The sequence below is a fragment of the Agromyces larvae genome, from assembly GCF_022811705.1.
GTDB lineage: Bacteria > Actinomycetota > Actinomycetes > Actinomycetales > Microbacteriaceae > Agromyces > Agromyces larvae.
Genome location: NZ_CP094528.1, coordinates 2,429,640 through 2,483,780, shown reverse-complemented (window position 1 = coordinate 2,483,780; position 54,141 = coordinate 2,429,640). Strand labels below are relative to the sequence as shown.

Annotated in this window: 58 protein-coding genes, 1 pseudogene and 1 riboswitch (2 of these 60 running past the window's edge); of the genes and pseudogenes, 32 read left to right on the top strand and 27 right to left on the bottom strand. The window is 71.4% G+C overall.

Going from position 1 to position 54,141, the window contains the following annotated elements:
• On the bottom strand, positions 1–398 hold the 5' end (the start) of the coding sequence (locus MTO99_RS12105; RefSeq protein ID WP_243553889.1) for a LacI family DNA-binding transcriptional regulator. It extends 634 nt beyond the left edge of the window; the window shows 398 of its 1,032 coding nt (coding positions 1–398); it begins with the start codon at positions 396–398; the stop codon falls past the left edge of the window.
• Between the two features lie 215 nt (positions 399–613).
• On the opposite strand from MTO99_RS12105, the gene MTO99_RS12100 reads away from it, so the two are divergent.
• The 5 genes from MTO99_RS12100 (at position 614) to MTO99_RS12080 (ending at position 6,695) form a co-directional block, all read left to right on the top strand.
• On the top strand, positions 614–1,909 hold the full coding sequence (locus MTO99_RS12100; RefSeq protein ID WP_243553888.1) for an ABC transporter substrate-binding protein: 1,296 nt from the start codon (positions 614–616) through the stop codon (positions 1,907–1,909).
• The gene (locus tag MTO99_RS12095; protein WP_243553887.1) at positions 1,906–2,817 is read left to right on the top strand and encodes a carbohydrate ABC transporter permease; all 912 of its coding nucleotides are present in this window, start codon (positions 1,906–1,908) and stop codon (positions 2,815–2,817) included. The genes MTO99_RS12100 and MTO99_RS12095 overlap by 4 nt, the downstream gene beginning before the upstream one ends.
• The gene (locus MTO99_RS12090) at positions 2,817–3,770 is read left to right on the top strand and encodes a carbohydrate ABC transporter permease (RefSeq protein WP_243553886.1); all 954 of its coding nucleotides are present in this window, start codon (positions 2,817–2,819) and stop codon (positions 3,768–3,770) included. Before MTO99_RS12095 ends, MTO99_RS12090 begins: the two co-directional genes overlap by 1 nt.
• A gap of 2 nt (positions 3,771–3,772) precedes the next feature.
• Entirely contained in the window at positions 3,773–5,713 is a 1,941-nt protein-coding gene (locus tag MTO99_RS12085) for a glycoside hydrolase family 127 protein (RefSeq protein ID WP_243553885.1), read from the top strand.
• A 124-nt stretch (positions 5,714–5,837) separates the two neighbouring features.
• Positions 5,838–6,695 carry an alpha/beta fold hydrolase gene (locus MTO99_RS12080; RefSeq protein ID WP_243553884.1) on the top strand — a complete coding sequence of 286 codons (858 nt, stop codon included), beginning with the start codon at positions 5,838–5,840 and terminating at the stop codon, positions 6,693–6,695.
• A 102-nt stretch (positions 6,696–6,797) separates the two neighbouring features.
• Here MTO99_RS12080 and MTO99_RS12075 read toward each other — a convergent pair whose 3' ends face one another.
• Complete coding sequence (locus tag MTO99_RS12075) at positions 6,798–8,231, bottom strand: hypothetical protein (RefSeq protein WP_243553883.1); 1,434 nt, start codon at positions 8,229–8,231, stop codon at positions 6,798–6,800.
• A 316-nt stretch (positions 8,232–8,547) separates the two neighbouring features.
• On the opposite strand from MTO99_RS12075, the gene MTO99_RS12070 reads away from it, so the two are divergent.
• On the top strand, positions 8,548–9,495 hold the full coding sequence (locus MTO99_RS12070) for a GlxA family transcriptional regulator (RefSeq protein WP_243553882.1): 948 nt from the start codon (positions 8,548–8,550) through the stop codon (positions 9,493–9,495).
• 33 nt (positions 9,496–9,528) lie between these two features.
• On the opposite strand, the gene MTO99_RS12065 is transcribed toward MTO99_RS12070, so the two are convergent.
• Complete coding sequence (locus MTO99_RS12065; RefSeq protein ID WP_243553881.1) at positions 9,529–9,909, bottom strand: MerR family transcriptional regulator; 381 nt, start codon at positions 9,907–9,909, stop codon at positions 9,529–9,531.
• Between the two features lie 81 nt (positions 9,910–9,990).
• Between MTO99_RS12065 and MTO99_RS12060 the strand changes: the two genes are divergently transcribed.
• On the top strand, positions 9,991–11,325 hold the full coding sequence (locus MTO99_RS12060; RefSeq protein ID WP_256461011.1) for an MFS transporter: 1,335 nt from the start codon (positions 9,991–9,993) through the stop codon (positions 11,323–11,325).
• A 9-nt stretch (positions 11,326–11,334) separates the two neighbouring features.
• Complete coding sequence (locus tag MTO99_RS12055; protein WP_243553879.1) at positions 11,335–11,754, top strand: helix-turn-helix domain-containing protein; 420 nt, start codon at positions 11,335–11,337, stop codon at positions 11,752–11,754.
• A gap of 114 nt (positions 11,755–11,868) precedes the next feature.
• Here MTO99_RS12055 and MTO99_RS12050 read toward each other — a convergent pair whose 3' ends face one another.
• Both MTO99_RS12050 and MTO99_RS12045 read right to left on the bottom strand, forming a co-directional pair.
• On the bottom strand, positions 11,869–12,486 hold the full coding sequence (locus tag MTO99_RS12050) for a ClpP family protease (protein WP_243553878.1): 618 nt from the start codon (positions 12,484–12,486) through the stop codon (positions 11,869–11,871).
• Positions 12,483–13,154, bottom strand: a complete 672-nt coding sequence (locus tag MTO99_RS12045; protein ID WP_243553877.1) for a ClpP family protease — start codon at positions 13,152–13,154, stop codon at positions 12,483–12,485. Before MTO99_RS12045 ends, MTO99_RS12050 begins: the two co-directional genes overlap by 4 nt.
• Before the next feature lie 153 nt (positions 13,155–13,307).
• On the opposite strand from MTO99_RS12045, the gene MTO99_RS12040 reads away from it, so the two are divergent.
• From MTO99_RS12040 to MTO99_RS12025, 4 genes are all read left to right on the top strand, one after another.
• Entirely contained in the window at positions 13,308–13,772 is a 465-nt protein-coding gene (locus MTO99_RS12040) for a MarR family winged helix-turn-helix transcriptional regulator (RefSeq protein WP_243553876.1), read from the top strand.
• A gap of 31 nt (positions 13,773–13,803) precedes the next feature.
• Positions 13,804–14,649 (top strand): 3-hydroxyacyl-CoA dehydrogenase, encoded by an 846-nt coding sequence (locus MTO99_RS12035; protein ID WP_243553875.1) that lies wholly within the window; start codon positions 13,804–13,806, stop codon positions 14,647–14,649.
• Positions 14,650–14,772: 123 nt separating this feature from the next.
• Positions 14,773–15,768: a type I glyceraldehyde-3-phosphate dehydrogenase gene (gene gap / locus MTO99_RS12030; protein WP_243553874.1), complete on the top strand. Its 996-nt coding sequence runs from the start codon at positions 14,773–14,775 to the stop codon at positions 15,766–15,768.
• A gap of 74 nt (positions 15,769–15,842) precedes the next feature.
• Positions 15,843–16,670, top strand: coding sequence for an MOSC domain-containing protein (locus MTO99_RS12025; protein ID WP_243553872.1), 828 nt, complete (start codon positions 15,843–15,845; stop codon positions 16,668–16,670).
• On the opposite strand, the gene MTO99_RS12020 is transcribed toward MTO99_RS12025, so the two are convergent.
• The 4 genes and pseudogenes from MTO99_RS12020 to MTO99_RS12005 form a co-directional block, all read right to left on the bottom strand.
• On the bottom strand, positions 16,592–18,028 hold the full coding sequence (locus MTO99_RS12020; protein WP_243553871.1) for an MFS transporter: 1,437 nt from the start codon (positions 18,026–18,028) through the stop codon (positions 16,592–16,594). The genes MTO99_RS12025 and MTO99_RS12020 overlap by 79 nt on opposite strands.
• Positions 18,025–20,262, bottom strand: a complete 2,238-nt coding sequence (locus MTO99_RS12015) for a bifunctional hydroxymethylpyrimidine kinase/phosphomethylpyrimidine kinase (RefSeq protein ID WP_243553869.1) — start codon at positions 20,260–20,262, stop codon at positions 18,025–18,027. Before MTO99_RS12015 ends, MTO99_RS12020 begins: the two co-directional genes overlap by 4 nt.
• A 173-nt stretch (positions 20,263–20,435) precedes the next feature.
• Positions 20,436–21,278 (bottom strand): annotated as a pseudogene (gene thiM / locus MTO99_RS12010) (hydroxyethylthiazole kinase); the annotation flags it as partial.
• Positions 21,269–21,364, bottom strand: a riboswitch (TPP riboswitch). (Overlaps the previous pseudogene by 10 nt.)
• Before the next feature lie 18 nt (positions 21,365–21,382).
• The gene (locus MTO99_RS12005; RefSeq protein ID WP_243553868.1) at positions 21,383–21,781 is read right to left on the bottom strand and encodes a DUF6188 family protein; all 399 of its coding nucleotides are present in this window, start codon (positions 21,779–21,781) and stop codon (positions 21,383–21,385) included.
• Between the two features lie 94 nt (positions 21,782–21,875).
• On the opposite strand from MTO99_RS12005, the gene MTO99_RS12000 reads away from it, so the two are divergent.
• A complete protein-coding gene (locus tag MTO99_RS12000) occupies positions 21,876–22,208 on the top strand; it encodes a hypothetical protein (protein WP_243553867.1) in 333 nt (110 codons plus the stop codon).
• A 157-nt stretch (positions 22,209–22,365) separates the two neighbouring features.
• On the opposite strand, the gene MTO99_RS11995 is transcribed toward MTO99_RS12000, so the two are convergent.
• From MTO99_RS11995 to MTO99_RS11985, 3 genes are all read right to left on the bottom strand, one after another.
• Entirely contained in the window at positions 22,366–22,815 is a 450-nt protein-coding gene (locus MTO99_RS11995; protein ID WP_243553865.1) for a DUF596 domain-containing protein, read from the bottom strand.
• Positions 22,812–23,750 (bottom strand): hypothetical protein, encoded by a 939-nt coding sequence (locus MTO99_RS11990; protein ID WP_243553864.1) that lies wholly within the window; start codon positions 23,748–23,750, stop codon positions 22,812–22,814. Before MTO99_RS11990 ends, MTO99_RS11995 begins: the two co-directional genes overlap by 4 nt.
• 121 nt (positions 23,751–23,871) lie before the next feature.
• Positions 23,872–24,396 (bottom strand): GNAT family N-acetyltransferase, encoded by a 525-nt coding sequence (locus MTO99_RS11985; protein WP_243553863.1) that lies wholly within the window; start codon positions 24,394–24,396, stop codon positions 23,872–23,874.
• 42 nt (positions 24,397–24,438) lie between these two features.
• Between MTO99_RS11985 and panD the strand changes: the two genes are divergently transcribed.
• Positions 24,439–24,864 carry an aspartate 1-decarboxylase gene (gene panD / locus MTO99_RS11980; protein WP_243553861.1) on the top strand — a complete coding sequence of 142 codons (426 nt, stop codon included), beginning with the start codon at positions 24,439–24,441 and terminating at the stop codon, positions 24,862–24,864.
• Between the two features lie 47 nt (positions 24,865–24,911).
• On the top strand, positions 24,912–25,385 hold the full coding sequence (locus MTO99_RS11975; RefSeq protein ID WP_243553860.1) for an 8-oxo-dGTP diphosphatase: 474 nt from the start codon (positions 24,912–24,914) through the stop codon (positions 25,383–25,385).
• A gap of 345 nt (positions 25,386–25,730) precedes the next feature.
• Here the strand turns inward: MTO99_RS11975 and MTO99_RS11970 are convergent, their stop codons facing one another.
• Positions 25,731–26,183, bottom strand: a complete 453-nt coding sequence (locus MTO99_RS11970) for a PaaI family thioesterase (protein WP_243553859.1) — start codon at positions 26,181–26,183, stop codon at positions 25,731–25,733.
• Between the two features lie 89 nt (positions 26,184–26,272).
• Complete coding sequence (locus MTO99_RS11965) at positions 26,273–28,327, bottom strand: hypothetical protein (RefSeq protein ID WP_243553857.1); 2,055 nt, start codon at positions 28,325–28,327, stop codon at positions 26,273–26,275.
• Positions 28,328–28,474: 147 nt separating this feature from the next.
• On the opposite strand from MTO99_RS11965, the gene MTO99_RS11960 reads away from it, so the two are divergent.
• The 3 genes from MTO99_RS11960 (at position 28,475) to MTO99_RS11950 (ending at position 30,559) form a co-directional block, all read left to right on the top strand.
• Entirely contained in the window at positions 28,475–28,867 is a 393-nt protein-coding gene (locus MTO99_RS11960) for a hypothetical protein (RefSeq protein WP_243553856.1), read from the top strand.
• Between the two features lie 126 nt (positions 28,868–28,993).
• Positions 28,994–30,175, top strand: a complete 1,182-nt coding sequence (locus MTO99_RS11955; protein ID WP_243553854.1) for a fumarylacetoacetate hydrolase family protein — start codon at positions 28,994–28,996, stop codon at positions 30,173–30,175.
• 12 nt (positions 30,176–30,187) lie between these two features.
• Positions 30,188–30,559, top strand: coding sequence for a hypothetical protein (locus tag MTO99_RS11950; RefSeq protein ID WP_243553852.1), 372 nt, complete (start codon positions 30,188–30,190; stop codon positions 30,557–30,559).
• Positions 30,560–30,624: 65 nt separating this feature from the next.
• Here the strand turns inward: MTO99_RS11950 and MTO99_RS11945 are convergent, their stop codons facing one another.
• The 3 genes from MTO99_RS11945 to MTO99_RS11935 all read right to left on the bottom strand — a co-directional run bounded on the left by MTO99_RS11945 (position 30,625) and on the right by MTO99_RS11935 (position 31,437).
• Complete coding sequence (locus MTO99_RS11945; protein ID WP_243553851.1) at positions 30,625–30,837, bottom strand: hypothetical protein; 213 nt, start codon at positions 30,835–30,837, stop codon at positions 30,625–30,627.
• 77 nt (positions 30,838–30,914) lie between these two features.
• Positions 30,915–31,106, bottom strand: a complete 192-nt coding sequence (locus MTO99_RS11940) for a hypothetical protein (protein WP_243553849.1) — start codon at positions 31,104–31,106, stop codon at positions 30,915–30,917.
• Between the two features lie 61 nt (positions 31,107–31,167).
• Positions 31,168–31,437 carry a hypothetical protein gene (locus tag MTO99_RS11935; protein WP_243553848.1) on the bottom strand — a complete coding sequence of 90 codons (270 nt, stop codon included), beginning with the start codon at positions 31,435–31,437 and terminating at the stop codon, positions 31,168–31,170.
• A gap of 175 nt (positions 31,438–31,612) precedes the next feature.
• Here MTO99_RS11935 and MTO99_RS11930 point away from each other — a divergent pair, with 175 nt between their 5' ends.
• Positions 31,613–32,035: a hypothetical protein gene (locus MTO99_RS11930; protein WP_243553846.1), complete on the top strand. Its 423-nt coding sequence runs from the start codon at positions 31,613–31,615 to the stop codon at positions 32,033–32,035.
• 10 nt (positions 32,036–32,045) lie between these two features.
• Here MTO99_RS11930 and MTO99_RS11925 read toward each other — a convergent pair whose 3' ends face one another.
• Genes MTO99_RS11925 through MTO99_RS11915 form a run of 3 tightly spaced genes read right to left on the bottom strand, consistent with a single transcriptional unit; the run spans position 32,046 to position 33,401 of the window.
• Entirely contained in the window at positions 32,046–32,417 is a 372-nt protein-coding gene (locus tag MTO99_RS11925; RefSeq protein WP_243553845.1) for a type II toxin-antitoxin system VapC family toxin, read from the bottom strand.
• Positions 32,414–32,659 (bottom strand): type II toxin-antitoxin system Phd/YefM family antitoxin, encoded by a 246-nt coding sequence (locus MTO99_RS11920; protein WP_243553843.1) that lies wholly within the window; start codon positions 32,657–32,659, stop codon positions 32,414–32,416. Before MTO99_RS11920 ends, MTO99_RS11925 begins: the two co-directional genes overlap by 4 nt.
• A 28-nt stretch (positions 32,660–32,687) precedes the next feature.
• The gene (locus MTO99_RS11915; RefSeq protein ID WP_243553842.1) at positions 32,688–33,401 is read right to left on the bottom strand and encodes a hypothetical protein; all 714 of its coding nucleotides are present in this window, start codon (positions 33,399–33,401) and stop codon (positions 32,688–32,690) included.
• Here MTO99_RS11915 and MTO99_RS11910 point away from each other — a divergent pair.
• A complete protein-coding gene (locus tag MTO99_RS11910) occupies positions 33,394–33,618 on the top strand; it encodes a hypothetical protein (protein WP_243553841.1) in 225 nt (74 codons plus the stop codon). The two genes, MTO99_RS11915 and MTO99_RS11910, sit on opposite strands and share 8 nt — an antisense overlap.
• A 288-nt stretch (positions 33,619–33,906) precedes the next feature.
• On the opposite strand, the gene MTO99_RS11905 is transcribed toward MTO99_RS11910, so the two are convergent.
• Positions 33,907–34,866, bottom strand: coding sequence for a hypothetical protein (locus tag MTO99_RS11905; RefSeq protein ID WP_243553840.1), 960 nt, complete (start codon positions 34,864–34,866; stop codon positions 33,907–33,909).
• Between the two features lie 889 nt (positions 34,867–35,755).
• Here MTO99_RS11905 and MTO99_RS11900 point away from each other — a divergent pair.
• On the top strand, positions 35,756–36,199 hold the full coding sequence (locus MTO99_RS11900) for a hypothetical protein (protein ID WP_243553838.1): 444 nt from the start codon (positions 35,756–35,758) through the stop codon (positions 36,197–36,199).
• 497 nt (positions 36,200–36,696) lie between these two features.
• Here the strand turns inward: MTO99_RS11900 and MTO99_RS11895 are convergent, their stop codons facing one another.
• The 3 genes from MTO99_RS11895 to MTO99_RS11885 form a co-directional block, all read right to left on the bottom strand.
• On the bottom strand, positions 36,697–38,127 hold the full coding sequence (locus MTO99_RS11895; RefSeq protein ID WP_243553836.1) for an ATP-binding protein: 1,431 nt from the start codon (positions 38,125–38,127) through the stop codon (positions 36,697–36,699).
• 115 nt (positions 38,128–38,242) lie between these two features.
• On the bottom strand, positions 38,243–39,487 hold the full coding sequence (glsA, locus tag MTO99_RS11890) for a glutaminase A (RefSeq protein ID WP_243553835.1): 1,245 nt from the start codon (positions 39,485–39,487) through the stop codon (positions 38,243–38,245).
• Positions 39,488–39,558: 71 nt separating this feature from the next.
• A complete protein-coding gene (locus tag MTO99_RS11885; protein ID WP_243553833.1) occupies positions 39,559–39,774 on the bottom strand; it encodes a hypothetical protein in 216 nt (71 codons plus the stop codon).
• A 75-nt stretch (positions 39,775–39,849) separates the two neighbouring features.
• Between MTO99_RS11885 and MTO99_RS11880 the strand changes: the two genes are divergently transcribed.
• The 4 genes from MTO99_RS11880 to MTO99_RS11865 all read left to right on the top strand — a co-directional run bounded on the left by MTO99_RS11880 (position 39,850) and on the right by MTO99_RS11865 (position 42,492).
• Positions 39,850–40,113 (top strand): hypothetical protein, encoded by a 264-nt coding sequence (locus tag MTO99_RS11880; protein WP_243553831.1) that lies wholly within the window; start codon positions 39,850–39,852, stop codon positions 40,111–40,113.
• Positions 40,110–40,499, top strand: coding sequence for a type II toxin-antitoxin system VapC family toxin (locus MTO99_RS11875; protein ID WP_243553829.1), 390 nt, complete (start codon positions 40,110–40,112; stop codon positions 40,497–40,499). Before MTO99_RS11880 ends, MTO99_RS11875 begins: the two co-directional genes overlap by 4 nt.
• Positions 40,500–40,720: 221 nt before the next feature.
• Positions 40,721–41,983 carry an ATP-binding protein gene (locus MTO99_RS11870; RefSeq protein ID WP_243553828.1) on the top strand — a complete coding sequence of 421 codons (1,263 nt, stop codon included), beginning with the start codon at positions 40,721–40,723 and terminating at the stop codon, positions 41,981–41,983.
• 185 nt (positions 41,984–42,168) lie between these two features.
• Positions 42,169–42,492 (top strand): alanyl-tRNA editing protein, encoded by a 324-nt coding sequence (locus MTO99_RS11865; RefSeq protein ID WP_243553826.1) that lies wholly within the window; start codon positions 42,169–42,171, stop codon positions 42,490–42,492.
• A gap of 213 nt (positions 42,493–42,705) precedes the next feature.
• Here MTO99_RS11865 and MTO99_RS11860 read toward each other — a convergent pair whose 3' ends face one another.
• Complete coding sequence (locus MTO99_RS11860) at positions 42,706–43,248, bottom strand: hypothetical protein (protein ID WP_243553824.1); 543 nt, start codon at positions 43,246–43,248, stop codon at positions 42,706–42,708.
• Positions 43,245–43,592, bottom strand: a complete 348-nt coding sequence (locus tag MTO99_RS11855) for a hypothetical protein (RefSeq protein ID WP_243553823.1) — start codon at positions 43,590–43,592, stop codon at positions 43,245–43,247. The genes MTO99_RS11860 and MTO99_RS11855 overlap by 4 nt, the downstream gene beginning before the upstream one ends.
• Positions 43,593–43,708: 116 nt before the next feature.
• Between MTO99_RS11855 and MTO99_RS11850 the strand changes: the two genes are divergently transcribed.
• Positions 43,709–44,989 (top strand): serine hydrolase domain-containing protein, encoded by a 1,281-nt coding sequence (locus MTO99_RS11850; protein WP_243553822.1) that lies wholly within the window; start codon positions 43,709–43,711, stop codon positions 44,987–44,989.
• A gap of 121 nt (positions 44,990–45,110) precedes the next feature.
• Positions 45,111–46,475, top strand: coding sequence for a hypothetical protein (locus MTO99_RS11845; protein WP_243553821.1), 1,365 nt, complete (start codon positions 45,111–45,113; stop codon positions 46,473–46,475).
• 391 nt (positions 46,476–46,866) lie between these two features.
• Here MTO99_RS11845 and MTO99_RS11840 read toward each other — a convergent pair whose 3' ends face one another.
• On the bottom strand, positions 46,867–47,751 hold the full coding sequence (locus MTO99_RS11840) for an NAD-dependent epimerase/dehydratase family protein (protein ID WP_243553819.1): 885 nt from the start codon (positions 47,749–47,751) through the stop codon (positions 46,867–46,869).
• 141 nt (positions 47,752–47,892) lie between these two features.
• Here MTO99_RS11840 and MTO99_RS11835 point away from each other — a divergent pair, with 141 nt between their 5' ends.
• The 5 genes from MTO99_RS11835 to MTO99_RS11815 all read left to right on the top strand — a co-directional run.
• Complete coding sequence (locus MTO99_RS11835; protein WP_243553817.1) at positions 47,893–49,932, top strand: hypothetical protein; 2,040 nt, start codon at positions 47,893–47,895, stop codon at positions 49,930–49,932.
• A gap of 131 nt (positions 49,933–50,063) precedes the next feature.
• Positions 50,064–51,638, top strand: a complete 1,575-nt coding sequence (locus MTO99_RS11830) for a hypothetical protein (protein WP_243553815.1) — start codon at positions 50,064–50,066, stop codon at positions 51,636–51,638.
• Between the two features lie 32 nt (positions 51,639–51,670).
• Complete coding sequence (locus MTO99_RS11825; protein WP_243553813.1) at positions 51,671–52,183, top strand: methylated-DNA--[protein]-cysteine S-methyltransferase; 513 nt, start codon at positions 51,671–51,673, stop codon at positions 52,181–52,183.
• 213 nt (positions 52,184–52,396) lie between these two features.
• Positions 52,397–53,047: an NAD(P)-dependent oxidoreductase gene (locus tag MTO99_RS11820; protein WP_243553812.1), complete on the top strand. Its 651-nt coding sequence runs from the start codon at positions 52,397–52,399 to the stop codon at positions 53,045–53,047.
• 80 nt (positions 53,048–53,127) lie between these two features.
• On the top strand, positions 53,128–54,141 hold the beginning of the coding sequence (locus MTO99_RS11815) for a DEAD/DEAH box helicase (RefSeq protein WP_243553811.1). Its footprint extends 2,139 nt past the window's final position; the window shows 1,014 of its 3,153 coding nt (coding positions 1–1,014); the start codon lies at positions 53,128–53,130; the stop codon falls past the right edge of the window.

The following is a 54,141-nucleotide window of genomic DNA, read 5'->3' as shown; positions in this document are numbered from 1 at the left end:
ACGACGATGATGCCGTCGACGCGTCGGTTGAGCAGCGCCTTGAGGTGGTGCTGCTCGCGGATCGCGTCGCCGCGCGCGTCGCATAGGAAGACGTTGATCTGGCCGGCGCCGAACGCGTCCTCGGCGCCCATCAGGATCGGGATGACGAACCGGCCCTCGAGGTCGCTGGTGAGCAGCCCCACCGTGCCGGTGCGACCGGCGGTGAGGCTGCGGGCGAGCGCGTTGGGCGTGAATGCGAGCGACTCCGCGGCCTCGATGACCCGCTGCCGGGTCGTCGCGGCGACCTGGTCGCGGCCGTTGATCGCTTTCGAGGCGGTGGCGAGCGACACGCCGGCCAGCCGGGCGACATCGCTCAGCGTCGCGGCTCGGCTGCCGCCGTTCGACTCCGGTCGCGCCATGGCACCTCCCTACCGAAACACTGAAACGCTACCGGAACATGGCTCTTGACGGCCACGCATCGCCCAGAGTAGCGTGCCGAAAGGCATTTCGGTGTTTTCGCTCGTGCGGCGCCAGTATTCCGATCGGCGTCGACGGCGAGGCATCCGGGCGGCCGGTCCGATCACCATTCCGGATCCGGTGCGGATCCGCTCAAGGACGAGCTAGGAGAACACAGATGAGACGACCCATCCGCCGCGGCACGCGTGCGATCGCGCTGCTCGCCGCGGGCGCCCTGACCGTCGGCCTCGCCGCCTGCTCCGGCGGCGACGGCGGCGACAGCACGAGCCTCGCCGACGCCGGCGTCGACGGCGTCGACGACGGCTCGACGCTCACCCTCTGGACCCGCGCCCCGCTCGAGAAGCAGGCGAAGCTCCTCGTCGAGGCGTACAACGCCTCGCACGAGAACCAGGTCGAGCTCACCGTGGTGCCGAACGACGACTACGTCGCGAAGGTCGGCGCGGCGGCCGGCTCCAACGGCCTGCCCGACCTGTTCGCGGCCGACATCGTGTACGTGCCGAACTGGGTGCAGCAGGGCCTGTTCCAGGACATCACCGCGAACATCGACGGCTTCGACTTCAAGGACGAGATCAACCAGGGCCACCTCTCGGCCGGCACGCTCGACGGCGAGGAGTACGTGCTGCCGTTCGTGCTCGACCTGTCGATGCTGTTCTGGAACAAGGACCTCGCGACCGAGGCCGGCCTCGACGCCGAAGCCGGCCCCGCGAACCTCGAGGAGTACGCCGAGTGGGCCAAGGCCATCCAGGCGCTGAACAAGCCCGACACCTACGGCACGGCGACGGGCCTGAACTGCGGCGGATGCCTCGTCTTCACCTGGTTCCCGAGCGTCTGGGCCGACGGCGACGAGGTGCTGAGCGACGACGGCACCGAGTCGTTGCTCGCCGGCGACACCGCGAAGGCGGTCTACGACACGTGGCGCGACCTCTGGGAGTCGGGTGCGGTGCTGCCGTCGTCGAAGGACGAGGCCGGCCCCACCTGGACGGCCGGGTTCACCGAGGGCAAGGTCGGGCTCATGTTCTACCCCGCGACGCTGCTCTCGTCGACGCCGTTCGACGTCGGCGTGGCCGGCATCCCCGGGCCGCAGGGCGGCGGGTCGACGTTCGTCGGCGGTGACGGCATCGGCGTGTCGAAGGACTCGAAGAAGGCCGCGCAGGCGTGGAACTTCCTCAGCTGGATGATGTCGGAGGACGCGCAGGTCGGCGTGCTCGCGAAGGACAACGACGTGGTGTCGCGCAGCGACCTCGCCGACAACGAGTACTCGCAGAAGGACCCGCGCCTGATCACGATCAACGAGGTCGCCGGCAACGGCGACACCCCGGTCGCGATCAACTTCCAGCAGGCGTTCAACGCGCCGAACAGCCCGTGGCTGACGCTGGTGCGCAACGCCGTGCTCGAGGGCACCGACACCGTCGACGCCGACAACGACGAGATCACGGCGGTGCTGCAGCAGTGAGCACCCTCAGCCAGCCGGCAGCGCTCCGGCGACGTCGACGTGGCCGTCGCGCCACCGGGGCGCTCGCCGGCTGGCTGTACGCCCTGCCCACCGCGCTGTTCGTCCTCGGGCTGTTCCTCATCCCGCTCGGCCTCGTCGTGCAGATGTCGGCCAGCGACTGGCCGCTGCTCGGCGGCAACCAGGGGTGGAACCTCCCGCAGAACTACACCGATGCGGTGAGCAACCGGTTCTTCTGGGACTCGGTCGGGTTCACCCTGAAGTACACCGTGCTCACCACGGTGATCCTGCTCGCGCTGAGCCTCGGCCTCGCGCTGCTGGTACAGGAGTCGACGAGGTGGAAGGGCCTGCTGCGCACGTCGTTCCTGGTGCCCAGCGCACTCGGCCTGGCATCCGCCTCGCTGCTGTTCTACGTGCTGTACTCGCCGATCGCCGGGCCCTTCGCCGGGCTGATGAAGTCGTGGGGGTTCACCTTCCTCGGCACGCCAGAGGGTGCGCTCTGGTCGACGATCTTCCTCATCGTCTGGCGGTACGCGGGCTTCTACATGCTGCTCATGCTCGTCGGCCTGCAGGGCATCCCCGACGACGTGTACGAGGCGGCGCGCATCGACGGGGCATCCCGGTGGCAGACGTTCCGCACCATCACCGTCCCGCTGCTGCGCCCGACCCTCGCACTCACCACCGTGCTGTGCGTGACGGGGTCGCTGCTCGCGTTCGAGCAGTTCTACATCCTCACCAAGGGCGGGCCCGACAACTCGACCTTCACGATCGTGCAGCTCATCTACAACGTGGCCTTCCAGGGCCAGAACGACCTCGGCATCGCGGGTGCGCTCAGCGTGATCGTGCTGCTCGCCCTCATCGTGATCAACGTCGCGCAGATCCGCGCGTTCAACCGGAAGGCGGAGGACTGATGAGCCTGACCCGCACCGGCGCGGCGCGCGCCGCCGCCGCCGACCCGGCTCGTGACGACTCGACGCGCGCGATCGTCGCGCCGCACCATGCCCGTCGGGGCGGCGGCGCCGGCCGCCGGAAGCATCCGACCACCATCGCGGGCATCGCGCTGCGCACGCCCTATTGGGTGCTGACGGCCGCGCTCGCCCTGCTGTTCCTCTCCCCGCTGATCTGGACGGCCGTATCGAGCGTGTCGCCGCTGGCCGGCACGAACCAGACCGACGGGTGGGGGTTCGGCAACTACATCACGCTCGCGAACTACCAGGCGGGCGTCTGGGTGTACCTGTTCAACTCGGCGTTCGTGTCGCTGCTGACGGTGGCGCTCACGCTCGGGGTGTCGCTGCTCGGCGGGTACGCGTTCGCCAGGTTCCGGTTCCCCGGCAAGGATCTGCTGTTCCTCGCGACGCTCGCGATCCTGATGGTGCCGTACGCGACGCTGCTCATCCCGCTGTACGTGCTGCTCAACACCGTGGGGCTGTCGAACTCGCTCGTCGGGGTGGCGCTCGTGCTCGCGATGTTCCAGCTGCCGTTCTCGATGTTCATGATGCGGATCTCGTTCGAGTCGATCCCCCGCGAGATGGACGAGGCGGCGATGGTCGACGGCTGCAGCTCGTGGAGCGTGCTCTGGCGGGTGCTCGTGCCCGCGGTGAAGCCGGGCCTCATCACGGTGGGGCTGTTCGCGTTCCTCGCCGCGTGGAACGACTTCATGGCGCCGCTCATCCTCATCAACGACTCGAACCGCATGACCCTGCCGCTGGCGGTCGCGAACCTGCGCGGCCAGGTGCAGGGCGTCGTCGACTACGGCGCCACCGAGGCGGGTGTGGTCGTGCTCGCGCTGCCGTGCATCCTGCTCTTCCTGATCCTCCAACGCCACTACGTGCGCGGCTTCATGTCGGGCGCCTTCAAGGGATGAACATGACCCTCACCGCAACCACCGCCCACCTCGTGCCGGTCGCGCCGAGCTCAGGGGCGCTGCGCCCCCTCGGCCTCGACGAGGTGCGCATCACCGGTGGCTTCTGGCATCGCCGGCAGGAGGTCAACGGCACGAACACCCTCGACCACATCGAAGGATGGCTCGAGCGGGAGGGCTGGCTCGGCAATTTCGACCTCGCGGCGGCCGGAACCCTGCCCGAGGGGCGGCGTGGCCGCGAGTTCAGCGACTCCGAGGTGTACAAGTACCTGGAGGCGGTCGCGTGGGAGCTCGGGCGGCTGGGTGCGCTCACCGACCCGGATGCCTCGGAGCGCGCCGCGGCCCTCGAAGCCCGGTTCCGTGCGATCGTCGCGCGGGTCGCCGCGGCCCAGGAGCCCGACGGCTACCTGAACACCCGATTCGGCCGACCCGGGCAGGGCGCGCGCTGGAGCGACCTCGAGTGGGGGCACGAGCTGTACTGCCTCGGGCATCTGTTCCAAGCGGCGGTGGCCCGGCACCGCACCCGGCCCGACGCCGACGACGGCCTCGTCGACATCGCCCGGCGTGCGGCCGACCTCGTCTGCGAGGTGTTCGGCGACGGCGGCATCGAGCGCATCTGCGGGCACGCCGAGGTCGAGGTCGGGCTCGCCGAGCTCGGTCGCGCCCTGGGGGAGCCGCGGTACCTCACGCAGGCCGCGCTGTTCGTCGAACGCCACGGCCGCGGCACGCTCGCCGACATCGAATGGGGTCGCTCGTACTACCAGGACGACGTCGCGGTGCGCGACGCGAGCGCGCTGCGCGGCCACTCGGTTCGCGCCAACTACCTCGCGGCGGGCGCGGCGGATGTCGCGGTCGAGACCGGCGACGACGGGCTGCTCGACGCGCTCGCACGGCAGTGGGATGCCACGGTCGAGCGCCGCACGTACGTCACGGGCGGGCAGGGCTCGCACCACCAGGACGAGGCGTTCGGCGAGGACTGGGAGCTGCCGGCCGACCGGGCCTACTCCGAGACGTGTGCGGGCGTGGCATCCGTCATGTTCTCGTGGCGCCTGCTGCTCGCGACCGGCGATGCGAAGTACGCCGACCTGGTCGAGCGCACCCTGTTCAACGTGGTCGAGACCTCGCCCGCCGAGGACGGCCGTGCGTTCTACTACGCGAACACGTTGCACCAGCGCGTGCCGGGCGCCCCCGCCGACCCCGATGCGGTCTCGCCTCGGGCGCACTCGTCGCTGCGGGCGCCATGGTTCGACGTGTCGTGCTGCCCGCCGAACACGGCGCGCACGTTCGCGAGCCTCGCCGGGTATCTCGCGACCGCGGATGCCTCGGGCATCCAGCTGCACCAGTACGCGCCGTCGACCGTGCGCACCCGGCTCGACGACGGGCGCGAGGTCGCGCTGGAGGTCGAGACCGGGTACCCGGTGGACGGTCGCATCGTCGTCCGGGTGCTGGCGGATGCACCGACGCCGTGGCGGCTCTCGCTCCGGGTCCCGGCCTGGGCGACGGGGGCGGCACTCGTGCTTCGGCCCGCCGGCGAGGCGCTCGAGCAGCGGATGCCCGCCGGGCCGGGCATGGTCTCGTGCGAGCGGGCGTGGGCAGCCGGTGACGAGGTCGAGCTCTCGCTGCCGGTGGCCCCGCGGTTCACGTCACCCGACCCGCGCATCGACGCGGTGCGCGGATGTCTCGTGGTCGAACGCGGTCCCGAGGTCTTCGCGCTCGAGACCGTGGACCTCGACGGCACGGTGCTCGCGGCATCCGACTTCGCCGACCTGCACGTCGACCCGACCGCCCCGCCTCGCGACCTCCCCGACGGCGGGGTCGCGGCGACCATCGTGGACCGGCGCACCGGCGCGCGTGCCGAGGTGCCGCTCGTGCCGTATCACGCCTGGGCCGAGCGCGGCCCGTCCCAGATGCGGGTGTGGGTGCCGGGCCTGCCGCCGGTCGAGTAGTGCCCGACGCAGGAGGGCGCGTATCGAGACTCGCCGCGCAGCGCGGCACCGAGCCGTCGCGGACCACCGCATCCGAACGACCGGACTCCTTGCCCCGAGGCATCCGCTCTGCTGGACTCGACCCATGACCGCGCTGCTGCCGCCTCTGCCCGAGTCCGTGAGCGAAGAACTCGTCGAGCTCGGCGAGGAGGTGATCCTGCGGGTGCTGCGCGCCGGATCGGGGACGCCCCTCGTGATGCTGCCCGGCTGGACGTGCACCGCCGACTTCTTCGTGCACCAGCTGGCCGACTTCGCCGACCGCGGTTTCGAGGTGATCGCCGTCGATCCCCGCGGGCAGGGCGGATCGACGAAACCGCTCACCGGCAACACGTTCGCGCAGCGCGGCCTCGATCTCGACGCGCTGCTGAACGCGCTCGGGATCCGGGAGGCGGTGCTCTTCGGCTGGTCGTTCGGCGTCTTCGACGTGCTCTCGTACGTGCGCCAGTTCGGCACCGACCGGGTCTCGAAGCTCGTGCTCGTGGACGAGACGCCGAAGGCGCCCGCGCTGCCCGGAACCGAGGAGTGGGGCGAGGCCGAACTCACTCACGAAGGCCTGGTCGCGTTCCTGCGCGCGATGATCGACGACCGGGTCGGCTTCTGGACCGGCTACGCGGCCTACATGATCGGACGGGACGACGCCGCGCTCGACGACCCCGACATCGCGCGCATCGTCGAGCTCGGCCTGCAGACCCCCGAGCACGTCGCGCTCAGCACCGGCGCCGACGGGCTCACCAGCGACTATGCGCAGGTCGCCGCGGATGCCTCGGAGCAGGTGCCGACCCTCTTCATCGCCCGCGACGACTGGGCCGAGGCCGCCGCGCACTGGGTCACCGTGAACCTGCCCGACGCCGAATTCGCGACGATGCCCGTGCACCTGGGATTCGCGACCGATCCGGCGGAGTTCGACCGCACCGTCGCCGAATTCCTCGAGCGGGACGAGTAGGCGCGCGTCCGGAGCATCCGGTCCGTCGCGCTCCCCGAGGGCATGGCGAAGGGGCCCGCGGCGAGTGATCGCCGCGGGCCCCGTGCTGTGGAGCAGGAATCGCTAGCCGCGGGCGCGAGCCGTGCGGCGCACGCCGAACGCGACGCCGGCAGCCGCGAGCAGGGCCGCCGCGAGCGCCAGGAACGCACCCGCGTCGAACCCGGTCGCGGCGAGTCCCGGCGCGGCGGTCGTGCCGGTCGCCGCGGTGTCGGTCGCGGCGGTGTCCGTCGCGGCCGGAGCCGCAGCCGCGGCGATGGTCACGTCGGTGCCGGTGACCTCAGTGCCGTCGAGCAGCACGACGACGCGGTGCGCGCCCGCCGGAGTGGAGCTCGCGATCGTGCCGGCGAGCGAGAACGCGCCGTCGGCGTCGGTCGTCACGGTGCCGAGCGACTGCGGGTCGGAGTGCAGCTCGACCTGGTACTCGGTCTCGGGGGCGAAACCGGCGCCGGTGACGGTGATCGCGCCGCCCGCGATGAGGGAGCCGGTGACGTCCAGCGTCGGGTCGGCCGGTTCTTCGCCGCCGGGTTCTTCACCGCCGGGCTCTTCGCCGCCCGGGTTCTCGACGCAGTCGCTGTCGACCGTCGCCGTCGCGAGGAGCCGGTCGCCGTGGGCCGGCCCGGTGCGCACCTCGACGGTGTGCTCGCCGGTGTCCTCGGCGAAGCTGTAGTTCGTCTGCACGTCGAGGTTCTCGAACACCGCGAGGAAGTCGGCGGGCGTGCCGTCGATCCAGACGATGGCCGAATAGGTGCCGTTCACCCGGTCGGCGGCGAGCTCGTCGTTCGTGAGCGTGACGATCGCGGCGCCGCACGTCGTCTCGACGTCGATCGCGCCGGCCGCGGCGAACTCGCCGGTCGCGCACGAGGTGGTGCCCTCGGCCACGACCGACTCGACCGCCGCGACGCCGACGCCCTGGTACGCGCTCACCGTCACGCGGTACGAGTGCGTGCCGTAGGTGTCGGTGCCGGCGGTGCCCTTCTCCAGCGGGATGGAGTCGCCGTACGACTCGCCGAACGCGACGGCGTCGTTCACGACCGCGCCGTCGATCTCGACGGTCACGGTGTTCGGGGTCGGGTTCGCGGGGACCGCGTCCGCGACGAGACGCTGCTCGACGACCGCGGCCTTGCCCTTGACCTCGACGTGCTTCTTCGTCTTGCCGGTGTACTTGTAGACGTTCCAGTCGTAGACGTCGGTCTCGCCCGCCCACTTGTGCGTCCAGCGGAAATCGTCGAGCGGAATGATGCCGAGCAGGAAGCGCTGGTACTCGTAGTCGGTGTGGCTGACCTCGGCGACGGCCGGGGTCACGACGACGTCTTCGTAGACGGCGTCGGCGCCGGGTTCGACGGCGTAACCGCCGAGGTCGACGTCGAGCACGTTGCAGGAGCCCGTGACGAGGTTCGACGGGCTCTCGGGTGCGGCGGTCGCGGGAGCGACGACGCCGGCGACGGCGATGCCGACGCCGAGCACGCCCGCGGCGAACGCGGCGATGGTGCGCTTCATGCAGTGTCCTTCCATGCGCGCCGACGAGGTCGGCGGGGGGTGCGCGCACAGGCGACCGTCGGTCCGGGGGCTCCGATGATGCGACAGCGCATCCGCGGTGCGACGGACGACACGGACCGTTGCGCGATCGGTCCGACGAGGATCGGGTCAGCTCGACTGTACGGGCGGGGCCCCCGCTCGTCATGGTCGAAACGGGGAATGACCCCCGGACTGGGGCGCCTCCGGCGTGCTACCCTCGCGGCGGTCGGCTCCGAGGGGGAGGGGAGGTGTCGGTATCCTTGCGATCGCAAGCGGTCGTCGAATCGGGAAGGCTCGGATGTCACGACGGAACCACCGGGTCGCCGTGCTCGTCCTGGAAGGCGCGAAGCCGCTCGACGTCGGCATCCCCGCGCAGATCTTCACGACCCGGGCGAGCATGCCGTACGAGGTGCGCGTGTGCGGGGCGACCCCGGGCCTGGTCACGGGCGGCGACGGGCTCTCGTACCACGTCGCCGACGGACTCGAGGCCCTGGAGTGGGCGCAGACGATCTTCGTCCCCGGGTACCGGCACCCCGACCGTGAGGACCCGCCGGCCGCGGTCGTCGACGCCCTGCGCGCGGCGCACGCCCGCGGTATCCGGCTCGCAGCCATCTCGACCGGCGCGTTCGCGCTCGCCGCGACCGGCCTGCTCGACGGCCGCCGGGCCACCACCCACTGGCACTACACGAAGCAGTTGCAGGCGAAGCATCCGCTCGTCCGCGTCGACGAGAACGTGCTGTTCGTCGACGAGGGCGCGCTGCTCACCTCGGCCGGTGCGGCCTCGGGCATCGACCTCTGCCTGCACCTCGTGCGCCGCGACCACGGTGTGGCGCTGTCGAATCACGTCGCGCGGCGGCTCGTCGCCGCGCCCTACCGCAGCGGCGGGCAGGCGCAGTACGTGCCGCGCGCGCTGCCCGAGCCGCTCGGCGAACGGTTCGCGGCGACCCGCGAGTGGGCGATCGCCCGGCTCGGCGACCCCATCACGCTCGAGGATCTCGCCCGGAACGCGAACGTGTCGGCCCGCACCTTCTCGCGGCGGTTCCGCGACGACACCGGCTACACGCCCATGCAGTGGGTGCTGCGGGCGCGCATCGACCTCGCCCGCGAACTGCTCGAGCGCAGCGACCTCGGTATCGAGCAGATCGCCGCGCAGGCGGGGCTCGGCACGGGAGCGAACCTGCGGCTGCACTTCCACCGCATCCTCGGCACCTCGCCGATGGAGTACCGGCACACGTTCCAACGCTGACCCGCGCGCCCGAACCGCGTGCGGGTGCGACGGTCAGTGCACGCCCTGCTCGATCAGCGCCGCGTGCTCGGTGCGCGCGAGGAAGTCGCGGATCGTGTCGCGGCTGCGCGTGAGGCAGGCCAGGCGCTCTTCGATGCCGGCGAGCTCGGTCGCGAGCATCTCGGCCACCCCGCGCGCGCACGTCGGGCGGCTCTCGGATGCCACGCCCTCGAGCACGAGCACCTCCTTCACGAGCCGGGTGGGCAGGCCCGACTGCACCAGCCCGGCGATGCGCCGCACGCGTTCAACATCGGCCTCGTCGTAGGCGCGGTAGCCGTTCGGCTGCCGCTCGGGGGTCAGCAACTGCTGCTGCTCGTAGTAGCGCACGAGGCGGGGCGAGACGCCGGCGCGCTCGGCGAGTTCGCCGATCTTCACGGGCCCTCCGGTCCACTCGGTTCGATGCGATCGCATCGAGACCTTGACATTGACATCAATGTCAGAGTTTAGCGTCGGAACATGGACCGCACCAGCCGTAGGACCCGCCTCCCCGCGGAGGCTCCCAGCCGACTCCCCTGGCCGTCGCTCGTCGTGCTCGGCGCTGCCGCATTCGTCATGGTGACCGCCGAGATGCTGCCCACCGCGGTGCTGCCGTGGATGAGCGCCGGCCTCGAGGTGACCGAACCGCAGATCGGCCTGCTCGTCTCGATCTGGGCCGGCGTGGTCGTGGTCGGCAGCCTGCCGCTCGCACGCCTGACCCGCCGCTTCGATCGCCGCGCCGTCATCGTGTGGAGCCTCGTCGCGCTCGCCGGTTCGACCGCCGCGACCGCACTCGTGCACACCTACCCCGACGTGATCGCCGCTCGACTCGTCGGCGCCCTGGCCGTCGGCCTGCTCTGGGCCACGAGCAACGCGCACACCGCTGACCTCGTCGCCGACCGCGACCTCGGCCGAGCGGTCTCGGTCGTGCTCGGCGGCGCCACCCTCGGCACGGTGCTCGGCACGCCGGTCGGCGCGGTGGTCGCCGATGCGATCGGCTGGCGCGCCGCCTTCGGCGGACTCGCCGTCGCCGCTTCGATCGCGGCGGTGCTCGTGCGGTTCGTCGTGCGTCAGACTCCGCGGGTCGCGGATGTCGCGGAGCGCGCGGCGACGAACGGTGCCGTCGCGGTCGGCGGCGGCACGGATGCCTCGGAGCGCGGCGTTCGCGCGGCCGCCGACGCCGGGCGCGGCATCCGGCCCGTCGTCGTGGTGATCTCGCTCGTCGCCCTGCTGCTCGTCGGACACTACGGCGCGTACACCTTCGTCACCCGGCTCGTCGACGTGCCCGGCGTGCCGGGCGGCATCGGCGCGATGCTGTTCGCATTCGGCGTCGCGTCGGCGATCGGCGTGGTCGTCGCCGGCCGGTTCGCCGACACCCGTCGTGCACTGGTGCGCGCCACCTTCGTCACGGCCGCGGCGATCGCGGCGCTGGTGCTCGTCGGTGCGAGCACCGCGCTCGCGGTGATCGTCGTGCTGGTGTGGGGCGTAGCATCCGGTGCCGTGCCGCCGCTCGCGCAGACCCTCGTGCTGCGCCTGGCCGGGCCGTCGCGCCGCGATCTGGCGGGCGCGCTCATCCCGGTGGTGTTCAACCTCGGCATCGCGATCGGGGCCGCGCTCTCGTCGGCCGCGGTGAACGGCCTCGGCATCGAGGCGCTGCCCGTGCTGGCCGCCGGCGTCGTCGTGCTCGCGGGATCGGCACTCGCCGTCGCGGGGCGGTCGGGGCGGTGGGCCGGCTCGACCGGCTCGGCGGGCTCGGCCGCCGACCGTTCCGCTGTGAGCGGATCGGGGCAGACGGCGGCGCGGGTGCAGGGTTAGCCTCTCGCCATGGCGAGTATCACGTGGCATCCGTCGGCCGAGTCGACCGCACCTCCCGCACCGCGCCTTCGCCCGCGTCGGGCGCTCTGGCGCGAGGCCGTCGGCGCGCTGCTGCGACGCGAGCGGCTCGAGCAGGAGCGCACGCTCGCCGATGTCGCCCGCCGCGCCGGCGTCTCGATCCAGCACCTGTCCGAGGTCGAGCGGGGCCGCAAGGAGGCGTCGAGCGAGGTGCTCGGCGCCGTCGGCGAGGCGCTCGGGCTCGACCTCGCCGACCTCACCGCCGGCGTCGCGCGAATGCTCGCGACCGAACGGCGCGAGGCTCCGTCCGTCGGCCGGGTGATCGTGCTGCCGACGAGCGTCGGGCCGGCCGGCGAGGGCATCACGTCTCCGCCGGCGCTCGGCGCTCCCTCGGCCATGCTCGCCGCCTGAGACCCGCCGGTGGGGAGCGAGCGCCGGCGAGCGCCGGCGAGCGCCGCGAGACCCCGTGAGCTGCCTCGGCCGCGATCTCAGGGTCGGCGGGTCTCGATGCGGTCGCCTCGGTCGCTACTCGACCAGCGGAAGCGCGAGCCCGTCCCGCCGCACGGCGACCAGGTGATCGGCGATGCCGTAGGCGACCGCCGCCTCGGCCGGCAGGATCAGATCGCGATCGGTGTCGCGCCGCACCTGCTCGATCGAGCGCCCCGTATCGTGCGCGAGCACCGCCTCCAGTTCGGCGCGCACCCGCACCACCTCGTCGGCGTGGATGATCAGGTCGGGGATCGCGCCCTGCCCCTGGATCGACGGCTGGTGCAGGATCACGCGCCCGTGCCGGAGGATCGACCGCAACCCGGGCGCACCGCCCGCGAACAGCACCGCGGCCGGGCCCGCGGCCTGCCCCACGCAGATGGTCGCGACATCCGGTCTGATGTGCTGCATCGTGTCGTAGACCGCGAGCGCCGCCTGCGGCGACCCGCCCGGCGAGTTCACGTACAGGCTCACGGGGGTGTCGGGGCTCTCGGACTCGAGGTGCAGCAGTTGCGCGATGAGCACGTTCGCGACGCCGTCGTCGAGTTCGGTGCCGAGGTAGACGATGCGCTCGGAGAGCAGCCGGCTGTACACGTCCATCGAGCGTTCGATGCCCGCGCGCCGCTCGACGACGGAGGGGATCGTGTAGGTGCTCATGCGAACGCTCCCTCGGTTCGGGCGGCCAGCGGATGCCTCGTCGCCGTGTCGTCGGGCAGCCCGATGCCCACCATGCGCGCCGGCGGCGCCGGGTAGATCTCCGCGGCGTCGCTGACCACCCGGTCGATGAACCCGTACTCGACGGCGGCCTGCGCGTTCCACCAGCGGTCGCGCTGCGAGTCCTCGGTGATGCGCTCGAGGGGCTGGCCGGTGTGCTCGGCGATGAGCGCGAGCACGGTGTCGCGCGTGTATCGCAGATCTTCGGCTTGGAGTTCGACATCGATGGCAGTGCCGCCGATGCCGGCCGATCCCTGATGCATGAGGATGCGCGCGTGCGGCAGCGCGGTGCGCTTGCCCGGCGTGCCGGCCGACAGCAGGAATTGCCCGGCGCTCGCGGCCATGCCGATCGCGAGCGTCGACACGTCGTTCGGGATGGCCCGCATCACGTCCATGATCGCGAGCATCGCGGGCACGGACCCGCCGGGGGAGTTGATCCACAGCGCGATGTCCTCGCGCGGGTCGTCCGCGGCGAGGGTGAGCAGCTGGCTCACGATGCGGTTGCCGCCGGCCTGGGTGAGTTCTTCGCCGAGCATCACGATCCGGCGGTGGAAGAGCCGTGCCGCGAGGTCGGCGTCGACGGGGTTGGGTGGGATGGTCGCGTCGGTCATGTCCCCAGCGTGCGCGGTCGGATGCCGCGGATGCCACGGATTCCCCCGTCGGCGGATCCGCCGTGGGCGGAGCGTGATGGGGCACCTTTGTGTTGCGGAATGCAACGGAACAGCGTAACGTTGCATAACGCAACCGAACGTGGGGAGGTCGGGATGCCGACGCGATCGACGGATGCCTCGGGCATCCTGCATGCGCTCATGCTCATCTCGCGGCGCGGCGTCGCCGACGCCCGAACCGCACCGACCGTGCTCTCGATGACCGAGCAGTCGATCGTCGCCTACCTCGTCGACAACCCGGGCAGCCGGTCGGTCGACCTCGCGCGCGAGTTCCGGCTCAACCGTTCGACCGTCTCGCGCCAGCTCGGCGCGCTCATCGACCTGGGCCTCGTGCGCGAGGCGCCCGGCCCGGGCCGCGGGCAGCCCCTCGAGCTCACCGACGCCGGGCGCCGGGCCTACGACGAGACCGTCGCGATCCTGCAGCGCGTCGTCGACGCCGCCCTCGCCGACTGGAGCGACGCCGACGTCGCCCGGTTCGCCCGCGACCTCGCGCGGTTCAACGCCGCCCCCGCAGACCCGGATGCCTCGGGTGAGACCCGCCACGAGGCATCCGCCCGATAGAAACACTCCACGAGAGGACAGGGACCCCCTGATGAAGCACATCACCGTGCTCGGCACCGGCGTGCTGGGCTCGCAGATCGCGTACCAGACCGCCTACCGCGGCTACGACGTGACCGCGTACGACGTCAGCGACCAGGCGCTCGAGGCCGCCCGCGAGCGGTTCGCCAAGCTCGCCGCGACCTACCGCGCCGAGGTCGACGGCGCCGCCGACGGTGCGGCCGACGCCGCGATCGGGCGGCTCGCCCTGACCGCCGACCTGGCCGACGCCGTCGCCGACGCCGACCTCGTGATCGAGGCCGTGCCCGAGCAGCTCGAGCTCAAGCGCGAGGTGTACACCAAGCTCGGGGCGCTCGCACCGTCGCGCACCATCTTCGCGACCAACTCGTCGACGCTGCTGCCGAGCGACCTCGTCGAGTTCACCGGTCGCCCCGCGAACTTCCTCGCCCTGCACTTCGCGAACCAGATCTGGGTGCACAACACCGCCGAGATCATGGGCACGCCCGCCACCGACCCGGCCGTCACCCGCGCCGTCGTCGAATTCGCCGAGTCGATCGGCATGGTGCCGATCGAGCTCAAGAAGGAGAAGTCGGGCTATGTGCTCAACTCGCTGCTGGTGCCGCTGCTGAACGCCGCCGGCGACCTGCTCGTCGAGGGCATCGCCGAGCCCGAGGCGGTCGACGCCGTCTGGCGCATCGGCACCGGCGCGCCGATGGGGCCGTTCCAGATCTTCGACGTGGTGGGCCTCACGACCGCGTACCACATCTCGGCGGCCGGCGGGCCGCAGCAGCAGGCGTTCGCGAAGCTGCTCAAGGAGCGCTACCTCGACCAGGGCAAGCTCGGCGTCGCGACCGGCGAGGGGTTCTACTCCTACCGCTGAACGGGCGGATGCCTCGCTGCAGCGCCGTGGCGTGATCCTTTCGGATGCTGACGCTCGCGCCACTTCCGCCGAGAGCGGAGGCGGGCGAACATCGTCAGGTCGATTCGAAAGGAACCTCCCGACATGACCCGCATCGCCATCAACGGATTCGGCCGCATCGGACGCAACACGCTCCGTGCCCTGCTCGAGCGCGACGTCGACCTCGAAGTCGTCGCCGTCAACGACCTCACCGAACCCAAGGCGCTCGCCCAGCTGCTGAAGTTCGACAGCACCCTCGGCCGGCTCGGCCGCACCGTGACCGTCGAGGGCGACGAGATCGTCGTCGACGGCCGGCGCATCAAGGTGCTCGCCGAGCGCGAGCCCGCGAACCTGCCGTGGGCCGAGCTCGGCGTCGACATCGTGCTCGAGTCCACCGGCCGCTTCACCTCGAAGGAGGCCGCCTCGGCGCACCTCGCCGCCGGCGCGAAGAAGGTGCTCGTCAGCGCACCCGCGGACGGCGCCGACGTCACCCTCGCCTACGGCGTGAACACCGACGCCTACGACCCCGCGGTGCACACCATCGTGTCGAACGCGTCGTGCACCACCAACGCGCTCGCCCCCCTCGCGGCGGTGCTCGACGACCTCGCCGGCATCGAGCACGGCTTCATGACGACCGTGCACGCCTACACGCAGGAGCAGAACCTGCAGGACGGCCCCCACCGCGACCCGCGTCGCGCTCGCGCCGCCGGCGTCAACATCGTGCCGACCACGACCGGTGCGGCGAAGGCCATCGGCCTCGTGCTGCCGAACCTCGACGGCAAGCTGTCGGGCGACTCGATCCGCGTGCCCGTTCCGGTCGGCTCGATCGTGGAGCTGAACACCGTGGTGTCCAAGGACGTCACCAAGGACGAGGTGCTCGCGGCCTACCGCGCGGCCGCCGAGGGCAAGCTCGCCGGGGTGCTCGAGTACTCCGACGACCCGCTGGTGTCGAGCGACATCACCGGCAACCCGCACTCGTCGATCTTCGACGCCGCGCTCACCCGCGTCGACGGCCGCCACGTGAAGGTCGTCGCCTGGTACGACAACGAGTGGGGCTTCTCGAACCGCGTCATCGACACGCTGCTGCTGCTCGCAGCCTGAGGCCCGGTCCGCGCCCCCGCCGCGCGACCCGCGGTGCGGGCGTCGGCGGGGGCGCGCCGCGTTAGCGTGGACGGATGCAGGTCACGAGGTTGCGGGTGCACCCGGTGAAGTCGTTCGCCGGCTCCGACGTGCGCTCGGCGCGCGTCGAGCCCTGGGGGCTCGCCGGCGACCGCCGCTGGGCCGTCGTCGACCACGACGGCGCGACGGTCACGGCTCGCGAGCGCAACGGGATGCTCGGACTCACCGCCGAGACGCTCGCCGACGGCGGCGTCCTGCTCGGGGGCGGCGGAGCATCCGATCATGCCCTCCTGCCGGATGCCCCGCTGCGCGTCGACCCGCCCGTCGATGCCGCACCCATCCCGGTGGGCATCTCACGGCAGGGCCAGGCGCTGCCGGCCGGCGACGAGGCCGACGCCTGGCTGAGCGCCCGGATCGGGCAGCCGGTGCGGCTGGTATGGCAGCCCGACCCGCGTAGGCGGCCCGTGAATCCTGCGCACGGCGGGCTGCCCGGCGAGCACGTGAGCCTCGCCGACGTCGGGCCGCTGCTGCTCACGAGCGAGGCATCGCTCGCGCAGCTCGACCGCTGGACCGACGACGGCACGCCGCCGCTCGACATGCTGCGGTTCCGCCCGAACGTCGTGATCGACGGCCACGAGCCGTTCGCCGAGGAGACGTGGTCGCACGTCGAGCTCGGGCCGGTGCGCTTCCGCGTCGTCGGCGTGTGCGACCGCTGCGTGATGACGACGATCGACCCGGTCACCCTCGTCCGCGGCAAGGAGCCGATCCGCACGCTCGCGAAGCACCGGCGCCGCAACGGCAAGACCTACTTCGGCGTCTGGCTCGCCCCCGAGACGACGGGCGAGATCGCCGTCGGCGACACGGTCGTGCCGAGCCCCGCCTGAACCCGGGACCCTGCGAGGTCCCCCGCTGTGCGCCCCGTGCCCGTGCCCGCGCCCGTGCCCGACCGCGCGTCCGCGACCTCCGGTGCCGACCCGACCGGTCGGGCGATGATCGCGCCGACCACGCCGAGAGCCGCCGCGACGATCATCATCGCCGCGACCGGCCACCAGTGACCGGTCCACGCCACGAGCGCCGTGGCGGCGAGCGGCGTGAGCCCGCCGCCGATGATCGCACCGGCCTCGCGCCCGATCGAGATCCCCGAGTAGCGCGTGCGAGTGCGGAACAGGCTCGCGAACCACACCGGTTGCACGCCATCGGCTGCGGCGTTGACGATGCCGATGCTGAGTCCGACGACGGCGATCACGAGCGCGGCCACGCCGGTGTCGAGCAGCAGGAACAGCGGGACCGCGAGCACCCCGAGACCGGCGAGGCTCGCAGCCGTCAGCCGGGCGGCGCCGATCCGCTCGCCGATCGCGCCCCACAGCGGGCACAGCAGCGCCGCGACCGAGGCCCCGGTGAGCAGCGCGGTGAGCGTCACCCACTTCGGCATCCCGAGCACGGTCGCCGCGTAGCCGAGGCAGAACACCGAGATCACGTAGAAGCTCGCGTTCTGCCCGATGCGCACCAGGGCGACGGCGATGACGTTGCGCGGCTGCCGCAGGGCGTCGGCGATCGGGTGCGCGCCGACGCGCCCGCCGTCGCGTCCGGTGTCGGCCGCGACCGCCGCGAGGAACTCGGGCGACTCCGCCACGCGGTGCCGCAGCACGAGCCCGATCGCCACGAGCACGAGGCTCGCGAGGAACGGCACCCGCCACCCCCACGCGAACAGGGCCTGCTCGTCGAGCACGGCGACCGCGATGACGAAGGCGAGGTTGCCGAGGATCAGCCCGAGGTAGACCGAGCTCGCGACCACCCCGCCGCGCAGCCCGCGCCGGTCGGGCGCATGCTCGAGCGCCATCAGCACGGCACCGCCCCATTCGCCTCCCGTCGCGATGCCCTGCACGAACCGCAGCGCGACGAGCAGCAGCGGCGCGACGATGCCGATCTGGGCGTAGCCGGGCAGCAGGCCGATCGCGGCGGTCGCGAGGCCCATCACCCAGAGCGTCGCACTCAGTGCGCGCCGTCGCCCGTACCGGTCGCCGAACGCGCCTGCGGCCAGACCCCCGAGCGGGCGCGCGATGAACCCGGTCGCGTACACGGCGAAGCTGAGCAGGATCCCGGTCAACGGGTCCTCGCCCGGGAAGAACAGCGTGGGGAACACGAGCGCCGCCGCCGTGCCGTACAGGAAGAAGTCGTACCACTCGAACGCCGTGCCCGACACCGCGGCGGCCAGCGCGAGGCCGCCACCCCGGCGGGTCACGCGTCGACCTCGATCCGGTCGGCGGGCCAGGGTGCCGCGAAGAACGCCAGCTCGTGCTCGGCCGAGCGGCGGAACGCGCGCAGCATCCGGGCACGCACCGCCGGCGTCGCACGCGACGCGACGGCCGCGACCGTGTCGATCGCCTGCCGGGTGGCGAGCTCGAAGGCCGGCTCGCCGTACATGGCGAGCCAGTCGGCGTACGGATGCTCCGGCGAGAGCGCCTCGGGGCCGAACCCGCCGGTGACGAGCCGGCGACCGAGGTCGTCGTAGATCCAGTAGCAGGGCAGCACGGCCGCGATCAGTTCGGCGTACCCGCCGCGCGAGCCGCTCGCGACGAGGTGGTCGAGGTACGCGGTGTTCGCCGCGTTCGGCTCGAAGGGCCGGGCACGCTGGTCGCGCGGTCCGCGCAGGTCGTGCAGGCGGTCGCGGTGCAGCGCGAGTTCGCCGTCGAGGCAGCGTTGCGCTCCGGCCGCCCAGAACGCCTGGGCAGGTGCGTCGGGGGCGAGCCGGGATGCCTCGGCGAGCGTCCGCGAGTACACCCGCAGGTAGTGCGCATCCTGCGCGAGGTACTCCTCGAACGCCGTCCGCGGCAGACTTCCGTCGGCCAGCGCACGGATGAAGGGCAGCTCGTCGATCGCGCGTCGCACGTCGGCGATCTCGGCCCACCATTCGGCCTCGACCTCGGCGGGAGTCGGTGCGGTGGCGAGCCCACCACGCGACCACAGCCCGGCGAAGTGATGCACCGGCCCGTGGCCGCCGCCGACGGCGAGCGATTCGCCGTGCCGCAGCGACTCGCGCAGCCACCGGCGCGCTTCGGCGACGGCGGGTTCCCACGCGCCGAGCGAGGCGCGCAGCGTGGCCAGTGCCGACGAGAGCGAGCAGCCCGTGCCGTGGGTCGCGGTCGTGGCGATGCGCTCGCCGTCGAACTCGACGATCGTGGCGGCCGCCGCGTCGACGAGCGCGTCGGGTGCGGTCGCGCCGTCGAGGTGCCCGCCCTTCGCGAGCACCCGCACGCCGAACCCGGCTGAGACGGTCTCGGCCTGGGCGATGACCCCCGCCCAAGTGGTCGCTGGTTCGGCGTCGGCGAGCACCGCGAGCTCGGCCACGTTGGGCGTCACCAGATCGGCGAGCGGCAGCAGGTCGCGCAACGCGCGCTCGGCGTCCGGGTCGAGCAGCCGGTCGCCGCTGGTCGCGACCATCACGGGGTCGAGCACGACGACCGGCGGGCGGATGCGACGCAGCCACGCGGCGACCGTGTCGATCACCTCGGCATTCGCGAGCATGCCGATCTTCACCGCATCGACCTCGATGTCGTCGGCGATCGTGTCGAGCTGGTCGGCCAGGAACGTCGCCGGCGGCACGTGCACGCCCCGGACCCCGCGCGTGTTCTGCGCGGTGAGCGCCGTGATCGCCGCCATGCCGTACCCGCCGACCGCGGCGATCGACTTCAGGTCGGCCTGGATGCCCGCCCCGCCCGACGGGTCGCTGCCCGCGATGCTGAGCACCCGCGGGACACCGCCCGCCGGTCGAGGAGCGCCCGACGCGGTCGGACTGCCTCCGTCCGCCTCGATTCCCGCGCTCGCCGCCCACCTCGCGGCGAACTCCGCGGCCGCCGCACGGGGATCGGGTGCGGCGCAGATCGCCGACACCACCGCGACGCCGGCCGCGCCCGCACGGCGCAACTCCGGCACATCCGCCGCGCCGACCCCGCCGATCGCGACGCACGGCACGTCGGTCGCCGCGGCGAGCACGGCGAAGCCGTCGACGCCGAGCGCCGGCGGGTGGTCGGGCTTCGTCGAGGTCGGGCGGATGACGCCGACCCCGAGGTAGTCGACCGTGCCGCGGGGGAGCCGCGCGACCGCATCGAGGTGCGCCCGCGTGTTCGCCGTGAGACCGACGATCGCGTCGGGCCCGAGCGCGTCGCGTGCGGCGAGCACCGCCGCGTCGCTCTGCCCGAGGTGCACCCCGTCGACCCGGATGCCGCGCTCGCGCGCCGCGACCACCACGTCGAGCCGGTCGTTCACGACGAGCGCCGCGCGCCCGTCGATCACCCCCGCGAGTTCGGCGACCTGCTCGAGGAGCTGTTCGGTCGACGCGAGCTTGTCGCGCAGTTGCACGATGGTCGCACCGCCGGCGACCGCCTCGGCCACGACCGCGGCGACGCCGCGCTCGCCGCACAGGGCGGCGTCGGTGACGAGGGTGAGGGACAGGTCGAACGGATGCCGCGAGCTCACGCCGGCACCGCCGCCGACGCCGCGTCACCGGATTCGCCGGAGGGTTCGGCTCCGCCGGTCGCAGGGGCCTGCCGCGTGGCATCCGTCTGGCCTGTGGCATCCGCCTGCGGCGTGGCATCCGCCTGCGGCGTGGCATCCGTCTGGCCTGTGGCATCCGACCCGCTCGAAGCCGTGGCGACCCGCGCGCGCTCGAGCACCCGCGCGCCGTCGACGGCGGCGAGCGCATCCAGGAACCGCACCGCGAACGTGCCCGGCCCGACCGGTGCGCCCGTCTCGTCGACCGCGGCGAGCTCGGCCGCGACGGTGTACACGAGGGTCGCGGCCGCCGTCGCGGTGAACGCGTCATGCCCGGTGCCGCGCGCCGCGGCGAGGAACGCCGCCGTCACCGCGCCCAGCGCGCAACCCCCGCCCGTCACCCGGGTGAGCAGCGCGTCGCCGTTCGCGAGGCGAGCGGTGCGCACGCCGTCGGTGATGAGGTCGACGGGGCCCGAGACCGCGACGACCGAGCCGAACTCCGTCGCGAGGTGCGTTGCGGCATCGGCTGCGGCATCCGTCGTGTCGGCCGCATCGACGCCGCGCCCGCCGGCGCCGGCACCGGCGAGCGCGAGCACCTCCGACGCATTGCCGCGGATCGCCGTCGGGCGCGCAGCGACCAACTCGTGCGCGAGCGCGGTGCGCACCGGCAGCACGCCGATCGCGACCGGATCGAGCACCCACGGCGTGCCCGCCGCGTTCGCGCCCACGACCGCCTCGCGCGCGGCGGCCCGCTGCTCGGGCGTCGGCGTGCCGAGGTTGACGAGCAGGCCGCCCGCCACGCCGGCGAACAGACCCGACTCCTCGGTGATGTCGACCATCGCCGGGGCCGCGCCGAGCGCGAGCAGCACGTTCGCGGTGAAGTTCGTCACCACCGCGTTCGTGATGCTGTGCACCAACGGAGTCGTGGCGCGCACGGCGTCGAGCAGGTCGACGCTCGCGGCGGTCAGGTGGGCAGGGTCGGTGAGTGCGCGCGTCTGCATCGCGACATCCCTTCGCTAGTACGAGCTAGATCAGGTTCGACGGGTGTGATCTCAGCCGCGCGGTCGCGGCACCCCGTGTCACTGCGTGCGAGCCTAACGCAGGGTCAGCGGGAGTCCGAGCGCTCATGCTGCTCGGGGAGGTCCCAGATGGCGAGTTCGCCTCCGGGCATACAGATCACTCGACGCCCATCAGGCCAAACGATCCCCCAAGCCTCATAGTCGGGGCTTGAGACGACGTTGACCTCCATGCCCGTCTTGGTTCGGATGCGGAGGGCTCCATGGTCCCCTGCCTCGGCGAGCGACACATCCTCCCTGAGGAGTCCAAGCAGAACCCCAGCCACCGGCCGGGCGTCCTCCGGGTCGAATCCGACTTCGTCGCCGATCGGTGGGGTGAATACACCCTCTGTTTCGATTCGCATCTCGGCACCGTTGGAGAGGAGGAGCGTCACGGCGAAATCGAACGAAACTCGCGTGATCGAGCTCTCTTCGAGATCCAGTCTCATGGGTTCCATCCTTTCGGTATCGGGTACGAACCGTCAGGTTCGATGGCGAAATGGGTTGTCGCGCGCGAGCCTGGCTTGCCGTCGGCTCCGCGTCATGAGCGCGAGAGCTCAGCGGATAACTCGAACGGATGTCACGACGAGAGCCACTCACGCGCGCGCATTCGTCGCCGCAGCAGAACTCATCGAGACGCTTGCCGACGACGCCGGAATCGAATCGAAGGCGAACCTGATCGGGTCGCTCGCCGTGCTCGCGGGAATCGCCGCCTCCGATGCGATCTGCGGAGCAGCTGTCGGTGAGCGCACGGCCGGAGAGAACCACCTCGAGGCGGTCACCGTACTTCGGCGTGCGACACCACCCAGCAGATTGCTTTCGATGTCCGAGACGTCCTCATCATCGCCGTCGGTCAACTCTGAAACCTGGAAGTGAAGTGTGACAGCCGTTCCGTCGGTAGTTACCCGCGACAGCGAGTGTGTTGATCGGAATGAGGCCAAGCGCGGCCTGGACGCACTGCGCGACGATGTAATTCTCCCAGGTCGGAGCATCGACCATGTCGTCAGGGCTGGGAAGGGTCATGGCCATCGGCTCAGTCTTCGGGGAGCGGTTCGGCGATGAACCGGAGCGGCTCCGCCTTGTCGGGCCAGTACCAGTTCGACCCGACCGGGCACGGCGGTGTGAAGAACCAGATCCCGTCGTCGAGGCCGATGTCGTCAGTTGGAAACTCGCGACGCAGCACGTCGACCTGCGCGCTCGGTCCTCCATCGACCGGGCCCGAGCCATGCGGCCACCACTCCCAGTACTCGAGACGGATGTATCGATGATCGATGAGCTGCTCGAGCGTCCAGAAGAACGCCTCCCGGCGGACGGCGAACGGCAGCGTGGCGAAGTCGTCCGTGGCCTGAGGGACGGCCGGATTCGGCTCCCGCGACGCAAACCATCGCCAGAGACCGTTCAAGTCATCCATCTCGGAGTACTCAGCGATGTATTGCAGCTGGAAAGCAGTCGGATGCTGAAACCTACCCGAGTTATTGGTCATTTGAACTTCAGCTCCCGTTTCCCGCCCCTGTCAAGGGTCCCGCTCCAAAGCTCGATCGTCCATCTTGCCCGGTCGGTCGAGCCGACGATGTGCGCCGTCGACACTTGCCGTGCGGTGACGTGAGTCCCGTCCGGCATGACCGCAGTCCATACGACCGCCGCCATCTGCTCAAATCGCGCTTCGCCGGCGAGGGTCCTGGCGTGCGCCCACACGTGACGTTCGAGGTCGGCGTCAGCGATGCTCGACGTGTCGTAGACGTTCGTTGTCTTCCCGTTCGACGCGGACGTCTTCGGGTAGTCGACACCGCCGAACGTGATCACGCTCGACTCGCGTTTGCCGAAGCCGACATCGAGGGGATGACGGGGAGCGGGCGCTTTGTCAGCAGAATCCGTGCCGGCCTTCTTCGCGCCAGCCGCGTTCTCCGTGCCATCCAGGTGCTTGGCGGCGGGGACGTTCTTCGCGACCCCGCCCGCCCCGCCGACAACCCCGGCGATGAGTGCGCCGGCTGCGATGTCGCTGAGGGGCTGTCTCTCGTAGGTCGGGTCGATCGCGGTACGGAGTTCGTTGTACCCGATCTGGGATGCCACGCCGGCGACTCCGGCGGCGATGCTGTCTTTGACGAGGTGGGCGGCGGTGCGTCCGGTGAGGCGGGCGGCGGTGAGGGCGCCGCGGATCAGGGTGGTGAGGCGGTGGCAGACCTCTGCGATCCGGATCGCCCAGCGGGCGACGGTGAACGCGATCTTCGCCGCGGTCGCGGCAGCCCCCACCCCCGCGGTCACCACACTGAGGAGGACGCCGACACCGACTTCGAGGACGATCTCGGCGGCCATCTGCCCGAGCAGCCACCCGATCTCTTCCCACGCCTTCCCGACCGCGTCACCCAGGGTCCGCACGTACGCGGCGATGTTCTCGGCGGCGAGCGCGGCGCACCTCACCAGGTTTCGAGACGCGTCCGACTCCGTCGGGCGCTCCTCAACCTGCGGATGGTGGCGGCGCGGCCTTGCGGAAACGGGAACTGGCAGAGCCCGCAGAGAACGCCCGACCTGGGGGAGGGCGTCAGATGGCGCGGGTGAAGGTGACGCGGTGCTCGCCCGGTCCGTCGTAGTCGCGCCAGGCCAGCACGCCGTCGACCTCCATGTCGCCGGTCGCGGTGAATCCCATCGCGGCGTGGAACGCCTGCGACCGCCGGTTTCCCGGTCCAGTGATCGCGTCGACGCGGTGGCATCCGTCGGCTCGGGCCTCGGCGAAGAACGTCTCGTACAGGGTGCGCGCCAGCCCCGCCTCGCGCAGGTCGGGTCGCACGCCGACGAAGTGGATGTACGCGACCCCCGGCTGCGCGGTCGAGCGGAATCCGATCAAGAACCCCGCCAGCCCCGCGGCATCCGTCGCGATGAAGCTCGTGTCAGAGAAATGCTGGAAGAACAGCCGCGGCAGCATCATCGGCAGGTGGCTCGCGGCGGGCAGCCCCCACCAGTCGGGGATGACGCGCACGACCGCGGCGTGGTCGTACTCGGTCGGGCGGCGCAGGGTGATCCCGGCGGGCAGCGGCCCGGCCGGTTCGATCGCGGATGCCCCGGTCATGCGCCGATCCTCGCACGGTTCGGGCTCGGGCAGAATGGAACGATGCCCGCGTTCCGCCGCACCATGCTGAAGTCGAAGATCCACCGGGCGACTGTGACGCACGCCGATCTGCACTACGTCGGGTCGATCACCGTCGACCAGGATCTGCTCGACGCCGCCGACCTCCTGCCCGGCGAGTTGGTGTCGGTCGTGAACATCGCGAACGGCGCGCGGTTCGACACGTACACGATCGCGGGCGAGCGCGGCTCGGGCGTCATCGGCGTGAACGGGGCGGCGGCGCGGCTGGTCGCGGTGGGCGATCTGGTCATCCTGATCTCGTGGGCGTCGGTCGAGTCGGTGGATGCCGCGGAGTTCGCCCCCGCGATCGTGCACGTCGACGCGGCGAACCGCATCGTCGAACTCGGCGCCGACCCCGCCGAGGCGATCGTCGGCGACGTCGCGACCCCGCCGCACGCCGTGCGCTCCTGACCCAGCTGGTCGACCCCTGCCGGTGGGACGTCGCCTACCATGGCGGCATGGCCTTGCCCCAGGTGTGCGTGGTGTATCTGCTCCGCGAGACCGGCGGCTCGACCGAGGTGCTGCTCGGCGTGAAGCGGGTCGGCCTCGGCGTCGGCAAGCACGTCGGCCCAGGCGGCAAGATCGAGCCCGGCGAGACGGCTCGCCAGGCCGCGGTGCGCGAGGTCCGCGAAGAGGTCGGCCTGATCATCGACGAGCACGACCTCGAGCACGCGGGCACGCTCGACTACCTCTTCCCGACGAAGCCGGAGTGGAGTCAGCAGTCGCTGGTGTTCCGCTGCCGCCGATTCGCGGGCGAGGTGCGCGAGTCGCGTGAGCTCATTCCGCGCTGGATCGCCCTCGACGACGTGCCCTTCGGGCTGATGTGGGATGACGCGCAGCATTGGCTGCCCGACGTGCTGCGCGGCGGCGGCGTCGCTGCGACCTTCGTGTTCGGCGAGGATCTCGACACGGTCGTCGAACACCGCGGATGAACACCGCGGATGAACACCGCGGATGAACACCGCGGATGAACACCGCAGCGGTCTCGGCATTCGTCCAGACGCCGTCGAGGGTTCATGCAGCATCCGCCCAGTCCGCACCCACCCGCCGTCGATAGGTTGGCCGTAGGCGGCGATCGACACCCCCACCCTGCGATGGCGATCCCCGCCGATTCCGACCCCGATGCATCCACCGCCGGATGCGGCGCCGTGGCACTTCCTTTCGGCATCCCCTTCCGCCCGGCGCCCGGGGTCACTCTCAGACGTCCGGCGGCCGCCGTTCCCCCGCGGCCGTCGGGCCTGTTCCACGCCCCGGGGTACGAACGGGACGGTGCGCGACTACCGTCGCTTCTCGCGCACGTACACCTCGCGGCGCACGCGTGCGACGACGTCGCCCGAGGCATCCGTGATCTCGGTCTCGAACCACTCGAGCACCTTGGCGCCGCCGCGGGCGCGTTCGCGGAGTTCGTCGGCCTTCTCCCGCGGAACCTCGAAGTGCGCCGTCAGCACCCCGCGCCCCGGCTTGACGAACTCGATCTCGCCGCGGGTGTCCCACACGATGTAGTCGCGGCCGAGCTGGTGCATGACGAGCATGAAGTAGTACGGGTCGGTCATCGCCGACATCGACCCGCCGAACGCGGTCTTCACGTAGTTGCGGGTGAAGACGTTCACGTGCAACTCGACCGTCGCGCTCGTCCAGTCGTCGGCGAACCGCGTCACCCGGATGCCGCTGAACAGGTTGGGGATCCACAGGCTCATGCCGATCGCGAGCCGCCGAGGTGTGATGCGCACCGGTCGATTCTCTCGCGTCGGGCGGCGGCTCGAAGGCGACCCGGATGCCACGTCGCCGGCGACCGCGTCGCGAGCACGCGGCCGGGCGGTCACAGGTCGAGGTCGTCGTGCACGCGCACGTCGATGAGCTCGATCGTGCCGCCCGGTGCCATCCAGTAGTGCAGGCGCCGGGCCGAAGGGGTGTGCTGTTCGATCGCGCACCGCATCGCGACTGCACCGTCGTCGCGCTGCCGATCGCCCGCGCCGGGTTCGCCGGCGCGCAGCCGGTGCAGGTCGCGACCGGCCAGCTTCGGCGCCCGGCCGGTGAGCACGTCGACCGCGGCCTTCATCGCCTTGTCGAACTGCCCCTCGTCGAGCGCCGACAGGGTGTCGGCGAATCCGGCACCGACGAGGTACCCGGGCAGCGGATACTCGCGCTTCTCGAACGCCGCGACCCGGGCCGCCCACGCGCATGCGATCTCGTGGCGCACCCAGGACTCCGCGTCGGGCCAGTCGTCGCGTCGATCGCGCGGCGACCTGCCGACGGCCGACCTGGGCACCCTCGCCGCCGTGCGGAGGCGCCGCGCCGATTCGGCGTGGCCCGCGCGCAGCCCGGCGATCTCGCGCTGCAGGCGCCCCTGCTCGGCGAGTGCATCGCGCGCCCGCTGCTCGGCCACCCTGACCTGCTGGTGCAGGCGGGCGATCGCCGAGTCGGAGACGCCGAGCTCGTGGATGCGCCGCTCGAGTTCGGCCACGCGAGCGCGGGCGGTCGCGAGTTCGGCCTGCGTGGTCTGCAGCGCGGAGCGCGACGTCGGTGCGGCGGGCGGGTCGGGCACGGGTGCTGCGTCGGTCGGGCGGGATGCGACGGGCGAACCGGATGATACGGGCGAACCGGATGCGACGGGCGAACCGGATGCTCCCGGCCGCTCGGCGGCAGCCGGCCCCGTCGCGGGAAGCACCGCCCGCAGTCCCGGCCCGGGCTTCGGTCGCGTGAACGTGGCGATCGGCTCGGGCGGGCCGACCCGCTCGGGCGGGCCGAGCTTCTCGGTCGGGCCGAGCTTCTCGGTCGGGCTGACCGGCTCGGTCGGGCTGACCGTCTCGACCGCGCCGACCGGCTCGGCCGTCACTACCGGCAGGCCCGCCGCATCCGGGCCGTCGAGGTCGACCGGCTGCGCCGCATCGGCGACCAGCGATCGACCTTCGCGCAGCCACGGCGGCCCGCCGTCGATGAGCGAGACGGCAGGCAGCACCGGCTCGTCGTCGTCGACGTCGCTGAGCCGCAGGTGCAGGCGCCCGTCGGACAGGTGGACGACGCGCACCGGCACCACCTCTCCTTCGACGAGCAGGAGATCGAGACGGTCGAGCGGATTGGGCGAGACATCCGTCAGATGCACCCGGATGGCGACCCGCGGATGCAGCGCCAGCCGGGCATGCTCGTGCCCGACCTGCTCGACGAGCGCGAGGGTCACCGACGCGTGCGGGAACACGCGGGCGAGTTCGTCGAGCGCGGGCACGTGCTCGTCGACGATGAGCCGGCGCTGGTCGAGGTCGAGTCGACCGCGAACCCGGCCGCCCCGGTCGAGGGTCCACTCGAGCGGCGTCGGCGCGAACAGCAGCTCCTGCGAGAGCGTTGCGAACCCCGAACCGTCGTCGAGCTCGATCAGCGCGCGCGTGCCGCCGGCGGTGAAGCCCTTCACCGTGCCGGCCGCCGGCCGGGACCGGCGCGGTGCCGCGGCGAACAGCCCGGCCGCGTGCGCATGCGCGAGCGCGTCGGAGATCACGAGATCGGTGGCGCGCTCGACCCCGAGCCAGGCGAGGCGCAACGGCGAGGCGCGCGGATCGCTGTCGACCGTCGTGCCGACCGGGAACGATCGCGCGGCGCCGTCGTACACCTGGAACCCGTGCGGGAGCAGCTCTTTCAGCCGCCAGGTCGGTTCGCCGGTCTCGATGACGACGACCTCGACGAGATCGCCCGCCTGCTCGACCAGTCGATCCAGGTCGACCACGGTGGGACCGACCCTGGACGCATCGCCGAACCGCGTCGACACCACCACGAGCGGGCGGGTGCGGCGGGCGTCGAGGATTCGGGCGACGAGGTCGTCGACGGCTCCGGTGCCGACGGCGACCGGGGGAGTCGGCCGATGCGTGGTGGCGGTCATCGTCACGTCGGGTCCTTCCGGCCGGTCAGGGTGAGCCGAGCGTACCGGCGACCACCGTCACGGCGGCCGGCGAATCGCCCGCGGGCCGCGATGTCGGAGGGGGTGCGTACGGTCGTGATCTTCGGGACATCCCGGAGTCCCCCAGGAGTCGACATGAGATCCGACCCCAGCACCATTCCCGCCCGCAGCCACGTGGCGGTGCGCGCCGCCGTCGGTGCGGCGCATCCGCCGCTCGATCCGGTGCTCGCCGCCGAGCGGCGCCGGCTGCACGCCGACGTGCAGGCGCTCGAACTGCGCGTGGCGATCATCGACGACCGTTTCGACCGCCTCGCGTGCCGCCCCGACGGCCCGTATCGGGAGTGGCGGCGCGACACCGTCGACCGCGCCGACGCGCTCGCGGGCCGTGCGAAGCGACTGGCTGCGGCCGGCGCGCTCACCGTCGGCGATCGCTCGCGGGCCGGCGCGCTGCTCGTCGCGCTGCGCGAGCGCATCGCGCGGCTCGACGCCCGCCACGCCGCGTACGAACGCCGGACGCGTCCGGCATGAGCGGGTGCGGTCGCGTCACGAGCCGGATGCCGCGGCCGCCCCGCCCCCGCCCTGCTCTGCCGAAGCGGGCCGTCGGGTCGCTGCTCCGCCACCGGTGGGTAGGCTCGCCGCGGAGAGGAGCGTGCGATGGAGCATCCGTACACGACGACCGAGGCGACCCTTCCCGACGATGCCGCGGCAGCCCTGCTCGTGGGGCGGGTGTGGGATCCGGCCGTGCGCGGCCCGAGCGTCGTCGCGGTGCGCGGCGGCGACCTCGTCGATGTGACGGCGACGTTCCCGACGGTGCGCGAGCTCACTGAGGCCGACGACCCGGCCGCGGCCCTCGCCGCAGCAGACGGCCCGACCGTCGCGACCCTCGACGACGTGCTCGCGAACACGGCTCCGGGGACGCGTGATCCGGGGCATCCGTGGCTGCTCTCCCCGATCGATCTGCACGTGGTGAAGGCCGCGGGCGTCACGTTCCCGGTGTCGATGCTCGAGCGCATGATCGAGGAGCGCGCGCGAGGCGATCAGGACCAGGCCGCGGGCATCCGCGCCGAGGTGCTGGCCGCGATCGGCGGCACCCTCGCCGACCTCGTGCCCGGCTCGCCCGAGGCGATGCGGCTGAAGGAACTGCTCGTCGACCGCGACCTCTGGAGCCAGTACCTCGAGGTGGGCATCGGGCCCGACGCCGAGATCTTCACGAAAGCCCCCGTGCTGTCGACGGTCGGCACGGGCGTCGACGTGGGCGTGTACTCGGGGTCGGACTGGAACAACCCCGAGCCCGAGCTCGTGCTCGCCGTGAACTCGCGCGGCGGCATCGTGGGCGCGACGCTCGGCAACGACGTGAACCTGCGCGACATCGAGGGCCGGTCGGCGCTGCTGCTCGGCAAGGCGAAGGACAACAACGGCTCGGCGGCGGTCGGCCCGTTGCTGCGGCTGTTCGACGACGCGTACACGCTCGACGACGCGCGGCGCGCGGTCGTCACGCTCGAGGTCGCCGGCGACGACGGGTTCGCGTTGTCGGCGACGAGTCCGCTCGCCGAGATCAGCCGCGACCCCGCCGACCTCGTCGCGCAGGCGATCGGCGCCCACCACCGGTATCCCGACGGGTTCGTGCTCTACCTCGGCACGCTGTTCGCGCCGATCGTCGACCGCGGCGAGCCGGGCGCGGGGTTCACGCACCGCCTCGGCGACGTCGTGCGCATCTCGGAACCGCGGCTCGGATGCCTCGCCAACCGCGTCGACCTCAGCGAAACCGTCGAGCCGTGGGAGTTCGGCATCGCCGACCTGTTCGCGAGCCTCGCCCGACGCGGGTTGCTGGGCTGAGAGGATCGGCGAATGCTGATCGCCGCGGGCATTCTCATGGCAGTTCTCGGGATCGCGCACTCGATCCTCGGCGAGCGGCATGTCATCGGGTTCCTGCTCGCGCAGGAACGGTTGCCGCCGATCGCGGGCGGTCGCTCCGTCGCGGCGGGAACGATCCGGTTCGCGTGGCACGTGACATCCGTGCTCGCGATCGCGATCGCCCTCGCGCTCGTCCTGATCGGGGTGGATGCCTCGCTGCAGACGGTCGTCGCGGGCATCGGGTGGACGCTCATCGCGTGCGCGCTGCTGCCGATCGTGTACACGCGCGGGCGGCACCCGTCGTGGGCGATCTTCGTCGTCGCGGGCGGGCTCTGCGCGGTGTCGGCGTTGACGTCGGCGGTGTGAGAAGTGCCGCCGACGTCAGGCTCGACGTCTGACCGCCCTCATCGCGAGGGCGGAATCTCACGCGCTCAGACGCGCCGCTCTTCGTCGGTGCCTTCGGCCGGTGCGTCGGCGTGCGGCGTGGTTCCGCCCGCGATGCCGACACCCTGACCATCGGGCGCGTCCCCGCCCGGGTCGTGCGAGGCGACCTCATCGTCGTCGACCTGTGTCACCGGGAGGTCGGCGCGGCTGGCCTTGGCGTTGTCTTCGTGGTCGTGGCCGTCGGTCGCGTGGTCGGTCATCGGATGCTCCTTCGCTCGTGGGTTGACGTTGGTCGCGCTGCGTCGTGCGCCGCGCGCGACCCGGATGAGCCGAGCGGCTACTCCTCGACGCCGGGGTCGCCGCCGTCGAGTCCGCCGTCGGTGGACTCGGTCAAGGGCTCGGGCTCGACGCCCGGCTCCTGCGTGTCGAAGGCGTCGTTGACGTCCTCGCGCGCCTCGTCGGCGGCGTCGCCGCGACGGGTGTGCTCGCTGTCGTGCTTCTCCTGGGTGAAGTCGGCGGGGTCTGACATGTGCGGTTCCTTTCGGTCGGTTCTGTTCTCGTTCTCGGACTCGGGTGCGGTTCGGGCGCGCTCAGGCGCGCTGCGGGTTCTGCGCCTCGGGATCATCGGGCAGGATGTCGGCCTCGACGTGCGGGGTCGGGTCGGCTCCTTCCAGCGCGGTGCCTCCGGCGTCGTCGGGCACGGATGCATCGCTGGTCTGCGTTCCCGACTCAGCTCCGGCTGCGGTGGTGTCGTCGTTCGGCAGAGCGGTCGCGTCGCCGAAGCGGGCGCCGCTGCCGGGCCCGTCGAGGTCGGTCGGGTCGGGTTCGGGCGTGAACGGCCCGGGGCTGAGATCGGACATCGCGTGCTCCTCTCGTTCTCGTCGTAGGAGCATGCTGCGCCCGCGGATGCCTCGCCGCCAGGGACTTGACAGGAGCGGAACGGCACCGTCGAGGAGGAGGACGACGCCCGGCTCAGAGGCATCCGGCCATGCTTTGCGGATGCTGCGCACCCGACCCGTTCGCTACCGTCGTGTCGTGACCCTGCAGCCTTCCGGTGACTCAGCCGCGCCCGTGCCCTGCCTCGTGTCGATCGGCAACATCCACGCGACGCGCGAGCGCATCGTCACGCCCGACGGCACGTGGTCGCTCGGCGAGGTGGCCCTCGCGACACACGACGAGTCCGAGACGATGTCGCGAATGAACGGGTGGGCGATCGCGATGCTCATCCTGTTCATCTGGACGTTCCCGCTGAACCTGTTCTTCTTGCTGTGGCGTCGGCGTACCGTGAGCGGTCACATCAACGTCACCGTGTGGGCGCCCGGCGATCGCACCTTCACCGAGCCCGTGCCGGTCTGGACGGATGTGCAGCGCCGCGACGTGTTCGCGCGCATCGCGCAGCTGCAGCGGTTGGTCGAGGCGGGGCGGGCGACGGGGCAGACGGGGTCGACGATCAGTTGAGGAGTCAGTGTCACCGCACCGCGATGCGGTAATCGCGGATGCGCGCGTCAGTCGTCAGGAGTGGGATGCCCTCGACATGGGCCTGCGCGACGAGCATGCGATCGAACGGATCGCGATGATGCCAGGGAAGATCACGGAGCGCGGCCGCGTGCGCGGTCGAGAAGTCGAGATGGTCGAACCCGCCCGACCGAATCACGTTCTCGAGGTCGTCGGGCACGTCGAGCTTGCCCAGCGACGCCTTGATCGAGATCTCGGCGACCACGACGGCCGAGACGAGTAGGTCGTTCGAAGCGTCGGCGATGATCGCTCGATGGTCGGGGGTCAGGCGCCGATCATCGCTCAACCACCAGAGCAGCACGTGCGTGTCGAGCAACGCCTTCATGCGTCGTCGCCGTACCAGTCGCGTCCATCAGCCGGGCCGAAGTCGTCGAAGTCCGCGGCGATGGTCACACGATCGCGCCAGGCACCCGGACGACGCGCCTCGCGTGAGGGCTCGATCGGAACGAGTCGGGCGACCGGGCGGCCGTCGCGACTGATGGTCACGCGTTCGCCCTGCTCGACGCGTCGCACGAGCCGGGAGAAGCCCGTCTTCGCCTCGTAGATGTTCACCGTCTCCTCATCCACATTCGCCAGTCTAGTTGACCAAGGTTAGTCAGGCTACGGTCGAATTCTGACTCAGGGAATCGTCGAGCGGAAGATGCAGCGGCAGTCGCCCGAGAGAAACCTTTCGTTGGCTGGAGCGAGGCTCAGCGAACCGCTCGGGCCGGACGACCTGAAGCCGCGGCAGATCGGCTAACGGATAGGTCGCGAACCGGTACATCGGCCCGGTCGAACACCACATCTCGGGTCCCACGAAGAGATGGCTGATGTGCTGCATATCCCGCTGTGCAGCCGCCTCGGCGAGTTCATGTGAAACCGCATCCCCGGTAGGGCCCAGAATCAGCTCGTGTTGACGCGCGCGGTCATCGGGGAGGCTCTCGACCGTCGCGAAGTACCGCACGAAGTCTTCGTCGACCGCATCGAGTATCTGTGGGATCCACCGCTCGAGACTCCCGTCGTACTCGTTCGTGACCAGACGAAGGTTCCACAGGGCGAGGTCGTCGTCCATCGCGATCGCGATGAGTGTGCGGCGCTCCCTCGTGAACTCGAGGTGAGGAAGGGCGAGTTGGAGAAGATCGGTGCCTGAGTCGATGAGCATTCGCTGAGAGTAGTCCGGTGCTCGGGCGCAGTCCCGGTGTCGGCGCAGACCTGTGAGTCGTCCTTCGGCGGAGGCGCCTGGGGAGGAGGAGACGGGCACCCGCCGAACCGTCGCGATGCTCGGCGACACGACGTCGCGGATGAACGGGTGGGCGATCGCGATGCTCATCCTGTTCATCTGGACCTTCCCGCTGAACCTGCTGTTCCTGCTGTGGCGCAGGCGTACCGTGAGCGGCCACATCAACGTCACCGTCTGGGCGCCGGGGGATCGGACGTTCACCGAACCTGTGCCGGTGTGGACGGAGGTGCAGCGCCGCGACGTGTTCGCGCGGGTGGCGGAGTTGGAACGGTTGGTTGCGGCGGGGCGGGGGAGGGCGGGGCGGTGAGCCGGTAGCGTGGGCGGCCCCGCCGAGGCATCCGATCGGAGCCGGGAACCCGGGCAGGCTCAGTCTCCGATTCCGAGGGCCACCGCAGCGGATGGCGTGAGCCCGACCCGTTCGAGGGGTGACGCGCAGACGGGCCGTGTGGCATTCCTGCTACTTGTGTGGCAGGAATGCCACACGCACACGTCGAGATCCGGCAAGCCGACGGGTTCGTGCATTCACTCGGGCGCCGGGGCCGAATCCGCGGCAGGCGACATCCATAGCCGCCGGCCCGACGGCCCACCCCTCGGGTCAGAGGTGCGGGAACGCCTCCACGGTCGCTCCGGCCGGGATCTTCCAGAATCCCTGCTCGAACTGGGCTGTGCCACCAGCAGGCAGTCGGTCCAGATAGGTCGAGTTCACGCCCACGATCGTGCCGGCGCCGTCACGTGCGACGAGATCGATCTGCACAAAGTCCTGGTCTTCGGCGAACGTGCTCGTGATCTGCCCGGTGACCTTCGAGTACGGTTCGTACTCGAGCGACACCGCCAGGTTGCCGACCGTGAAGGTCCCCGTGCTCGCGGCGGCCGAGTACGTGGCACCCGAGGCGGCAGGGCCGCGTGCTTCGATGCGAGCGATCGATCCGTTGCCGAGCTGCATGAAATTGCCGGTGAGCACGGTCTGGCCCGACAGGATCGTCGTGTATGTGGTGTCTGAGTCGAGCAGCACGCCGGCCTCGTCGTACGCCTCGACGGTGAATCCGCTCGTGAAGATGTAGTCGACGTTGGGGTTGTCGATGGTCACGGCGTACCAGCCCCAGCCCAGGTCGGTGTCGACGCCGAAGGCGGTGCCGGCGACTGATAGATCCTGCACCTTCGGCGCGGCAGGTTCGGCGGGTTCGGATGCCTCTGGCTGCTCGTCTTCGTCGTGTGCGCGCTGCCCGGCACTCTGGTCGGGCTTCGCCGCCTCGGCCGAACGGGGCAGGTTCGCGATGCCGATCGAGACCACGAGCACGATCAGCAGCACGACGGCGCCGATCGCGCCGAGCGTGATCCAGAGCCACGTGCGCGACTTCGGCTGGGCGGTTGTGGGAGTCGGGGTGCCTTCGACGTGGGCAGGCGCCCCAGGCTCCGTCGGCGCCGCAGGCGCTGAGGGCGCGGCAGCCTCCGTGTCGACGGGAACCCATGCCAGCGAGCCGTCGGACTGCTGGGTGAGGCGGTGCCCGTTCACGACGTCGCCGGGTTGGTACTGCGGGGTGTTGGGGTCGGACATGGTCGGTTCCTCTCGGGTGCGGTTGCTGTGTAGCCGCCACGGTGGGCAGCGAATCGACGGTACGGGCACGGGCTGACATCGCAAGGTGCTCAAGGGTGTTCGAGACCGTCGAGCACGCTCACGGATGCATCGCGATCCGCGTGATTCCGCGGATGCGCGCGGAGTTCGCCCCATTCCGGGGGTCAGGGGCCACCGAGACCTCGATCGGGTGTCAAGATGGCGCTATGCCGCTGACGCTCCCACCCCTCCTATCCCGCCTGCCCGGGCGGGAGTCGGATCCGGGAAGGAGTCACGATGGCGCATTCGCCGCACCGTCGTCACAAGGGCCGCCAGCTCTGCAAGCCGCACAAGCACCGCGGTAACGGTGACTCGCGGCGCGCCCCTGGGCGGTGAGCCGGCGGCTCGGCCGCAAGTGCCGCTGGACGCGCCGCGATCTGGGGGACTGATCGCGATGAGCGAGCGGTTCGAGTCGGTGAGCTCGGGCTCGCTCGCGCCCCTCACGGCTCAGCCGCGTGGATGTCTCGAGCTGGGCCCGTTCGCTCGGGGTTCCACCACGCTGGCGTCGAGCACTGCCTTCGACAGTGGCATCAGCCGACCGACTCCGCTCTGACTCTCCCGCACCGCGCTGGCTAGCCTGCGCCGAACGCGGGACGCCGATACGGATCGACAGCTCGTCGAGGCGGGTTGGATCGTTGTCCGCCGATGGGACACGACGATCCCGCGGTGGTCGTCGATGAGATCGAACGAGTGCTCGCGATCGAAAGGGGGCGTGCCGGCTCGACATAGTTGACGTTGTCCGTCGGTAGGAGACGTCCTCCTCCGGCACGACCTGCCCCAGTACGCTCGAAATACGTACATGGGCGAGGGCCTACTGAGCGGAGGGTGCGCAGTGGAGGTCTTCTCGGTAGTAGTCCAGGCTCTCACTGCTCTGGCGATCGTGTTCGCGGCCTGGCAGCTCCTGTTCCACAGCAGGCAAATGCACCGCGACTTCGAGCTGATCTACGTACAGCGATACTGGGAACTGATGGACCGGCGGAGTCCAGGATTCGTGACGGAGGGACGAGGACGGCGCACGGATCGCCCCCTGATTACCGCCTACCTTCAGCTCTGCGAGGACGAAATCGACCTCCGTAGGCTCGGCCGCGTGACCGACAACACCTGGGGGTTCTGGGCGCGGTCTATCGTCGACCAGGCGTCGACGTCGCCCTATGCGTCGGAACTCGGTCGAGTGCGCCCCGAGCTCTATCCGCTGCTCCGTCGACTCATCGAGAGCGACGCAGGCTTCGACCCGCTTGATCGCTCACGGCTCTGGCGCAAGCTGCACGGTTTGTGAGGATTCGCCGGGCTCCGTTCTGAGTCCCGAGATAATCGCGCGATCGCCGCATATGCGGACGGGAACCGCTCACACGGCCGCGCGTTGTCGACTCACTACCGCCCCCACCCCGGTAGTACGCGTTCTGGTGGATCGCCTGGATGATCGCCACGACGACGCCCGGCACCGCGCACAGACTGTACAGCGCGATGAGCGCCGGTGGTGTCGGGATTCGGCCGGACGGCCGAACCTTCAGGGGCTCGTCGACGGGATGGGCGTGGGCGCGCTCGGCTGCGGCACGTGAGAGAAGTACGGCGTCGCCGGTTCTGGTCCGTTCATCACGAGTGCCGTCCGCAGCGTGGGGGTCAGTGGATACTCGAAGTCTCTCGGCATCTGCGTCGGGGTTGGCGGGTGCAACGCCCCCAGTCTGGGGCCGAGTCCCGCTGCGAGACGTCCGTCATCGCTGGTGACGCAAGCCAGTTTCGCGGCACCGGAATGGCAACGCCTTCGTAAGTGGGTCAGTCCTCCACCACCCACATCGCCCTCGGGTCCTGCTTGGACTTGCCGGTCCACTTCACGAGCCCCTCTTCGCGCAGGGCGTTCAGCTGCCGAATCAGCGTTGGGCGGCTCACATCGAGCAGTTCCTGCAGCTCGCCGGTGCCGAGCGGTTGGCGGGCAGCACGAAGTGCGTTGAGGGTTGAGAGCGAACCCCGGGGGAGTCGCGCGACGATCGAATCGGAGATGCGCGAGACGCCCGAGAGGGTGAGCTTCACCGAGCCGGCCGTTTGCGTGTACACGGGATCGGTGAGGCCGCGTGAACGCATCTCGTCGAACATGCGGCGAATGCCTTCGCCGAGTTCGCGGGTGAGTCTGAGGTCGGTGCAGACGCGCGCGATTCGGGGATTGCGTGCGTAGCGGCTCACTTCGAGTGGAGCCGTGGGGTCGGCGAGGCCGGGGAATCGCCCGGGGCTGGTGAGCTCGATCCGGTCGGGGAAGATCTCGACACGGATGTGGTCGCCGCCCAGGCTGTAGGAGCGGTGGACAACCGCGTTCACCAAGCCCTCGAGCCACGCGTCGGGCGGCACGACCGGCTGCTCGCTGAACCGCCCGGTTCCGTCCAGGGCGGTACGCTTCGGTTGCCAGTCCTCGATGACGCGGCGAGCATCTGTGATGAGTCGCGGGATCGGTCCTTCGATACGCACGTCGTGGCCTGCCTCGACGTTGAGGCCAGCACCTGTTCCACGATCCGGGGCGCGATATCGGATGACGCGCACGACCGCCTGCGGAAGGCGCTCAGTAGGATCGGGCGCGAACAGCAGATAGCCGGCAGTCGTGACCGATTCATCATCAGGGGTGACCAGACCGCGATTGCGGAGGAGCTGGGTGTTGGTGCCCGAGAAGCCCGCGCTCTCGCGGTACTGCTTCAGCAGCGAGGCATCCAGGTCGGAGACGGAAACGCCCCGGACCGGTGCGCCGTCGAACTGCGACGGCCCGCGGTCGTAGTGGAGCTCTTGTCGTTGAGCGAAGCCGAGTCGACGGCTCTCATCGCCCACCCGCAGATAGCAGTCGCCGTTCGACATCTCGTGCACCGTCTCACCAGGCAGGACGCGGAAAACGAGCAGTGCACTCATCTCGCCGCGCGAGTTGACGCAACCGACCTGATCGATTCGCACGCGAACGGGCGGCGAGGTGAAATCCAGCGACGCCTGCCGTAGCGCGTTCACGTGCTTCGGGTCGGCCGGCATTCCCTCGACCACCCCATTGTGCAACCCGACGACGATCGTGCCGCCCTCGGCGTTGGCGAAGGCGCACAGAGTCTGCGCCAGTTCTCGCGCACCGATCCGGGCGGACTTTCGTTCGAACCATTGGTCCTCGGGAAGAGCTGCCAATTCGGCTCCACGAACATGAATGTCCGCGGCGAGCGCTCGATCGGTCTCGTTCGTCGACATGAAGCTACTCTAAAATTTTTAGAGTACTTTCGGCTAGTGGTCACGGCGGCCAACCGGTTCCGAATTCTCTTCGCGCTCCTCATCGCATGGGTGGTGGTCGGGTTGCTCCAGCTCTCTACGAGTGCGCCTGTCCCGACGCAAGTACCCCTTCCGGATCCCGCACCACCACTCGCGGCCGCCCATCGTTCCCGAGGCCGGCCCGCTCCGGTACGTGCCGGAACAGCTCCGCGGCGCCCGGCGCCACCCGCGTGACCGCGGCGAAGTCGAGCACGAGGCATCCGTCGTCGCTGACCATCGGAGCGAGGCGCGCGAGCACCTCCTCCGCGCTTGCGAACAGCAGCTCGCCGCGCAGCACCGCCACCGTCTCCGAACCATCCGCCGATGGCGTGAGCGCGGCGATCGGCGACAGCGGTTCGGTGCGGTGCCCCAGGAGGTGCAGGCCGAACTGGGATGACAGGGCCTGCAGCATGGCGACGCCGCGCACGCTGTTGCCCTGCGCGTCGAGCGGCGGGCTGAAGGTGCCGATGCCGAACTGACCGGGCTCCAGGGCGACGATGCCGCCGCCGACGCCGCTCTTCGCAGACAGGCCGACGCGCACGAGCCACTCGCCCGATGCGTCGTACATGCCGCAACTGGTCATCACGGCGATCGTCCAGCGGGCGGCGGCGTCGCTCACGACTCGCTCGCCGGTGACCGGGTTCACGCCGCCGGTCGCGAGGGTCGCCGCCATCATCGCGAGGTCGCGCGCGGTGACGACGATCGAGCATTGGCGGAAGTAGGCGTCGGTCGCGGCATCCACCGCTGATCCCAGGGTGCCCGCCGAGCGTGCGAGGAATGCGAGGGCGCGGTTGCGGTCGCCGGTCTCGGCCTCGGAGGCGAACACGGCCTCGTCGACGACGAGGTCGCGCCCGGCGAAGCGCTCGAGCCCCGCCCGCACGGTCGCGAACTTCTCGTCCGCATCCGCATCGGGCCCGGCGAGCAGGGAGGTCACGACGATCGCGCCCGCGTTGATCATGGGGTTCAGCGGGCGACCGGATGCCGCGTCGAGACTGATGGCGTTGAACGGTTCGCCGCTCGGCTCGAGGCCGACGTGCCGGGTCACCTCGTCGAGACCGAGCGCGTCGACCGCGAGGGCGAACGCGAACGGCTTCGACACCGACTGGATCGTGAACTCCGTGCCGGCATCGCCGGCCTCGTGCACGACGCCGCGGGTGCTGACCAGCGCGATGCCGAGCCGGTCGGGATCGGCCTTCGCCAGTTCGGGGATGTATGCGGCGACCTCGCCGCCGCGCACCTCGCGTGCCGTGTCGACCACGGCCTCGAGCAGGGAACCGACTGGATCGCGCGGATCGGCGGGCATGGCGCCAGCGTAGCGCCGAGGATGTCTCGGGGGCGCTGCCGGACTTCGCCGGGCCTGCCCTCTACGCAGGCCTACGCCGACTTCTCGACCCAGACGACGCGCAGCGTCGCGTTGTACACGTACGTGGTGCTGCCGCTCTTCGGCCCGGGCACCGTGATGAGCCCGTGGCCGGCCTTCATCGCCGCCTCGATCTGCGATCGAACACCCTGCCAGGTCGCCTGATCCGAGAAGGTGTGCCTCGCCGGAGCCGGGTGATCGCCGAGGTACAGGGTGATGTCGGTCGCCATGAGCAGGCTCTACCTGCGGCGCTGCGCAGCTCAGCCGAGTGTGTCACCGGATGCCTAGGTGGTACACTCGGCAGCATGCCCACGACGCTTCCGCGGTTCCAGGTGACGGTGACGCCGAGCATCGAGCACGCACTGCACGTCGCGGCCGAACGCTGGCCGGGCGTCCCGCGTCCCGAGCTCGTCAGTCGGCTGTTCGCGACCGCGGTCGCAGCGCTCGAGTCGCAGCAGGGTGAGGCCGATCGCGCACGACTCGGCGCGGTCGACCTGACCTCCGGCGCGTTCGACATCGCGTACGAACCGGGGTATCTCGAGCGGCTGCGAGACGAGTGGCCCGAGTGATCGTGCTCGACGCGAGTGTGGTCATCGCCCACCTCGCCTCCCACGACCCGCATCATGCGCGGGCGGCCGCGTTCTTCCGCGGCCACCTCGCCGAGTCGTTGCTCATCCCTTCGCTGACCCTCACCGAAGTGCTCGTCGGGCCGGTCCGCGTCGGGCGCGGTGAAGCGGCAGCGCACGCGATCACCGCGCTGGGCATCGCCGAATGGATGCCTCCGGCGCAGAGCGCCGCGAGACTCGCCCGCATCCGGGTCGAAACCGGCCTGAAGCTCCCCGACTGCTGCGTGCTCGACGCGGCGCTGACGACCGGCGCCCGCCTCGCGACCCTCGACGATCGGCTCGCCCGAGCCGCCCGCGACGCCGGCGTCGAGGTGGCCGAGGTCGGCTGAGCCGGCCGATTCTCCCTTGCGTCCGTTGGTTGAGAAGCGCCACCGTCCGCTGGTTGAGGAGCGCCCGACGGAGTCGGACGCGTCTCGAAACCTCGTGACCCAACCTCCGCAACCGCAGCGACCAAACGGTCACCTCACCAGCGACCAAACTTGCACAGGGCAGCGACCAAACTTGCACGGCAGGGGCGACCAAACTTGCACAACCGTGCCACTATTGAACCGTGGCATCCGTTGTTCCTTCATCCCCAATCGGGCGCATCCTCCCGCGGCACGCGCATCGAGCGGTCGAGGACGCGCTCGCCGATACCCGCGTCGTGCTGATCAACGGCGCGCGCCAGTGCGGAAAGAGCACCATCGTCGCGCAAATCGGCGCCGACCGGGGCGCCGAATGGCGCAGCCTTGATCGAGCCGCTACCCGTCATGCGGCCGAGTTCGACCCCACCTCGTTCGTGCGCGATGACCAGATGCTCGTCATCGACGAAGTTCAGCGCGTGCCCGAGCTCCTCCTGGCCATCAAGGAAGTCGTCGATACCGACCCACGCCCCGGGCGATTCCTGCTGACCGGATCGGCGCGGGTACTCGGGCTTCGCGGCGTGCCCGACGCGCTGCCCGGGCGCATGGAGACGATCGAGCTGTGGCCGCTGGCGCAGGGTGAGATCGATGGAACTCCTGATGGATTCGTGGACGCGGTGTTCGACCAAGGTGTCGACCTGCGGCATGGCTCGCTCGAGCAGCGCACCGGGTACATCGACCGCGTCATTCGCGGCGGGTTCCCCGAAGCCGTCGCGCGCGTGGGGCGGCGGCGTGAGACGTTCTTCGACAACTATGTCGCCGACATCGTGAACCGCGATGTCATCCAGCTCTCGGAGATCGAGCGTGGCCCCGAGATGCGTGCGCTCATCCGCATGCTCGCCGCACGGTCAGGGCAGTTGCTGGTGCCAGGATCCATCGCCGGCGAGATCGGTCTGCCGCAGACGACGGTGAACCGTTATCTCGGTCTTCTCGAGGAAGTCTTCCTCATCAAGCGCATTCCCGCCTGGTCGCGCAACCTCAGCAGTCGTGCGGTCTCGACCGCCAAAGCGGCCATGGTCGACTCCGGTATCGCGGCGAACCTTCTCGGTCAGGATGCCGCGAGCCTGCGCCGCATCGACAGCCCGCTGGGAGGGCTGCTCGAAGGATTCGTCACCATGGAGATCGCGCGGCAACTGACCTGGTCGAATGTGCGCGCAGAGCTGTTCCACTATCGAACGAAAGACAAGGTCGAAGTCGACATCGTGCTCGAAGACCGGCGAGGACGCGTCGTTGCGATCGACGTCAAATCCTCTGCCACTGCGAGGCCCGACGACTTCAAGGGCATCAACCATCTCGCCGAGCGCGTCGGAGGCGACTTGGTTGCGGGAATCGTGCTGTACACGGGCACCGAGACACTGGCGTTCGGACCGAAGAATCGAGCCGTGCCGATCAGCGCGCTCTGGGAGATGTGAACTCCCGCCGGTTGAGGAGCGCCCGACGGTACCAAAGCCAGCGGAGACATCGTCGTCCGCTCGCATACCGTCACCGGTTTCAATGTCAGCCCGGGTAACGGTTACGACGCCCAGGAAACCGACGTGTTCTTCATCAAAGGGACGAAGGCTCCGAGCGTCGTCCCTCACAATCCAGAATGGAAGCCATGAAGTACGCCTCACCCGACGACCTCGAACATGTTCCGAACTGGGACAACTACATCGTCGCGCAGGCAGTGCACGCGATGCTCGGCGTGGTCCCGCCTCACGCTCTCGCGATCGGCGTCTCGATCAATCGGGAGCAAGTCCAGCTCATCTTCCAGCTTTCCCAACGAACGGAAGACGATGAGACCGACATGCGTGAGATCGAGAGCGAGCTCGAAGAACTCGTTTGGCGGGACGTGCACATTTCGTCGACCTACGAAGTCCTCGAGCATCGTCAAACCGGGAGGCATCCCGGGACCCGTTGGATCCATTTCGCCCACGAGTGATCCGGACCCCGACTCTGATTCGGACGGTCTTGATGAAGGCTTCGGAGTTCGACATCGGATTCCGGATCCACTCATCGTTCCCAAACTGGTACTGGCCCATACGCTCGCCGCACACTGCCGCGCCTGCTCGTGGAAGAACGACTGCTGGAGTCGGACGCCCGACGAGGCTGCGGAACGCCAGAGTGGCCGAACAGTAGGCGCCCGGCCAAGCCGCTACCCCTCCGCCGGCACTCCCAGGTCGCGCACGAGATATACCCACGGGAACATCGCGCAGCCGAGCATCCAGCCCTCGTCCTCCTCGCGGCGTGTCGGGCCGCGGCCGATGACGCGCTTGTGCTCCCACTGCGTGTCGGTGCGCAGCATGCGGTGGCGCAGGATCCCGGCCTCGACGGTGCGCCAGCCGGCACGGCCCGCGAGCGCGAGCTCGGGCATCTCGTCGAACGCGGTCACCGGGCCGAGCCAGCGGTACTCGGTGCCGGCTTCGCCGGAGGCATCCGGTTGGGTCGTGTCTCCGAAGCGCTGCTGCGCCGCCTGGCGGGTCATGCCCAACTCCGCACCGATCGCGCTCCAGCTCACGCCGCCCGCGCGCGCTGACTCGACGGCCTGCCGCAGGACCGAGCGCACCTCCAGCTCGGCGTCGGCGCTGGCGCGGATGAGTGCGAGGTGGTCGTCGGGCGCGATCGCTCCGTCGGGCGCACCCTCGACGGCCACGGAGTCGAGGATGGCACGGGCGATCGCGTCGCCGACGGCGCTCATCGGTCGCCGTCGCGGCTCGGCAGCCACCAGGTGCGGGTCTGGTCGCCGCGTCGGCTCTGCGCCGCGCCGGTCTCGCGTGCGCCGGTCTCGCCCGTGCTGGTCTCACCCGCGCCGGTCTCGCCGATGCCGTCATGCGACGAGCCGCGGGGCCGCAGTGCGCCGAGCGTGCCGCCGAAGGTGAGCGTTGCCGCGCACAGCAGCACGATTCCGACGCCCGTGAGCATGCCGCCCGCGAACCCGTCGAGCAGGAACGCGCTGACCAGCGTGCATGCCAGGCCGGCGATGAGGGCACCGAATCCGGATGCCCAGGCGGTGATGAGGAGGCGGTTCGGGGAGGAGGTCATGTGTCAACCGTAGATTGACGCCGATCCGACTGTCAAGTGATGGTTGACGTCGACTGGCGGCCCATCCGCGGCGGCGGTATCCTCCGGCGAGAGCGGGCGACCGTACGGAGGAGTCGATGCAGACGCACCGCAGGCGCGGCTACGCGACGGTCGTCGTCGCGCTCGCGGCATCCGCTCTGCTGCTTTCCGGATGCACCGCCCCAGGCGAGCCGCCGGGCTCGACGCAGGGTGCATCCCCGACCGGCGACGCGAGCGAGCCGGGCGATTCGACGGATGCCTCGGTGCAGCGACTGCTCGACGAGGCCGCCGCCCGCGCGGTCGAAACCCACTCGCTCGGGTCGCTCATCGCCGAGATCCGCATCGACGGCGAGGTCGTCGCGCAGACCGCGATCGGCGAGGCGATGGGCGGGGTGCCGGTGACGCTCGACGGCCGGTTCCGCAACGGCGCCGTCGCGATCACCTACCTCAGCACCCTGCTCATGCGGCTCGTCGACGACGGCGTCGTCGACCTCGACGAACCGATCGCGACGTGGCTGCCCGACTTCCCCGAGGCCGACCGGGTCACCCCGCGGATGCTCGCGAACATGACCGCCGGCTACCCCGACCACGTCGCGAACCCCGAATTCATCGACGCCGTGGTCGACGACCCGTTCCACGCTTGGACCGACGACACGCTCCTCGCCTTCAGCCTCGGCGCACCGCGCTCGTTCGAACCCGGCGAGAACTGGGACTACTCGCACAGCGACTACATCGTGCTCGGCCTCGTGCTCGAAGCCGCGACCGGCGAGCGGCTCGCCGACCTGCTCGCCGAGCACGTGCTCGAACCGCTGGGGCTCGACGCGACCGTCGCCGAGCAGGGGACCGCCATCCCCGACCCCGTCGTGCACGCCTTCACCGCAGAACGCGGCGTCTGGGAGGACTCGACCTGGTGGAACCCGTCGTGGACCCTGCCCGAAGGAGCCGTGCAGACGAGCAGCATCGGCGACATCGCGTCGAGCTTCGACGCGATCGTCGGCCGGGGCGACCTGCTCGAACCCGACTCGTGGCAGCAGCTCATCGCCCCCGACCTCATCGGGTTCGGCCACCCCGTCGAGGGATGCCGCGCCTGCGGCACGCTCACCGAGAACTGGTCGTACGGGCTCGGCACCATCCTCGTCGGAGACTGGGTGAAGCAGACCCCGCTGTTCGGCGGGTACGCGTCGGCGGTCCTGACGCTGCCCGCCTCGCGGGCCGACGACGGCCGTTCGGTCACCGTCGCCGTCGCGATCACCTACACCCGCGACACCTTCCCCGACTGGGGCGGCAACCTCGCGAACCACGCCGATGCCCTCGCCCTCGAACTCGGCGGCGAGCTCGTGCCCGACGACCCGCCGCCGACCGTCGGACCGCAAGGGTAGGGGTCGCGTCGCGGCGTCCCGCTGGTCGAGGAGCGCCCGACGGAGGAGGACGCGTCTCGCGACTCGGTGCGGTGCGGCCCGCATGCAGCTCGCGCACAGCGGCGCCCATAGGATCGAGGACATGGCCGGGTTCTGGGGCATGCGCCGACGCGAACACGACGAGCTCGATGCGCACGACGCCGACCTCGCCAAGCGTGCCGGCGCCGCGCTCGTCGCCGCCGACGAACGCCTGCGCGTGACGGCCGATGAGCTCGTCTTCGCCGAGGCCGAGCTCGGGCACGATGCCACCGGCGAACTCGCCACCGCGCTCGCCGCAGTGCGAGAACACCTCGGCGAGGCCTTCCGGCTGCACCAGCTCAACCACGACGAGATCCCCGACAGCGCCGTCGAGCTGCGCCAGCGCAATGCGCGCATCGTGCAGCTCTGCGAATGGGCCGAGGACGTGCTCGGCGAGCGCACCGCGGTGCTCGCCGACAAGATCGCGCGGGCCCGGCGCGCACCCGAGATCCTCGCGGGGGTGCGGGCGGATGCCGCGCACCTGCGTTCGCGCATCCCGCACGCCCGTGAGACCGTCGAACGGCTCTCCGCCCGCTACGCCCCCGAGGCGCTCGCGCAGGTGGACGCGAACCCCGCCCAGGCCGACCAGCTCCTCGGCTTCGCCGAGCACAGCGCCGGCGTCGCCGATCGCCGCCGCGAAGCGGGGCAGCGCGAGCAGGCCAACCTCGCACTCGAGGCGGCCACCGAATCGGTGCGACGCGCGGCGACCCTGCTCGACGCGGTCGAGGCGTTCGAGGTCGAGGCGCTGCGTGCCGAAGCGACGCTCGGCGCGATCGTCGAAGACTCCCGCGGCGACCTCGCCGTCGCGCTCCGCGAACCGCACTCGCCGGGGGTCGCCGCCGCCATCGCCGAGTTGCAGGCGGCGCTCGCGACCCTCCCGGCGGCGGGAGTCAACGTCGACCCCTTCACCCAGCTCGACCGGATGCGCGAGGCGAACGCCGGACTCGACGCGGCGATCGCCGCCGCCCGCGAGCGCGCGGCGCGCCCGATCCCCCCGGTCGAGCATGTGCTGCACGCCATCGACGACGCCGACCGGCAGCTCGCCGTCGCCCGCGACATCATCGCCGGGCATCGCGGCTGGATCGGCGCCGATGCGCGCACCCGGCTCGCCGAAGCCGAGCGCATCCGGGTCGACCTCGACCGACTCCTCGGCGGCTCCGCGGTGGCCGCCACCACGATCGACGAGGACGACCGCGAGAAGGCCATGGCGATGGCCAGACGCGTCGCGTACCTGGCGGGCGAGGCACTGCAGCTCGCGCGACGCGACATCGATTCGTCCCGTCCGCAGGATCCCGGGCAGTGGGGCGGCGGAAGCTGGGGCGGCCCCGGATGGGGCGGCGGCGGACGCCGCGGAGGCGGCTCCGACGTGCTGGGCGGCATCCTCGGCGGTCTCGTGATCGGCAGCGTGCTCGACGGCTTCTTCGACTGACGGCTCCTCGGTCCGCGCCATCTCGGTTCGGGAGCTCTGCTCCGGGGGCGACCCGCGCACCCCTCGTCGCGCCGGGGATTCCGACGTAGCCTGAACGCACCGACCGAGGGGGAACCATGAGCGACACCACCGGCTCCGACGACACCCTGCCCGACGACCGCGACCACGTCGACAGCGCCGCCGAACAGGCGCGACTGAAGGCGGAACACGACCGCGAGCTCGGCGTCGACCCGTTCTGGGAGGGCGCGAACATCACCGAGCATGACGGACCCGACCTCGAAGGCGGCGACGATCTCGACACCGGGCGGGTTCCGCACCCCGCGCGACGAGTAGCGGTCGGGGCGGCGGCGCGCTCACGGGGGTTGCCGCCGCGTCCAGTCCGCGGATCGCCTCACCACTGCTCGCCCAGCGGATGGTCCGCGTCGGTGAACTCGCCGCCGATCGGCCCGCGTGCGGCAGCGGGTGAACGAGCCGATTCGGGCGCCACGCCGTCGCGTTCGGTCAGCACGCGCACCGCATCATCCTCGGGGTCGAACCCGATCACCCACCCGGCCCGCAGATCGAACCCGCCGGGCGCGTTCGCCGAGACGCCCCACACGATGTGGTGCCGCCCGTCGTCGAGCGCGATCGCCGCTTCGATGAGCCGTGCCGCATCGCCGGGCGACAGCCAGTGCCCGAGGTCGCCGCCGGGCAGCGGTTCGGCGCCGAACGCGCAGATCCGCGCCGACACGACGCTCATGCCGTACCGATCGGCGTAGACGCTGCCGAGGGCCTCGACGGCCGCCTTGCTGACTCCGTAGAACGTGTCGGGCCGCGGCACGAGCACGGGCGTCGTCGCCGCCGCGCCGGCGTGGGCGAACCCGACGGCGTGGATGCTCGACGCGAGAAGCACGCGCCGCACCCCGCCGAGATGCGCCGCCTCGAGCACCCGCTGCGTGCCGTCGATGTTGACCCGCACGAGATCGGCCCACGGGCGCTCCGAGGCGAGCGCCGCGAGGTGCACCACCGCGTCGGCACCACGGACGGCTGCGCGGATCTCGTCGTCGCGCTCGATCGACGCCCGGTGCAGTTCGATCGAGCCGCGGAGAGGGGCGCCGGATGCCATGCCCCACGGGCCCTCCTCGACACGCTCGGGCAGCTCGGTGTCGACGAGTCGCAGGGTGCGCCCCGCCCGGTCGAGCAGCGGGACGACCTGGCTGCCGATGCGCCCGGAGGCGCCGGTGATCACGACGAGCTGGGGCCGGTGGTCGCGCGCCGTCGCGGCTTCGATCGACATGGCCCAAGGGTACGGATGCCTCGCGGCGCGCGCGAGGGACAGAACAGGGTGGCGGGCACACCTCGATGCACGTTGGGGCAGCACGCTGGCCGTGCGGGGGGCTCGGCGCTAGGGTGCGGCTGAACCATGGGGGAGTCGCCGATGGCGGAGCGCATTTGCGAGGTGTGCGGCGCGACCAACGATCCGGCCGCGCGCTTCTGCCGCGTGTGCGACTCGTACCTCGGGTGGGACTCGGGCGGGGCGACGCTCGACGGCGAACCGCTCACCGGCACGGTGCCCACGGTGGTCGACTCGGTCGCGACCGAGCAGTCGCTCGAGACGGATGCCGCGCCGCCCGCCGCGGCCCCGGCCGACGCCGAGGCGCAGCACGACATCGGGGCCGAGGCATCCGATGCTGCTGCGACACCAGCGCAGCCCGAAGCATCCGCGCACCACGCGCCCGCCGAAGCGCCCGTCGTCGCGCTGGAGACGACCGACGCGCTCGTCGCACCCGACGCGCCCGCGACCGTCGTGCTGCGGCTCACGAATCCGTCGGCGATCGTCGACGGATACCGCATCGAACCCGTCGCCGGGCCGGCCTGGCTCGCGTTCACGCACGACGACACCCACCTCATGCCCGGGCAGGAGGCTCTCGTGCCGCTCACCCTGGCCCTGCGCGACGACGTGCTCGTCTTCGCGCAACGGGTGTCGCTGACGGTGCGCGTCGCATCCCTCGCCGACCCCGCGCTCACGGCCGACGCGGTGCTGCAGCTCACCGTTCCGCCGCTCGGGCCGAGCGCGGCGCTCGAAGTGCGGCCGAGTCTCATCCGGCTCGAGGACGCGGGCGCAGGCGAGTTCACCGTGCGACTCGACAATCGGGCGGCGAACTTCCCGCAGACCGTGCGACTGACCGCGACCGACGTCGAGGAAGTGGTGCGGTTCGCGTTCGCGCCGTCGGTGGTGTCGGTGCCTCCGGGGCAGGTGGTCGAGGTGGTCGTCGCGTTCTCGGCGCCGGCGCCGGCGCCCGGGCAGGAACTCACGCGGCAGGTCACCGTTGAGGCGGGCAACGACGCCGGGCGCGCGGCCGCGCCGCTCACGATCGTGCAGCGCACCGCGCCCGAACCGGTCGACGCACCCGTGCGGGTGCGCATCGAGCCGAGCACGCTCGTGCTCGACCGCGGCAACATCGGCGAGTTCGACGTGGTCATCGACCACCGCGGTTCGCACAAGCCCATCACCCTCGCCATCGCCGGGCGCGACCCCGCGCACGTCATCGGATTCGCATTCAGCTCGACCCGGCTCGTCGTCGAACCCGACACGATCGGGCGCGTGCGCGGGCGGTTGAGCGCACCCCAGCCGCCCCGCGGCGAGACGGCGAGGCATCCGTTCACCGTCGTCGCCTCCGACGACGTGCAGGACGTGGAAGCCGCCGGAACGGTCGAGCTGTCGTCGCCCCCCGATCCGATTCTCACGGCGAACATCACGGTGGATCCGCCGGCGCAGCTCGTGGTGAACGAGCGACAGACGGCGTTCGCCGTCGCGGTCGACAACCGGCGCGGCGTCGACCCGCTCGGCGTGCGCCTCGAGGGCGTGTCGGAGGACGGCGCCGCGCGGCTCACGTTCACCCCGCCCGAACTCGTGGTGCCGCCGGGCACGGTCGGCAGCGCGCGCGTCGTCGTCGACGCGCCGCAGCCCGAGCCCCGCCAGACCGCGGTGCGCAAGCTCCACGTGTCGGCGACCGACGGGGTGCAGCGCATCGAAACGGTCGCCACGTTCACCCAGGCGCGCGCCGACCGTCGGCCCATCGCGAGCCGAGTGCTCGTGATCGTCGGCGGGATGCTCGTGATCATCGGCGCGCTCGCCGAATGGTTCGCGGGGTTCCCGCCGTTCCTGCCGTCGGCGGGACTCATCGGAGACGTCGTGAGATTCGGGGTCGGCCCGGGCGACATCGGCCTGACCGAGCCCGCGACCCGGGTGCTCCTTCTGCTGTTCGCGGCGCTCATGCTGCTCGGCATGATCGGCCGGTCGGGGCGGCTGACGCGGGCGGCGGCGATCCTCGTGGTGCTGCTGACCGTGGGGTGGCTGATCTTCCTCGCCGTCGTCGCGGTGGTGCCGCCGCTCGGCATCGGGCTGTTCCTCGTGTGGATCGGGGCGGTGCTCGGGTTCGCGGGCGGCGTCCTGGCGCGACCGCGAACCCCCTGATCAGGGCGTCACATCGCGCGTGGCAGGTGCGCCGCGTCATCGCCCCGGCATACGATCGACACGGCGCGCTCCCCGCGCCCGACCCCGATCGACCACCCCCGGCCGACCGGATACCCCGCCCAGGAGCCCCCGTGACCAGTCTCGACGACGCCGCGCGAACCGCCGACGCGCCCGCAACGAGGGTCGCTGCCGAACTGCTGGTGGGCGCGCCCGCGTCGGCACCCGCAGGGCCGTTGCGTCCGCGGCGCCAAGCCCAGGCCGCGGAGCCCCCGGCGGCGGCCCCGCCCGTCGAGGCGCTCGCTTCGCGTCGGTCGTCGCGCGCGGCATCAGGGCAGCGCTACTACCTGTGCTGCATCGAGCCGAGCGGCGAGTACGTCGAGGTGATCGTCGCGCTCACCGACGCCGGGCGCCGACGCTACTTCACGACCCGAGACGGGTCGCGCATGACCGAGGTCGACGAGGGATACTTCGCCCGCCGCAGCACCGGCGAAGCCCGATCGATGCTCGAGCTCGACGACCGCGAGATGGGCGAGCTCGAGACCGAACTGCAGTTCGCGCGCCCCGTGCGCGGTCGCGACCCGCTGTCGGAACCCGAGTGGGCCGTGTTCCTCCCGGCGATCGGTGCGGCGGTGCCGACGGTGGTGCCGGTCGCGGAACCGGAGCCCGGGCCTGAGCCCGAGCCGGAGTTGCGGGCCGAAGCATCCGCGGTGGAGACCGGAGCCGAAGCTTCCGAGCCCGAGCCCGAGCCCGAGCCCGAGCCCGAAACCGCGGTCGCGGTCGCGGAGGCTGCGGTCGCTGCGGTCACGGTGCCCGAGCCCGAGCCCGAGCCCGCAGCCGCCGAGGCTGCGGCCGCCGAGCGCACGGTCGCCGAGCCCGAACTCGAACCGGAGGCCGCACCGGAGCCCACCCCCGCAGCCTCGCCATCCGATCCCGCCGACGCCGGCCCCGCAGCATCCGTCGCGGAGTCGCCCTGGGCTCCACCGACTCCACCGGCCGTATCGACTCCCGACCTGACCGCCCCCGAACCACTCTCTGAGGAGGCCTCCGTGACCATCGAGTCATCCGCGTCGCCCGCGGGCACGCCCGACGACCGCAACTGGACGATCGAGGAGTTCGAGCACCTGATGAGCGGCACGATCACCGCCGATCCACGAACCTCCGCGCCGGCCGCCGCACCGATCGCCGCGCCCGCGCCGGCCGCTGCTCCCGCTGCGGCGCCGGCTGGTGCTCCGGTCGCCGCGGCTGCGCCGGCCGATGCCGCGCGCGATCTCGCCACGCAGGTGGCGCTGGCCAAGGGCATCGCGTTCGTCGCGCACCGGGGGCAGGTCGACCGGGTGGGTGCGGCGTACATCGACCACCCGGCACGACTGGCCGAGCGCTTCGATGCCGCATCCGAGCCGATCGGCGCGGCGGCGGCGTGGTTGCACGACGTGCTCGAGCGCACCGACCTGACCGCGCAGGACCTGCTCGAGGCAGGTGTCGTGCCCGCCGTCGTGGAGGTCGTGCAAGTGCTGACCAGAGGGCCCGAACTGTCGGACGACGCCTACTACGCCCGCATCGGTCGCCACCCGCTCGCCCGACGGGTGAAGCTCGCCGACCTCGACGACGACACCGCGCCGTGGCGCGTACGCCGGCTCGAGTACGACGAGCGCGTGCAGCTCGCGCTGCAGCGCGACCGCGCCCGCGCACTGCTCGGCGCCGCGTAGCGGCGGAGCATCCGGCGGGTCAGGATGGAGCTATGACCCCGCGGCACACCACCCTCGCCTCGCGGCTCGGCGACCTGCTCGTCACCCTCGACGGCGACGCGCTGACGGGGCTGTACTTCCCGGCGCACTGGCACCCGCCGGCCGCCGCGGCGCTCGGCATCGACGTCGACGCCCGTGGTGAGTCCGTCGTGCGCGAACTCGATCGGCAGCTCGGCGAGTACCTCGACGGCGGGCGCACCGAGTTCGAGCTGCCGCTCGCGCCGGTCGGCGACGAGTTCCAGCATGCGGTGTGGGGGATGCTGCGCGAGATCCCGTATGGAACGACCACGACGTACGGCGCTCTGGCCGAACGGCTCGGCGACCGCAACCTCGCACGACGGGTCGGCGGCGCGGTGGGACGCAACCCGATCAGCATCGTCGTGCCGTGCCACCGGGTGGTCGGCGCCGACGGTTCGCTGACCGGGTACGCAGGCGGGCTCGATCGCAAGCGGACCCTCCTCGAACTCGAGGGCGCGCCGGTGGTGGCGCAGACGCGCCTGTTCTGAGGCGCCGTCCGGGCCGGCCCCGTCGCACCCGTCCGGTCCTGTCGAGTGTTTCCGTTCGCGCGTTGGGTTTCCGCTCCACGGAAACGGCGGGAGCGAACGGAAACGCTCGGCGGAAAGAGAGGCGGGGAGAGAGGGGAGGCGGTGAGAGGGTGAGGCGGCGGGGACCGGTGCGAGACTGGATGCTCCGTTGCATCCTGTTCGAGGAGGAACCCCATGACCCGAATCGCGATCTTCGGCGGCACCGGCTACGCCGGGACGCACCTGGCTTCCGAGGCGGTGGGCCGCGGCATCGACGTGATCTCGTACAGCCGCACCGCGCCCGACGGCGCGTCGCGCGTCGCGGGCGTCGAATACCGCACGGGCTCGGTCGACGACCCGGGCGCGCGGGCCGCGGCGATCGCCGACGCCGACGTCGTGGTCGTCACGATTCCGCCGGGTGCCGGGCTCGGGGCGGGATACCGCGAGGTCGCGCTCGCCCTCGCCGCCGAGGCGGCCGAGTCGGGGGTGCGAGTCGGATTCGTCGGCGGTGCGGGGTCGTCGTTCGTGAGCGAGGGCGGCCCGCGCCTGGTCGACACCCCCGAGTTCCACCCCGACTGGAAGCCCGAGGCCCTGGTGCTCGCCGACACCCTCGACGCGCTGCGCGAGACGCCCGACGAGGTCGACTGGTTCGTCGTGAGCCCGGCTGCGCTGTTCGGGTCGTACGGTCCGCAGGAGGCACGGGGCACGTACCGCACCGGCGGCGACGTCCTGGTGACCGACGCCGACGGCGGCTCGGCGATCTCGGGTGCCGACTACGCGCGCGCGTTCGTCGACGAGATCGAGTCGGCGGCGCACCGGCGGCAGCGGTTCACGGTCGGCTGGTAGTCGCAGGCGGGGCGTCCCGCGGGTCCTCATCGCCACCTGCTCGCACCGGGGCGTCGGCGGGTCGTGACAGCATGGGCGGCATGCCTCCCGAAGCCGACGCCGATTGGCGCGCCGCGCTCGACGCGCTCGCGGCGGCGGCAGCGCCGGGTCCGGCTCCGGCGCGCGGCAGTGCCGGGTCGGATGCCTCGGATGCCACGCCGCTCGGCCTGCAGTTCGAGCTGCGCCACCGCGTGACCCGCCGGCCCGGGCACTGGCAGGGGCCGAGCGACGAGCCCGCGACCCGGGCGGCTGCGGTCGACCGGCTCGGCGTTCGACCGGTGCAGCAGGGTGCCCGCGGCACCTGGATCAAGGGCACGCTCACCTGGCAGAACGTCGCCTACCTCGGCGCGAGCAAGGGGTACGACCCCGACCAGGCGCGCTGGTTCGGGCAGTTCGCGGTGCTGAAGGGCGCCTCGCCGACGGTGTTCACCGGGTACTCATCCGAGTGGCTCACGCTCGACGAGTACGAGAGCCCCGTGCTGTGGGCGATGCTCGCCGAGGCGCGCCGGCTCGGCATCGCGCTCGTCGGGTCGGATGTCACCCCTCGCGTCGGCGTGCACGCGACGGGTGCGGTCGCGCTCGACGCGGTCGACGACCTCGACGGGTTCCGGCTCACGCCGACGGCCGTGTTCGGCGCGGCGGGGCATCCGATCGGGGGAGTCCGACCGATCGGCGAACACGGCATGTACCGGGCCGACTTCGATGCGGGCGTGCTCGAGCTCGCGCCGGTCGACGGCGGACTCGGGGCCGCGCAGCGCGCGCTGCTCGGGCGCGACGCGTCGGCGGCGAGCGGCGACGTGATCCGAGTGCCCTCGCCCGAACTGCCCGTGTTCCTGCGGCGCGACCTGCCGCGGCTCGCACGCGCGGTGCCCGTGGTGAGTCTCGACGGGTCGTTCGTCCCGCCCGACCCCGACCCGCCCGAGCTCGTGCTGCGGGTGCGGTTCGAGCGCGGTGACGCGGCGCGGCTCGATTGGCGCTGGGAGCACGTCGACGGGCGCGCCGAGCCGGTCGACGAGGGCGGCGATGAGGCCGAGCGGGCGGCGGCGGGCGTGGCA

What these genes read in the sequence shown, in the direction of transcription:
- MTO99_RS11960 (WP_243553856.1), top strand. Translation starts at nt 28,475, where the DNA reads ATGAGATCCGACCCCAGCACCATTCCCGCCCGCAGCCACGTGGCGGTG.
- MTO99_RS11985 (WP_243553863.1), bottom strand. Translation starts at nt 24,396, where the DNA reads ATGACCGGGGCATCCGCGATCGAACCGGCCGGGCCGCTGCCCGCCGGG.
- MTO99_RS11835 (WP_243553817.1), top strand. Translation starts at nt 47,893, where the DNA reads ATGGCGGAGCGCATTTGCGAGGTGTGCGGCGCGACCAACGATCCGGCC.
- MTO99_RS11935 (WP_243553848.1), bottom strand. Translation starts at nt 31,437, where the DNA reads ATGTCCGATCTCAGCCCCGGGCCGTTCACGCCCGAACCCGACCCGACC.
- MTO99_RS12040 (WP_243553876.1), top strand. Translation starts at nt 13,308, where the DNA reads ATGCCGACGCGATCGACGGATGCCTCGGGCATCCTGCATGCGCTCATG.
- MTO99_RS12025 (WP_243553872.1), top strand. Translation starts at nt 15,843, where the DNA reads ATGCAGGTCACGAGGTTGCGGGTGCACCCGGTGAAGTCGTTCGCCGGC.
- MTO99_RS12100 (WP_243553888.1), top strand. Translation starts at nt 614, where the DNA reads ATGAGACGACCCATCCGCCGCGGCACGCGTGCGATCGCGCTGCTCGCC.
- MTO99_RS12070 (WP_243553882.1), top strand. Translation starts at nt 8,548, where the DNA reads ATGTCACGACGGAACCACCGGGTCGCCGTGCTCGTCCTGGAAGGCGCG.
- MTO99_RS11825 (WP_243553813.1), top strand. Translation starts at nt 51,671, where the DNA reads ATGACCCCGCGGCACACCACCCTCGCCTCGCGGCTCGGCGACCTGCTC.
- MTO99_RS11840 (WP_243553819.1), bottom strand. Translation starts at nt 47,751, where the DNA reads ATGTCGATCGAAGCCGCGACGGCGCGCGACCACCGGCCCCAGCTCGTC.
- MTO99_RS11995 (WP_243553865.1), bottom strand. Translation starts at nt 22,815, where the DNA reads ATGACCAATAACTCGGGTAGGTTTCAGCATCCGACTGCTTTCCAGCTG.
- MTO99_RS11895 (WP_243553836.1), bottom strand. Translation starts at nt 38,127, where the DNA reads ATGTCGACGAACGAGACCGATCGAGCGCTCGCCGCGGACATTCATGTT.
- MTO99_RS11860 (WP_243553824.1), bottom strand. Translation starts at nt 43,248, where the DNA reads ATGAGCGCCGTCGGCGACGCGATCGCCCGTGCCATCCTCGACTCCGTG.
- MTO99_RS11855 (WP_243553823.1), bottom strand. Translation starts at nt 43,592, where the DNA reads ATGACCTCCTCCCCGAACCGCCTCCTCATCACCGCCTGGGCATCCGGA.
- MTO99_RS12085 (WP_243553885.1), top strand. Translation starts at nt 3,773, where the DNA reads ATGACCCTCACCGCAACCACCGCCCACCTCGTGCCGGTCGCGCCGAGC.
- MTO99_RS12005 (WP_243553868.1), bottom strand. Translation starts at nt 21,781, where the DNA reads ATGAGACTGGATCTCGAAGAGAGCTCGATCACGCGAGTTTCGTTCGAT.
- MTO99_RS11865 (WP_243553826.1), top strand. Translation starts at nt 42,169, where the DNA reads ATGAAGTACGCCTCACCCGACGACCTCGAACATGTTCCGAACTGGGAC.
- MTO99_RS12000 (WP_243553867.1), top strand. Translation starts at nt 21,876, where the DNA reads ATGAGCGCGAGAGCTCAGCGGATAACTCGAACGGATGTCACGACGAGA.
- MTO99_RS11915 (WP_243553842.1), bottom strand. Translation starts at nt 33,401, where the DNA reads ATGAGCATCGCGATCGCCCACCCGTTCATCCGCGACGTCGTGTCGCCG.
- MTO99_RS12080 (WP_243553884.1), top strand. Translation starts at nt 5,838, where the DNA reads ATGACCGCGCTGCTGCCGCCTCTGCCCGAGTCCGTGAGCGAAGAACTC.
- MTO99_RS11845 (WP_243553821.1), top strand. Translation starts at nt 45,111, where the DNA reads ATGGCCGGGTTCTGGGGCATGCGCCGACGCGAACACGACGAGCTCGAT.
- MTO99_RS11885 (WP_243553833.1), bottom strand. Translation starts at nt 39,774, where the DNA reads ATGGCGACCGACATCACCCTGTACCTCGGCGATCACCCGGCTCCGGCG.
- MTO99_RS11975 (WP_243553860.1), top strand. Translation starts at nt 24,912, where the DNA reads ATGGCCTTGCCCCAGGTGTGCGTGGTGTATCTGCTCCGCGAGACCGGC.
- MTO99_RS11850 (WP_243553822.1), top strand. Translation starts at nt 43,709, where the DNA reads ATGCAGACGCACCGCAGGCGCGGCTACGCGACGGTCGTCGTCGCGCTC.
- MTO99_RS12035 (WP_243553875.1), top strand. Translation starts at nt 13,804, where the DNA reads ATGAAGCACATCACCGTGCTCGGCACCGGCGTGCTGGGCTCGCAGATC.
- MTO99_RS11905 (WP_243553840.1), bottom strand. Translation starts at nt 34,866, where the DNA reads ATGTCCGACCCCAACACCCCGCAGTACCAACCCGGCGACGTCGTGAAC.
- MTO99_RS12075 (WP_243553883.1), bottom strand. Translation starts at nt 8,231, where the DNA reads ATGAAGCGCACCATCGCCGCGTTCGCCGCGGGCGTGCTCGGCGTCGGC.
- MTO99_RS12055 (WP_243553879.1), top strand. Translation starts at nt 11,335, where the DNA reads ATGGCGAGTATCACGTGGCATCCGTCGGCCGAGTCGACCGCACCTCCC.
- MTO99_RS12090 (WP_243553886.1), top strand. Translation starts at nt 2,817, where the DNA reads ATGAGCCTGACCCGCACCGGCGCGGCGCGCGCCGCCGCCGCCGACCCG.
- MTO99_RS11950 (WP_243553852.1), top strand. Translation starts at nt 30,188, where the DNA reads ATGCTGATCGCCGCGGGCATTCTCATGGCAGTTCTCGGGATCGCGCAC.
- MTO99_RS11940 (WP_243553849.1), bottom strand. Translation starts at nt 31,106, where the DNA reads ATGTCAGACCCCGCCGACTTCACCCAGGAGAAGCACGACAGCGAGCAC.
- MTO99_RS11880 (WP_243553831.1), top strand. Translation starts at nt 39,850, where the DNA reads ATGCCCACGACGCTTCCGCGGTTCCAGGTGACGGTGACGCCGAGCATC.
- MTO99_RS12050 (WP_243553878.1), bottom strand. Translation starts at nt 12,486, where the DNA reads ATGAGCACCTACACGATCCCCTCCGTCGTCGAGCGGCGCGCGGGCATC.
- MTO99_RS11820 (WP_243553812.1), top strand. Translation starts at nt 52,397, where the DNA reads ATGACCCGAATCGCGATCTTCGGCGGCACCGGCTACGCCGGGACGCAC.
- gap (WP_243553874.1), top strand. Translation starts at nt 14,773, where the DNA reads ATGACCCGCATCGCCATCAACGGATTCGGCCGCATCGGACGCAACACG.
- MTO99_RS12060 (WP_256461011.1), top strand. Translation starts at nt 9,991, where the DNA reads ATGGACCGCACCAGCCGTAGGACCCGCCTCCCCGCGGAGGCTCCCAGC.
- MTO99_RS11925 (WP_243553845.1), bottom strand. Translation starts at nt 32,417, where the DNA reads ATGAAGGCGTTGCTCGACACGCACGTGCTGCTCTGGTGGTTGAGCGAT.
- MTO99_RS12045 (WP_243553877.1), bottom strand. Translation starts at nt 13,154, where the DNA reads ATGACCGACGCGACCATCCCACCCAACCCCGTCGACGCCGACCTCGCG.
- MTO99_RS11945 (WP_243553851.1), bottom strand. Translation starts at nt 30,837, where the DNA reads ATGACCGACCACGCGACCGACGGCCACGACCACGAAGACAACGCCAAG.
- glsA (WP_243553835.1), bottom strand. Translation starts at nt 39,487, where the DNA reads ATGCCCGCCGATCCGCGCGATCCAGTCGGTTCCCTGCTCGAGGCCGTG.
- panD (WP_243553861.1), top strand. Translation starts at nt 24,439, where the DNA reads ATGCCCGCGTTCCGCCGCACCATGCTGAAGTCGAAGATCCACCGGGCG.
- MTO99_RS11955 (WP_243553854.1), top strand. Translation starts at nt 28,994, where the DNA reads ATGGAGCATCCGTACACGACGACCGAGGCGACCCTTCCCGACGATGCC.
- MTO99_RS11910 (WP_243553841.1), top strand. Translation starts at nt 33,394, where the DNA reads ATGCTCATCCTGTTCATCTGGACCTTCCCGCTGAACCTGCTGTTCCTG.